This window comes from Thermophilibacter gallinarum (genome assembly GCF_014982725.1).
Classification (GTDB): domain Bacteria; phylum Actinomycetota; class Coriobacteriia; order Coriobacteriales; family Atopobiaceae; genus Thermophilibacter; species Thermophilibacter gallinarum.
The window spans coordinates 568,247-620,105 of the sequence record NZ_JADCJZ010000002.1 but is presented as its reverse complement, the minus strand read 5'-3'; the positions used below and the strand labels follow the sequence as shown (position 1 = coordinate 620,105).

The 51,859-nt window shown below is 66.3% G+C and carries 41 protein-coding genes and 1 tRNA gene (1 of these 42 only partly in view); 36 read left to right on the top strand and 6 right to left on the bottom strand.

The window, feature by feature from the left end; translation table 11 throughout:
• The 4 genes from INF26_RS06705 to INF26_RS06690 all read left to right on the top strand — a co-directional run.
• Positions 1–1,486 (top strand): MBG domain-containing protein (locus INF26_RS06705; RefSeq protein WP_193530081.1); only part of this gene is annotated, 1,486 nt, incomplete at its 5' end.
• Positions 1,487–1,503: 17 nt separating this feature from the next.
• Entirely contained in the window at positions 1,504–2,025 is a 522-nt protein-coding gene (locus tag INF26_RS06700; protein ID WP_193530080.1) for a hypothetical protein, read from the top strand.
• Between the two features lie 361 nt (positions 2,026–2,386).
• Positions 2,387–3,334, top strand: a complete 948-nt coding sequence (locus tag INF26_RS06695; protein WP_193530079.1) for a hypothetical protein — start codon at positions 2,387–2,389, stop codon at positions 3,332–3,334.
• Positions 3,335–3,373: 39 nt separating this feature from the next.
• A complete protein-coding gene (locus INF26_RS06690) occupies positions 3,374–3,622 on the top strand; it encodes a hypothetical protein (RefSeq protein WP_193530078.1) in 249 nt (82 codons plus the stop codon).
• Between the two features lie 270 nt (positions 3,623–3,892).
• Here INF26_RS06690 and INF26_RS06685 read toward each other — a convergent pair whose 3' ends face one another.
• Together INF26_RS06685 and INF26_RS08660 are read right to left on the bottom strand one after the other, a co-directional pair.
• The gene (locus INF26_RS06685) at positions 3,893–4,894 is read right to left on the bottom strand and encodes a RelA/SpoT domain-containing protein (RefSeq protein WP_193530077.1); all 1,002 of its coding nucleotides are present in this window, start codon (positions 4,892–4,894) and stop codon (positions 3,893–3,895) included.
• Positions 4,895–4,899: 5 nt separating this feature from the next.
• The gene (locus tag INF26_RS08660) at positions 4,900–5,301 is read right to left on the bottom strand and encodes a Panacea domain-containing protein (protein WP_226371952.1); all 402 of its coding nucleotides are present in this window, start codon (positions 5,299–5,301) and stop codon (positions 4,900–4,902) included.
• A 301-nt stretch (positions 5,302–5,602) separates the two neighbouring features.
• Between INF26_RS08660 and INF26_RS06675 the strand changes: the two genes are divergently transcribed.
• The 22 genes from INF26_RS06675 (at position 5,603) to rbr (ending at position 34,411) form a co-directional block, all read left to right on the top strand.
• The gene (locus INF26_RS06675) at positions 5,603–6,331 is read left to right on the top strand and encodes a hypothetical protein (protein ID WP_193530075.1); all 729 of its coding nucleotides are present in this window, start codon (positions 5,603–5,605) and stop codon (positions 6,329–6,331) included.
• 413 nt (positions 6,332–6,744) lie between these two features.
• Positions 6,745–9,549 carry an MBG domain-containing protein gene (locus INF26_RS06670; protein WP_332307325.1) on the top strand — a complete coding sequence of 935 codons (2,805 nt, stop codon included), beginning with the start codon at positions 6,745–6,747 and terminating at the stop codon, positions 9,547–9,549.
• 20 nt (positions 9,550–9,569) lie between these two features.
• Entirely contained in the window at positions 9,570–10,055 is a 486-nt protein-coding gene (locus tag INF26_RS06665) for a hypothetical protein (RefSeq protein WP_193530072.1), read from the top strand.
• A gap of 408 nt (positions 10,056–10,463) precedes the next feature.
• Entirely contained in the window at positions 10,464–11,573 is a 1,110-nt protein-coding gene (locus INF26_RS06660; RefSeq protein WP_193530070.1) for a hypothetical protein, read from the top strand.
• A 215-nt stretch (positions 11,574–11,788) separates the two neighbouring features.
• The gene (locus INF26_RS08630) at positions 11,789–14,326 is read left to right on the top strand and encodes an ATP-binding response regulator (RefSeq protein WP_193530068.1); all 2,538 of its coding nucleotides are present in this window, start codon (positions 11,789–11,791) and stop codon (positions 14,324–14,326) included.
• Entirely contained in the window at positions 14,323–16,530 is a 2,208-nt protein-coding gene (locus INF26_RS06650; RefSeq protein ID WP_193530066.1) for a hybrid sensor histidine kinase/response regulator, read from the top strand. The genes INF26_RS08630 and INF26_RS06650 overlap by 4 nt, the downstream gene beginning before the upstream one ends.
• Positions 16,527–17,201: a GGDEF domain-containing protein gene (locus tag INF26_RS06645; protein ID WP_193530065.1), complete on the top strand. Its 675-nt coding sequence runs from the start codon at positions 16,527–16,529 to the stop codon at positions 17,199–17,201. Before INF26_RS06650 ends, INF26_RS06645 begins: the two co-directional genes overlap by 4 nt.
• Entirely contained in the window at positions 17,194–18,282 is a 1,089-nt protein-coding gene (locus tag INF26_RS06640) for an HD-GYP domain-containing protein (RefSeq protein WP_193530063.1), read from the top strand. The genes INF26_RS06645 and INF26_RS06640 overlap by 8 nt, the downstream gene beginning before the upstream one ends.
• Positions 18,279–18,629, top strand: a complete 351-nt coding sequence (locus INF26_RS06635) for an Hpt domain-containing protein (protein ID WP_193530061.1) — start codon at positions 18,279–18,281, stop codon at positions 18,627–18,629. The genes INF26_RS06640 and INF26_RS06635 overlap by 4 nt, the downstream gene beginning before the upstream one ends.
• A gap of 140 nt (positions 18,630–18,769) precedes the next feature.
• Positions 18,770–22,537: a DUF7601 domain-containing protein gene (locus INF26_RS06630; RefSeq protein ID WP_193530059.1), complete on the top strand. Its 3,768-nt coding sequence runs from the start codon at positions 18,770–18,772 to the stop codon at positions 22,535–22,537.
• A 171-nt stretch (positions 22,538–22,708) separates the two neighbouring features.
• Positions 22,709–24,784, top strand: a complete 2,076-nt coding sequence (locus tag INF26_RS06625; RefSeq protein ID WP_193530058.1) for an elongation factor G — start codon at positions 22,709–22,711, stop codon at positions 24,782–24,784.
• Between the two features lie 139 nt (positions 24,785–24,923).
• Positions 24,924–26,108, top strand: a complete 1,185-nt coding sequence (locus INF26_RS06620; protein WP_193530057.1) for an FprA family A-type flavoprotein — start codon at positions 24,924–24,926, stop codon at positions 26,106–26,108.
• 181 nt (positions 26,109–26,289) lie between these two features.
• Positions 26,290–27,288: a hypothetical protein gene (locus INF26_RS06615; RefSeq protein WP_193530056.1), complete on the top strand. Its 999-nt coding sequence runs from the start codon at positions 26,290–26,292 to the stop codon at positions 27,286–27,288.
• 394 nt (positions 27,289–27,682) lie between these two features.
• Positions 27,683–29,029, top strand: a complete 1,347-nt coding sequence (locus INF26_RS06610; RefSeq protein ID WP_193530055.1) for a hemolysin family protein — start codon at positions 27,683–27,685, stop codon at positions 29,027–29,029.
• A 92-nt stretch (positions 29,030–29,121) separates the two neighbouring features.
• Positions 29,122–29,853 carry a cyanophycin synthetase family protein gene (locus INF26_RS06605; RefSeq protein WP_193530054.1) on the top strand — a complete coding sequence of 244 codons (732 nt, stop codon included), beginning with the start codon at positions 29,122–29,124 and terminating at the stop codon, positions 29,851–29,853.
• A 46-nt stretch (positions 29,854–29,899) separates the two neighbouring features.
• The gene (locus tag INF26_RS06600; protein ID WP_193530052.1) at positions 29,900–30,349 is read left to right on the top strand and encodes a YtxH domain-containing protein; all 450 of its coding nucleotides are present in this window, start codon (positions 29,900–29,902) and stop codon (positions 30,347–30,349) included.
• Between the two features lie 4 nt (positions 30,350–30,353).
• On the top strand, positions 30,354–31,367 hold the full coding sequence (locus tag INF26_RS06595; protein ID WP_193530050.1) for a hypothetical protein: 1,014 nt from the start codon (positions 30,354–30,356) through the stop codon (positions 31,365–31,367).
• 97 nt (positions 31,368–31,464) lie between these two features.
• Positions 31,465–31,541, top strand: a tRNA-Asp gene (locus INF26_RS06590).
• Positions 31,542–31,697: 156 nt separating this feature from the next.
• Entirely contained in the window at positions 31,698–32,390 is a 693-nt protein-coding gene (locus INF26_RS06585; RefSeq protein ID WP_193530049.1) for an HAD family hydrolase, read from the top strand.
• Positions 32,391–32,411: 21 nt separating this feature from the next.
• Positions 32,412–32,930 carry an RrF2 family transcriptional regulator gene (locus INF26_RS06580; RefSeq protein ID WP_193530048.1) on the top strand — a complete coding sequence of 173 codons (519 nt, stop codon included), beginning with the start codon at positions 32,412–32,414 and terminating at the stop codon, positions 32,928–32,930.
• Complete coding sequence (locus tag INF26_RS06575; RefSeq protein WP_193530047.1) at positions 32,927–33,793, top strand: HhH-GPD family protein; 867 nt, start codon at positions 32,927–32,929, stop codon at positions 33,791–33,793. The genes INF26_RS06580 and INF26_RS06575 overlap by 4 nt, the downstream gene beginning before the upstream one ends.
• Before the next feature lie 72 nt (positions 33,794–33,865).
• Positions 33,866–34,411, top strand: a complete 546-nt coding sequence (gene rbr / locus INF26_RS06570; RefSeq protein WP_193530046.1) for a rubrerythrin — start codon at positions 33,866–33,868, stop codon at positions 34,409–34,411.
• Positions 34,412–34,532: 121 nt separating this feature from the next.
• On the opposite strand, the gene INF26_RS06565 is transcribed toward rbr, so the two are convergent.
• The 3 genes from INF26_RS06565 to INF26_RS06555 form a co-directional block, all read right to left on the bottom strand.
• Complete coding sequence (locus tag INF26_RS06565) at positions 34,533–36,092, bottom strand: L-lactate permease (RefSeq protein ID WP_193530045.1); 1,560 nt, start codon at positions 36,090–36,092, stop codon at positions 34,533–34,535.
• A gap of 93 nt (positions 36,093–36,185) precedes the next feature.
• Complete coding sequence (locus INF26_RS06560) at positions 36,186–37,448, bottom strand: class I SAM-dependent rRNA methyltransferase (RefSeq protein WP_193530044.1); 1,263 nt, start codon at positions 37,446–37,448, stop codon at positions 36,186–36,188.
• Between the two features lie 16 nt (positions 37,449–37,464).
• Positions 37,465–38,727, bottom strand: coding sequence for a DEAD/DEAH box helicase (locus INF26_RS06555; protein ID WP_193530043.1), 1,263 nt, complete (start codon positions 38,725–38,727; stop codon positions 37,465–37,467).
• Between the two features lie 304 nt (positions 38,728–39,031).
• Between INF26_RS06555 and INF26_RS06550 the strand changes: the two genes are divergently transcribed.
• A complete protein-coding gene (locus INF26_RS06550; protein ID WP_193530042.1) occupies positions 39,032–40,006 on the top strand; it encodes a homoserine O-succinyltransferase in 975 nt (324 codons plus the stop codon).
• 182 nt (positions 40,007–40,188) lie between these two features.
• On the opposite strand, the gene INF26_RS06545 is transcribed toward INF26_RS06550, so the two are convergent.
• On the bottom strand, positions 40,189–42,768 hold the full coding sequence (locus tag INF26_RS06545) for an FAD-dependent oxidoreductase (RefSeq protein WP_193530040.1): 2,580 nt from the start codon (positions 42,766–42,768) through the stop codon (positions 40,189–40,191).
• Positions 42,769–42,910: 142 nt separating this feature from the next.
• Here INF26_RS06545 and INF26_RS06540 point away from each other — a divergent pair, with 142 nt between their 5' ends.
• The 9 genes from INF26_RS06540 to clpB all read left to right on the top strand — a co-directional run.
• Positions 42,911–43,711, top strand: coding sequence for an HAD family hydrolase (locus INF26_RS06540; protein ID WP_193530038.1), 801 nt, complete (start codon positions 42,911–42,913; stop codon positions 43,709–43,711).
• 330 nt (positions 43,712–44,041) lie between these two features.
• Positions 44,042–44,404, top strand: coding sequence for a NifB/NifX family molybdenum-iron cluster-binding protein (locus INF26_RS06535; protein ID WP_193530037.1), 363 nt, complete (start codon positions 44,042–44,044; stop codon positions 44,402–44,404).
• A 52-nt stretch (positions 44,405–44,456) separates the two neighbouring features.
• On the top strand, positions 44,457–45,146 hold the full coding sequence (locus INF26_RS06530; protein ID WP_193530035.1) for a sirohydrochlorin cobaltochelatase: 690 nt from the start codon (positions 44,457–44,459) through the stop codon (positions 45,144–45,146).
• Positions 45,143–45,691 (top strand): phosphodiesterase, encoded by a 549-nt coding sequence (gene yfcE / locus INF26_RS06525; RefSeq protein WP_193530033.1) that lies wholly within the window; start codon positions 45,143–45,145, stop codon positions 45,689–45,691. The genes INF26_RS06530 and yfcE overlap by 4 nt, the downstream gene beginning before the upstream one ends.
• A gap of 159 nt (positions 45,692–45,850) precedes the next feature.
• Positions 45,851–47,758, top strand: coding sequence for a molecular chaperone DnaK (gene dnaK / locus INF26_RS06520; RefSeq protein ID WP_193530031.1), 1,908 nt, complete (start codon positions 45,851–45,853; stop codon positions 47,756–47,758).
• A gap of 84 nt (positions 47,759–47,842) precedes the next feature.
• On the top strand, positions 47,843–48,619 hold the full coding sequence (gene grpE, locus INF26_RS06515) for a nucleotide exchange factor GrpE (protein ID WP_332307323.1): 777 nt from the start codon (positions 47,843–47,845) through the stop codon (positions 48,617–48,619).
• A 121-nt stretch (positions 48,620–48,740) separates the two neighbouring features.
• Complete coding sequence (locus INF26_RS06510; RefSeq protein WP_193530028.1) at positions 48,741–49,709, top strand: DnaJ C-terminal domain-containing protein; 969 nt, start codon at positions 48,741–48,743, stop codon at positions 49,707–49,709.
• Positions 49,693–50,151 carry a heat shock protein transcriptional repressor HspR gene (locus INF26_RS06505; protein ID WP_193530027.1) on the top strand — a complete coding sequence of 153 codons (459 nt, stop codon included), beginning with the start codon at positions 49,693–49,695 and terminating at the stop codon, positions 50,149–50,151. The genes INF26_RS06510 and INF26_RS06505 overlap by 17 nt, the downstream gene beginning before the upstream one ends.
• Positions 50,152–50,286: 135 nt before the next feature.
• Positions 50,287–51,859 carry the 5' portion of an ATP-dependent chaperone ClpB gene (gene clpB / locus INF26_RS06500; protein ID WP_193530025.1) on the top strand. The gene runs 1,103 nt beyond the window's last position, so only the first 1,573 of its 2,676 coding nucleotides appear in the window; it begins with the start codon at positions 50,287–50,289; its stop codon lies beyond the right edge, outside the window.

Below are 51,859 nucleotides of genomic sequence, written 5' to 3'. Positions count from 1 at the left end.
CGACTACGGCGCCAAGACCCCCGCGTTCTCCGGCACCCCCGAGCGCGACGGCTACGAGTTCGGCGGCTGGACCCCGTCCGTGGACGAGACCGTGACCAAGGACGTCACCTACGTCGCCCAGTGGACCGCCAACACCGACACCAAGTACACGGTCGAGTACTACTACCAGGTTGACGGCCAGTACCCCGTCTCCGCCGACGACTCCGTGACCCGCGGCGGCACCACCGACACGGCCTGCGCCGTGACCGACGGGGACAAGCAGCCCTCCAAGGCCGGCTACGTGTTCGACGAGGACGCCGCCAACGTGCTCACCGGCACCATCGCCGGCGACGAGTCGACCGTGCTCAAGGTCTACTTCAAGCAGCAGTTCACCGTCACCTACACCGACGGCGTTGACGGCCAGGAGATCTTCGCCGACCAGAAGACCGGATCGCTCGACTACGGCGCCAAGACCCCCGCGTTCTCCGGCACCCCCGAGCGCGACGGCTACGAGTTCGGCGGCTGGACCCCGTCCGTGGACGAGACCGTGACCAAGGACGTCACCTACGTCGCCCAGTGGACCCCTGATTTCCATGCGGATGACCTGAACTTCACGGTCGCCGGCAACACCTGGACTTACAACGGCACTACCGACGTTATCGACGTCACGGGTATTCTCGTTGGCGATCAGGTTGTCTACACCTGGACTGAGGCTCGCGTTACTAGGGTCCTTACGTGCCCGGTCATTGCTGACGCTGACGGTAACCCGGTCATTGATAACGAGCCCGAGTTCAAGAACGTGTCTGACTCCGCCACCGTGCTGGTTAACCTCAAGCGTTCTGGCGTGTCCAGCGAGCAGCTCAAGGCCACGATGGCCGTCAACCCGGCGTCCATCACCGTGACCGCCAACAACCAGACCAAGGTCCAGGGTACGGCTGACCCGGCGCTCACCACGCGCTACACCAAGGCCGTCGGCAATGAGGTTCCTGGCTGGGCCGGCTCCGTTACCCGTGATCCTGGCGAGGCCCCGGGCACCTACGACATCACGCAGGGCTCCCTCAAGCTCGCCGACGGCAGCAACGGCTTCCTTGCCGGCAACTACGAGCTCACCTTCGTTCCCGGCACGCTGACCATCACCCCGGCCCCGGTGACCCCGGGTGGCGGTGACGACGGTCCCACCCCGGGCGGTGGCGGCGACACGCCGACCCCGGCTCCGGTGCCCGATCCCGTCCCCGCTGACGACGCCACCGATGATGACGCCGAGACCGAGGAGGCCATCGACGACGACACCACGCCGCTGGTCAGCCCGACCGAGACCATCGACGACGGTGACACCCCGCTTGCCGCCGGCAAGCACGAGGACTGCTGGGTCCACTGGATCATCCTCATCGGCATGATCCTCAGCTCCGTGTACTTCGTCGGCGTCTCCGCGCGTCGCCGCAAGTTCACGTCCAGCCTGCTCGGCTACGAGAACAAGGTCCTCGACAACGACCGTGACAACGCCTAAGGAAGGAGGGGTTAACGATGAAGAAGTCCAACGTCATTCTCACCGCTCTTATCGCCGTTGCTTCCGCGTTCCTGCTGTGGCTCTGGTTTAACCTCGGCTTCAACAACGTGGACGCGCCGCTCGACCTCGTCCTGAGCGTTGTCTGGTGGGCGATCGTGATCGTGGGCGTCGGGTTTGCCGTCAAGACGGAGAAGACGCGTCAGGAGAGCGTCCGCACCGTCTACGTCGGTGACGGCCGCTACTACAACAGCGAGACCGGCGTCCGCATGATGCCCGCCGGCTCCTCCGCGTCCGACTCCATCGCCACCGTCCTGGCTAACCTCGAGTACGGCTTCGACCGCGAGGACGCCCCCGACCCCAACGACGAGGAGAACCCGGCCAACTGGACGCATGTCGTCCGCACGTCCAAGTACGAGCCCGCCCGTGACGACGACGGCGAGCACAAGGACGAGACCTGGGAGGGAGAGGTCGTGGTCGTCGAGACCGGCAAGACCATCCCGTTCGACTCGCGCTCCGCGCTCGCCACGATCATCGGCTAGCACGCAGGTCGCGACACAGTACGACGGACAGGACCCCCGAGCCTCACGGTTCGGGGGTCCTTCTCGTGCGCGATGCACGAACTTGGCTCTCGTGAATTCACGAGAGGGGGTTCTTCTCGCCAAAGCGGGCAAAAGGTGGCTCTCGTGAATTCACGAGCGTTAGGTATGCGCGCGGGCAACGGCGGGATGCGGTTGCCGTTCAGCTTGCGCGCTGGCGGAATTGGGCCTGGTTCGATCGTCGCGCTACGGTAGTCTTTTCAGGTACACCACTTCATAGCTTGATCGTTGGTCAGCCCCTTCGGCGGAGACGGCGCTTCTTGGTCGCATCTGCATGTCGGCTGCGTGAGCCTGGGGGTGCGTCATGCCGGGACCTGAAGATGCGAAGACCCGTCGAGATCATCCAGCTGTCGAGGGCAAGAAGGCTTCTGCTCCGACTGAGCGGCACGGCGAGAGTAGTGGAAAAGAGGGCAACAGTGCGAGCGGTCGACCGACTGGCATGGGCTGGGCGCAATGGCTCGCCGCGGCCACAGCCATCATCGGCATAGTCGGTGGTCTCATTAACCTGTCCGACTGGTATGCCGACGCGACGTCTCCGCATGGGATAAGCATAGACCTCCTCAGCGAAGAGCCCCTCTATGATGTGGAGTTGAATGGTGACGGGCCGATTGAGGTATTCAATGACGAGGTCGAGCCTGACAAGGTTGCGTATTTCAACGAGAGCTGTGCGACCCAGCTGATTGTTCGGAACTATGACGAGCAGACCGCGACGTTTACCAAGTTCAGGTTCGTTGCCGAGGAGATTGAGCCTATCTGCCGGGCGGAGTTGGATGTATATCCCGATACGGCTCGGGATGATGCCGCGGATGGCGGGACTGGGGGCGGCGTGTCCATTTTGATTGGGAATGCCGGTTGGCTTGATGCGACCTCGCTCACATGCACGGTGAGTTGCGACGACCCGGATTTCGCGAAGTGCTTTGGTAAGAGCGAGTATTCGTTTGGGTTTGACGACGTTCGCAACGGAGAGACCGCTTCCGTTCGGGTTCTGAGCGATGCAGACGTTGTCGAGGCGCCCTCGGAGAAGAGGGAGTTCAAGCTGAAGCTCGACATCGCTTCCGCGGACGGCGAGGAGAGTGGCAGTGCGCAGAAAGAGTACTGGGTGGTTGTAAACCCGGACGGCACGGTCGAGTGGGGCGCTTATGGCGTGGGCGACGGCAGGAGGGCGGTCTTCGGAATCCGCGTGGACACGAGTGAGCCGACCTTTGAATTTGAGGCTGCGATCAACGAGAGCGTACGTGGGAAGGACAACTAGAGCTTTCCCGTGTGCTTCTTCCCGGACAAGAGCTGCCGGATGAAGTGCTATATCGAGCTGAGCTTGTCGGACGGGCAGGTGGCGAGCACCCCGGTGCAGGAGCTTGAGTTTGACATCGATGCGAGGGTGCGGGACGGGGAGCGCTTTGACGCGACGAGTAAGACGGGAACGGAGCTTGCCAAGGCCGTTGAGCAGGCGCATCGCGACCACTACGGGACGGTGGCGGTAGCCTTCCCGTTCCCGGGCTATCTGGGGAGCGAGGCTGACATGTCCGATGCCGCTGCCTGATCTGCGATGGAGGAGGCCTATTGAGAGGCAAGGTTGGGTGTAGGCCAAGCGAATGTAGTCGAGGCCGTTAGTCGTAAGCTAGTCCAATTTACGACTTAATCGAGCCCTGATTAGACTTGTATTGGACTTAATAATCATAAGAGGCATGGGCCTAAGTCCAATCTGATTGGGCGCGGACTGATGTCAACTACCCATGTGCGCAGCTCAATAGCGCGCGAAATCGCAGGCGTTAAGGCTCCGGAGCCAGGACTCGGGATGCTCCTGAAAGGCCTATTGAATGAGGTTATCCAGCAGTCCAATAAAGCTGTCTATGTTCGAGAAGTAGTTCGGATACGCAGCGTGCAGATCTTCGACAGATGCAGCCTTCACGAGAAGGATATCGTTGGAAGGAAGCTTCTCGTTCTCCTCTATGCCGTACATTGTCATGATTGAACCCACGCTTGAGTCACGGAGCGGAACAATCCAGATTCCCTGCATGTCGTAATCGACTTTGATGAGGTAGTAGGGGGCTTTTGGGACCTTTTGGCCGTCCATGACGAAGCTCATGGACTGGGAGAAGGCCGAAAGCCTATCCGTGATATGAAGTATGTCGTCTAGAGCAGATAGCTCGTGTGCAATTGCATCGATGCTTGTTGGAATATCTGGCACAGGGGTTGTGGACTCTTGAATTGCGAATGCTCCGGACGCTAGAGAAAAGAACCTCATTACATCCTTCTCACCCGAGTCGAACTTGAGGTGAGATCTAGAAATAAGGTCGTAGCTCTCGACTGCGGTTGCCCAAGAATGCTGCAGCTGCGTTCTGACCTGCGTTTCTACTCTTAGGCGTGGATAGCCAAACTTCTCGCTATGATGCTCTGTGATTACATGGAGGGATCGATACCCATTGAGCTTTGGATCTACTATGCGGTCCAGCAGCTTAGCAATATTGGCTTGCCGGGATAAGTAGTCGCGCACCTGATAGACACCCTCGACCGTTGGAACGATAATCCGACAACCAGCAATGTCATACATGGTGTCGAGCTCGTGGTGTTGTCCCGCTCTTTGCAGCTTTCCTTTAATGGTGTCAATGCGCTTTAGGCGACTTACGACGATTGCGCCCTCAACGGGCGACGATTCCAAGATGTGCATCATCTCATCAAGGGGGCTCTCATGAGCTGACCTCCAGTACGCGAGAGCTTCATGCGCGCACTGGAGGTCAGCCGGATTGGAGTCATCGTTTCTGAGGATGCTGCCAGCCCAACGAATCCTGCTTTTTGAAAACTGCGGCTCCATGGCGTCTAGCAAAAGACGGGGTTAGAACGGGCTCTGTCAGAGGAATAGAAAGCGTGAATCGAATCGAGTGAGATTTGGTTGTGTGAGCGGGCACCGTAGGGAAGATTGCCCCGCGCTGCCATCCAGGGATCCTCTGAGTGAGTGAGGCAGCTAAGCTCTGACCCCGTTTTGTCGCCCAGGCGGGAGATGACGTGATCAATGCAGGCAATATCAGTCATGGTTAGGGTCGAGGGGCCGTGAAGTGAAAGGTCCTCGGGTCCGATGACGTAACGACCCTTGTGCTCAAAAAAGAGGGAGGGGACAACGGGGCCGTTTGCCCAAGCTTCGATTCGGTCTTCGAACAGGGGCCTGCCCGTGGACACGAGGTTGTATGCCTGACTATAGAAGACGAGCTTCTGCAGCTTCATGGTTGACGTATAGCCAATTCGGTTAAGCACGTATAGGGCAACATCATTAACGTTTGCCATCAATGGACCCCCTCTCTGCACATGAATCATATCATCAGCGCTGGACAACAATGCTCAACCCGGGCTCTTCATCATCGGCGCTTCAATTTGGCTATGGCTGGGCAGCGTTTCGCTTTCGAATGCGTGTGCTGCGCGAACTCGATGTTTCAGAATTCGTGGGTAAGTTAAGTTTGATGAAGGTCTGGAATCGTTTATAGGTATAGGGACAGGGTTTGATATCGCTGATGACGTCTGGGGGACGATGAACCTGATTCAAAGGGAGCTGGAGCACTCGAAGGCGTACGCCTTGGAGATTATCCGAGACTCTGAGCAGCGCGTGGGACGTCAGCTTGTGAAGCTCTCGCTCGATAATGTGGCTCGCGTTGAGAAGATGATCGAGTACAACTCGGAATATATGCGTGAGGATGGTGAGCTCAAAGAGCTCGAGAAGCTCGGTAAGGCGTTGCGCGGTGAGATCACTTTCAGCAGGGACGAGTATCGCGACATCATCTATTCAGTAGTACGTCGGGTGAATCGGAAGTACTCAACTCGTATGAGTGAAGAGGAGCGGGATGAGCTCACAGACCGACTTTGCGAAATGGGCAGTGAGTGGCTGTACGGATGCTTGATGAATCCCAAGAAGGATAACTATGAGCTTGTGACCAAGCTGTCTGATATTACGAAGTCTACTGGTTCGGGGAACGGTCGGAGAAATAAGTCATTTGCTTCGAAGTTTTGCCACTATGCGTGCTACAGCCTCTTCGAAGGAAAGCCAGAGCAAGATAACTATTCTCCTTACGACAGCGTGGTGAAAAAAGCCTTGCCGCTCTATGTGGAGTATTACGGCCTTAACAGGCAGACGCAACACGCCCTCGAGGACTACGCTACCTATCAGCAGTGCATCGACGATGTCATCCGCGCGGCTGGCGGAGAAATCAGCAGGAACGGATTAGACCATTTGCTCTGGTATTACTTCAAAGGACGAATCTAGCTGTTCGCCAGAGGTGACTCACCGTGCACGAACTTGGCGCTCGTGAATTCACGAGAGGGGGTTCTTCTCGCCAAAGCGGTCGAAAGGTGCCGCTCGTGAATTCACGAGCGCTGGGTATGCGCGCGGGCAACGGCCGGATATGCGCTCTGAGTGGCTGTGGGCAGAAGCATTACAAAATACGCGACTCGGTCGACCGCGTAACGCTTCCTGGAAAAGCCCAGCTAGTTGCTACTGGAACTACAGGTTGAAATCTTGACGCGGGTCGTGCGAGACGTTGGATCGCAAAAAAACCAGCTACCAGCGGAAATTCAGTTGGCGGTGTGGTATCCTAACGCACACTGGACATTCATCTATAAATGTGATGGATCCCAGAAACGAAGTTCAAACATAGCGGGGATTTGGTTTTGAGGCTGGTGATGAACGTGAGTTCAAAGCGAGAGGGCAGAAGGGCCGCTCAGGGCATCTTCGCCAACGGGCTTAAGGCCGTGCTTGCCGCGGTCCTGACCGTCGTGCTGGTGCTGCAGGGCTCCAACCTCCAGGCGTACGCCGACGACCTGCTCGGTGCCCAGGCGCCCGAGGATGAGGTCATCGTCTCCGACGTCGTCGCCGACGACGAGACGGAGGGCGAGAAGGACGACGCCGTCGTGACCGACGAGGTCGAGACCGAGTCGGACGACGAGGACGTCGTCACCGAGACCGAGGACGAGACGCCCGTCGAGGAGGCCGAGCCGGCCGAGGAGACCGAGACCCCGCAGGCAACCACGACCACCGTCGAGCCCCAGCTGCTCAGCACCACCTCCACCCAGTCGACGAACGCGTCGACTCGCGCCGGCGGGTCGTACACGACTACCGTTGGCGGGTCTGTTGAAATTACTGGTGAGTGGAGTATCCGGCCGCATTCGTGGAGCGTATCCGATGACTCTATTGCCAAGATTGAGGGGAATGGCAATAGGGCAACCGTAACTGGTCTTGCCGAGGGAACCGTAAAGGTGACTCACGAGTGGGGAGTTATCTTTGGCGGCAGCGAGGAGTTCTGGGTTACCGTCAAGGGCGTGAACGTCTACTTCTACACGCTCATCCCTAACATTAAGCATGACCCCAATGCCGACCCCAACACTCAGTGGAACGGCATGGGCGTCGGTACCATCACCGGCATTGACAGCCCCGCGAATCACGAGGTCGAAACAACGCTCTACGAGGGCGATGAGCTTAACAGCCTTAAGATCACCTACCCTGCCGATCTTGCCCAGACGACGATTACAGTTGATGGCAAGAAGTACACCTATGCGGAGCCCGGTTCTGAAGAGGCGAAGCAGGACGGCCACTATACGATTGAGTGGACTGAGCTCAAGGTCGCTAACGGCGCCAATGCGGGCGCAAATCTCAAGAATCCGGTAGTCGCAACGGGCACGAACACTTATCACCTTGATGGTACCGTGACTCTTATCGACGAGGCCAAGATTCAGGTCGGCTTCCGAGTCAAGCAGCCCGGAGCGGAGGACTTCGATCAGCCCATTCCGGAGTACTACACCCTCTATACGAAGGGTGTTTCGCTGAGCGATATTGCCTATCCCCACTACGAAGGCGATAAAGAGATAGGCCCGGGCGGGTATACCTACGTCTTTGACGGTTGGTATGCTGATGCGGCCTGCACCGAGAAGGTTGACTTTGGGAGCGGCGACACGCTGAGCGTGGATACCACGTTCTATGGTCGCTATGTTCCCGATAGGGATGTTCTGACGTACAAGCCCAATGGCGGGACGGGCGAAGAGTACTTCTCCTATGGCTGGGTTAGCACTGGCAATACGGCAAAGGTTCAGGACAACCACTTCAAGGCGCCCGCCGGGAAGGTGTTCGATAGCTGGAATACCGATCCTAATGGGAACGGCACGAAGTATTGTCCGGGCGGCACCTACACGCTCAACCCCGATGTCGACGACGTTCTCTATGCCCAGTGGAGGGATGACTTCACCGTCATTGGCGGCACGTGGTACTACGACGGTGATACGCACGGCGTCACGGTTTCCGGCGTGAAAAAGGGTGACACGCTAACCTTTAAGCTTATAAACGACGAAGGGAAGACGGTTGACGAGTCTAAGGAGATCGTCGACTCGGATACCGGAACCTATACGTCTGAGTGCGGTGCTAAGGACGTTGCCGACTCCGGCAGGATGAGCGTGACCCTGACTCGAGGCTCAACCACCATCGAGTTCAGGCCTGTTGACCTGACGATCAACAGGCGTCAGATTACATTCACGTCCGCCACGCTCAGCAAGACGTATGACGGGACCAACGAGTTCAAGAAAAACGGCGTGACGGTCAGCTCCGATCTTGATCCCGACAATGGCGGCGGCTGGGCCGAAGGCGAAGGGGCGACGTACGATCTCACTGCAGAGTGTCCGAAAAATGTTGGTACCACCGTCACCAATACGTTTGATGTACACCCGACCGCCGGCACAAACCTCGATGATAACTACAACGTCACTCTGAACTACGGCACGCTTACGGTGACGAAGGCTACCATCACCGTTACCGCTGGGGATCAGACCAAGGTCGAGGGCGAGCGTGATCCCCAGCTGACCACCACCTACTCTGGCGCGAAGAACGGTGAGATTCCTGGCTGGACCGGATCCGCTGACCGCGAGGAAGGCGAGAAACCGGGTGACTACAAGATTATGCGGGGCACGCTCGCGCTGGCCGATAACCCCGACGGCAAGTTTAAGGCTGACAACTACGACCTCGAGTTCATCCCCGGCACGCTGACCATCACTGCTGCTGATGACGGCGACGACGATACCCCCGTTACCCCCGTCGATCCTGTCGACCCCGGTGACGATGATGACAACCCGGGCGGTGGCGGCGACGACACCAACCCCGGCGGCGGTGGCACCACGACCGGCGGCGGGACCAACCCCGCCCCTGTTGCCGTGACCGGTGGCGACGACGCTGACGACACCGACGACGCCGAGGACGAGGAGACCGTCGAGGAGGACGAGACCCCGCTCACCGACGGTACCGAGTCCGACTCCGAGCAGATCGGCGACGACACCACGCCGCTCGCCTCCGGCGAGACCAACGAGCAGACCTGCTGGACCCACTGGGTCATGCTCGCCGGCCTGGGCGTGACCGTCGTGTACTTTGCCCTTTCGGCTGCCCGCACGCGTCGCGCGACCAATGAGCTCGCTTCCTTCGAGGACGACGTCCTCGGCGGGCGATAGGACCGGGAGGAGGATCTGAGATGAAGAAGTCCAACGCCATCATGGCCGCCATCCTGGCCGTCGTCTCCGCCGGATCGCTAGGTGCCTGGTACGGCCTCGGCCTCAACAAGGTCGACGAGCCGCTCGACCTTGTGGTGAGCGTCATCTGGTGGGTCGCGATCGTGGCCGGCATCGCCATCGTCACGCGCATGGAGTCCACCCGCCGCGAGCGCGTCCGTACCGTCTACGTGGCCGACGGCCGCATCTACAACAGCGAGACCGGCACGCGCTCCGTCGCCGCCGGCACGAGCGTCGTCGACTCCATCGCCGCGGTTCTCGGCTCGCTCAAGTACGACTTCACGAACATCGCCGAGAGCCCGGACGCCAGCAGGCGCGGCGGCTTCCGCTACGTCGTGCGCACCTCCGACTACGACGAGGGCACCTGGACGGGCGAGGTCGTGAACGTCGCCACCGGCAACGCCGTGCCCTTCTCGTCCAAGGCCGAGCTCGCCCGCATCGTCGAGTAGCTTCGGCTCCAAACGAACTTGTGAGGCCCTCGGACCGCGTGTCCGGGGGCCTCTTCGTATGCGCGCGTGCGCCGACATGCCTCTCGTGAATTCACGAGAGGGGTTCTTCTCGCCGTTGGCGTCAAAACATGCCACTCGTGAATTCACGAGCGCCAAGTTGCGACATGTCCGTCGCTGTGGGCACTCCCCGCCCGCGCCTATGTTCTGATATAACCCGAAGCAACGACTTGCCTCTTGTGAATTCGCGGACGTCGTTTTCCGACCGGCGTCGGTAGCTGCGAGAAAGGGCGTTCGCGCCGGGCAGTTGCAAGTCTCCGGGCAGCCAGCGGGCAGTTAACTGGCAGCTAGTGGTTAAATCATTTTGTTGAGATGCCTAGACAACGCCGCAAATTCATGTAGCCTATCTGCATGGAAGTGCTACTGACACATACCACAGCCCTCGAGGTGCTCCGCCGGCCGGACCTGCAGCGGCGCGTCATGACCGCCCCGCGCGACGCAGCCGCCGTCCCAGACCGCGCGCCCACGCGCGCGGAGATGGAGGAGATGCTGGCTCGCAGCCCGTTGCTTGCCAGCCTGGGCCAGCCCTTGGAGCTTCTCGTCTCCTCCGCCTCGGCGAGAATCGGCAACGACCTCGTGCGCACGCACGTCATGTCGGCGCCGCTGCCCGCGGGCTCGACGATCGAGGTCGCGCCGGGCATCCGCGTGGTCTCCCCCGAGCTGCTGCCCGTCCTCATGGCGCCGCGTCTCACGGAGCTTGAGCTCATCTTCTTGCTGTCGGAGCTGCTCGGCACGTACGCCATCGACCTCGCCCGCCAGAAGGGGATGTGGCAGCGGCGCGAGCCGCTGACGACGCCGGATCGAATCCGTTCGCTTCTCGACGCGCTCGGCTCCGTGCGAGGGGTGGGCCTGGTGCGGCGTGCGCTGCAGAGGGCGTGCGTGGGGTCGGCGTCCCCGCGCGAGACCAAGCTCTCGATGCGCTTTGGGCTGCCGGCGGCGCTGGGCGGCTGGTTCCTCAGGGTCCTCTCGATGAACGACCCCGTTGAGGTGCGGCGCATTCGTGATGCGATGAGCATGGGCGTGCGCAAGCCCGACATCCTGCTGCGTGCGCGCGGGCGTCGCGCCAAGGGGGTGGCCGTGGAGTACAACGGGATCGACCACGACAGCCCGGAGCAGCAGGCGCTCGACATCGAGCGTCACAACGAGCTCGTGGCCATGGGCTATGACGAGTTCATCGTGTCCGCGGAGCAGTACCGGGACCTCGACTACATGGATGGGCTCGTGGCGAGGATCCGCGAGAAGCTCGGGCTCCGGACGGCGGCGCTCGACCCGGAGGAGGACGCGCGCCGCCGAGCGTTGCGGCAGCGGCTCTACGAGGAGCTGGAGCTCATTGACGGCGTTCACTGGAACGGCCTTGCGCGCGAGCGGGCGAGAAGGGCCTCGGCGGAGGTTGGCCTGGGTGCCGCGGACGGCACCGACGACAGCTGGGACGTCGTTCCGGTGGAGGCGTACGGGGTGTAGTTGCGCCGACTTGCCTCTCGTGAATTCACGAGAGGGGGTTCTTCTCGCCGTTGGCGTCAAAACATGCCTCTCGTGAATTCACGAGCGCCAAGTTGCGACATGCACCAAGTCGCGACACGCGCCCCATGCGGCGCGACGCCCCCACCCTGCTATCATGGCCCCAAGCCAAGACGTCAGGGGGCCCCGTGGGACACAGGTCGACAAGGGCGGGCAACGTGCTCGCGGTTCTCGCGCGCATGCGCCTGAGCATCGCGGTCTTCGTGGTGTTCGTGGTGCTGGCCGTCGCGGGCGGCATGGTCCTGCGCGACACGCTGCTGCGCAACGCCAACGCGTCCAACACGGCGCTCTCCCGCTACTACGCCTCCGAGACCGACAGCAACCTCGTGACCTACGAGGCGCTCCTGGACTTTGGCACCACCTCCATCGAGCAGCGCATCCACAACGACAACCCGTGGGGCTCGCTCGAGGCCTGGGCCGAGACCTACTGCCAGCGCATCCGCAGCGTCCTGGGAGACGACAGCATCAACGTCTACGGCGTCATCGACGGCGAGGTCCTCAACGTCAGCGGCATCGAGCTCGGCGACGAATTTCAGCCGCAGGAGCGCACCTGGTACCAGACCGCCATGGAGAACCGCGGCACGCCGGTCTTCACCGACGTCTACCGGGATGTGCTCACCGGCCGCAACGTGGTCACGGTCGCGCAGGCGTGCGACAACATCGACGCGGTGCTGGCCTTCGACGTCTACCCCGAGAGCTTCGAGTTCCGCTTTGCCGCCACGGACCTGCCGGCCGGCGTGTCCTACTTCCTGTGCGACGGCGCGGGCGTGGACCTCTACCACCAGACCGATCAGCCCGAGGAGGACGTGCCCGCGTACCTCTCCGGCCTCGTCGAGCGCATCGAGGCCGGCGAGCTGGAGGGCCACGACGCCTTTGTCATCGACTCCCACGGCGAGCGCCGCGCCGTGGACTACTCGCGGCTCGCCAACGGCTGGTACTCGATCGTGACCACACCCTACTCGCTCATCCTGGGCGACCTCACCAATGTCTACGTGGTGTTCGTCGGCATGGGGGCGGCGTTTCTCGCCGCGCTCGTGGCCATGGCCGTACGCGACTGGCGCCGCAGCAAGGCCATGGAGCGCACCAACGAGACCGTGCGCGTGCTGGGCAACTCCTACTACGCGATCTACCTCGTGAACTACAAGACGGGCACCTACGAGATGATCAAGGGCTCCGACTACGTGCGCGAGCGCATCCCGGAGAGCGGCCCCTACGAGGAGCTGCTGCGCACCGCGAGCGAGGTCATCGAGGAGGCCACGTTCCAGGAGTTCGAGGAGAGCTTCTCGGCCGACAACATCCGCGAGCTTGTGGCCGGCCGCGTGCGCGACTACGGCGGCGACTTCCTGCGCAAGTTCGGCGAGAAGTACCGCTGGGTCAACGTGCGCGTGCTCTACGACGAGTCGCTCTCGCCGGAGGAGGTCGTGCTGTGCTTCCGCGAGGTCGACGCCGAGAAGCAGCGCCAGCTCCGCGAGCGCCACTACCTGGAGCAGGCGCTCGACACCGCCCAGGACAGCCTGGAGGCCAAGCAGGCCTTCTTCAACAACATGAGTCACGACATGCGCACGCCGCTCAACGCGATCATCGGCCTCACCGAGCTCGCGCGCCGAGACGTCGGCGACGCCGAGAAGACCGCCGACTACCTGCGGCGCATTGAGCAGTCCGGCCGCCAGCTCCTGACGCTGGTGAGCGACATCCTGGACATCTCGCGCATGGAGAGCGGCAAGGTCTCGTTCACGAGCGAGCGCATGGACCTGGCGCGTACGCTCGAAGACGCGATGGCCACCTTCGAGATCCAGGCCCGCGAGCAGGGCAAGACGTTCACGAGCGACGTCCGCGTGCCGGACCCCTACGTCTACGGCGACCCGATGCGCCTGTCGCAGGTCGTGAACAACCTGCTCTCCAACGCGCTCAAGTACACCAACCCCGGCGACTCCGTCAGCGTGACCGTGCGCCAGGAGGACCGCGGCGACGTGGGCAGCTACAAGATCGTGGTGGCCGACACCGGCATCGGCATGTCGGAGGACTACCTGCCGCACCTCTTCGAGCTCTACGCGCGCGAGCAGCGCTTTGGCACCTCGCAGACCGTGGGCACGGGGCTGGGCATGCCCATCACCAAGAGCCTGGTCACGCAGATGGGCGGCTCCATCGAGGTGGAGAGCCAGCTCGACGTGGGCACCACGTTCACGGTGACGCTGCCCTTCTCGCCCGCGCCGGCAGAGGACCCGGCCGCGTGTGCCGCCACGCCGGCGGTGGCGGCGGAGATGCCGGAGGGCGGCGAGGCCGAGGTGCTGCGCGGGGCGCGCGTCCTTCTCGCCGAGGACAACGAGATCAACATGGAGATCTCCACGGAGCTCCTGTCCGGGGCGGGCGTCGAGGTGATCCAGGCCTGGAACGGCCGCGAGGCGCTCGACGCCTTTGCCGCGTCCGAGCCGGGCTCGGTCGACGCGATCCTGCTGGACATGAAGATGCCCGAGATGGACGGCTGCGAGGCGGCCCGCGCGATCCGCGCGCTGGACCGTGCCGACGCGCGCGAGGTGCCCATCGTGGCTGTGACGGCCAACGCCTTCGCCGAGGACGTGGCCGCCACCACGGCGGCCGGCATGGACGCGCACGTCTCCAAGCCCATCGACTTCACGGTGCTCTGCCACACGCTCGCCACGCTCATGCTCCGGCGTCGGGGAGGTGAGACGCGATGAGCGAGAAGAACGCCGAGAAGAATGTCGCGCCCGCCGCCGCGCCAGAGGCCCTCGACGCAACCCGCATGCGCGCGCTCAGGTACGGCATCCTGGTGCTTCTCGCCCTGTGCGCGGCGATCTTCGCCGCGATCACGATGTACGCGATCCAGGACAGCGACGACACCATCGAGGACGTGAGCGGCGCCTTTATGGGCCAGATGAGCGCGCAGATCCGCCTGAACTTTGACTCCGAGCTGCGGCTGTACCGCTCGGAGATGGAGAGCGTGGCGCTGTCGGCGCTCTCGTACGAGCTGCTGCCCGGCGAGAGCCCGCTCGACGCCTTCGTGGGCGAGGCGGAGCGGCGCGGCTTCACCTACGCCGCGGTCTTCGACACGGAGGGCAACTCCCAGTTGCTCCTGGGCGAGGAGCTTGAGATCGACGACTTCGACGGCTTCGTCGGGGCCGTCATGGCCGGCGAGGACCACGTCACGGCGGGCGTCACGGCGTCGGGCGAGACGGTCGTCCTGCTCGGCGAGCCCGCGGAGCGCCCGATGGACTCCGGCGACGGCACGAGCGACCTTCTCGTCATGGGCGTCCCGCTGGACGAGATGGTCCAGGCGCTCTCGCTGGACGTCTCCACGACCGAGGTCTACTCGCACATCATCCGCGCGGACGGCTCCTTCATCCTCAACAGCGGCGGCAACGTCGCGGACAACTACCTCCAGCTGCTGCGCGACAGCGAGGGCGTGGAGGGCGTGCGCTACGACGTCACGGCCGACGAGCTCTCCGGCGTCATGGCGCGCGGTGAGAGCGACTTCTACGTGGTCTACGTCAACGGCAGCCGCTACGCGAGCTTCCTGGCGCCGCTGCCCGAGACCTCGTGGTTCATCGTGTCCGTCCTGCCCTACAGCGTGCTCCACGACCCCATCGACACCCTCGTGTGGAGCCTCGTGGTCGCGGCCTTCGTGGGCTGCCTCGTCCTCATGGCGGCGCTCGCGCTGCTGTTCGTGCGCTACCTGCGCGTCCTGCGCCAGCAGATGGACGAGCTCGCCCGCGCCCGCGCCGCCTCGGAGGAGGCGAGCCGCGCCAAGAGCGAGTTCCTCTCCAACATGAGCCACGACATCCGCACGCCCATGAACGCGATCGTGGGCATGACGCAGATCGCGCGCGAGCGCCAGGGCGACCCGGCGGCCGTCTCGGAGTGCCTGGACAAGATCGCGGTCTCGAGCAACCACCTGCTGGGCCTCATCAACGACGTGCTGGACATGTCGCGCATCGAGAGCGGGCGCATGGAGCTCGCCGAGGAGCCGGTCTCCCTGGAGGACGTGCTCGAGGGCACGGCCGCGATCGTGGGCCCGCAGGCCGAGGCGCGCGGCGTCAGCTTCGAGGTCGAGAAGGACCTCGAGTGCCGCACCGTCCGCACCGACGGGACGCGCCTGTCGCAGGTCCTTCTCAACCTGCTGTCCAACGCCGTCAAGTTCACGCCGGCCGGGGGGCGCGTCACGCTCTCCGTGGCGCAGGGCGCCTCGCCGCGCGGGGAGGGCCGCGTGCGCACGACGCTCACGGTGTCCGACACGGGCATCGGCATGTCCGAGGAGTTCCTGAGCCGGATCTTCGAGTCGTTCGAGCGCGAGGACAGCGAGCGCGTGCGCAAGACCGAGGGAACCGGACTGGGCATGGCCATCGTCAAGCGCATCGTGGACGGCATGGGCGGCACCGTGGAGGTGGAGAGCGTCCAGGGCGAGGGCTCCACGTTCCGCGTGGTGCTCGACCTGGAGCGCTGCGAGGACGAGGGCGGCCGCGAGGGCTCCGTCGACGTGGCGGACCTCGCCGGCGCGCGCGTGCTCGTGGCCGAGGACAACGAGCTCAACTGGGAGGTCGTGAGCGAGCTCCTGGGTGCGTGCGGGCTGGAGCTGGAGTGGGCCGAGAACGGCCGGGAGTGCGTGGAGCGCTTCTCGGCGAGCCCGGTCGGCCACTACGACGTCATCCTCATGGACGTGCGCATGCCCGAGATGAACGGATACGAGGCCACGCGGGCGATTCGCGCGCTCGACCGGGCGGATGCCGCGACGGTGCCCATCATCGCCATGACGGCGGACGCCTTCGCGGAGGACCGCGAGCGCGCCCGCGCGTGCGGCATGAGCGCGCACGTGGCCAAGCCGATCGACCTGCGGGAGACGCTGCGCGTCATGGCGCGCTGCCTGGGCGAGGGGAGGACGCGATGACGAACGCGTGGCAGGTCGCGGCCGTCGTGGGCTGGTCCGCGGCGGGCGCCGCCGCCGTGGCGCTGGTCGCGCTGCGGAGGCGCTGGGCGGCCGAGCTGGAGCGCTTCCGGGCGGTCTCGGAGCGCGACGCGCTGTGCGGCGTCTACAACAAGGGGGCGCTCGTCTCGCTGGTGAGCGACCTCTTTGGCCGGCGGGGCACGCGCCTGCGCGGGACGCTGCTGCTCGTGGACATCGACCGCTTCAAGGACGTGAACGACGAGTTCGGCCACGCCGAGGGAGACGAGATCCTGCGCGCCGTGGGCGAGGCCCTGAGCAGGGGCTTCCGTGCCGGCGACATCGTGGGGCGCTTCGGCGGCGACGAGTTCATGGTGTTCGCCGAGGGGCTCGTGGACCCGGCCACGATAGGCGAGAAGGTCGCCGCGCTGCGCGAGGCCACGCGCGAGGCGGGGCTGGCCCACGTCGGCCGCCCGGTCACCTGCAGCGTGGGCGCCCTCGTGATCGACGGCCGCGCGGCGACCTACGACGCGGCGCTGCGCCAGGCCGACGCGGCGCTCTACGAGGCCAAGCGCTCCGGGCGCGACCGTCACGTGACGGTCGCGTACGAGGAGCCGATCTGCCCGGCCGCCGGCGAGCGGCGCACGGGCGCAAGGGAGGCGAGCTTTGATGTCTGATGCCGAGAGGCGCGGACGCATGCTCATCGTCGACGACGAGGAGATCAACCGGCTGATCCTGGCCAACCTCTTCGAGGACGAGTTTGAGATCGAGGAGGCGGCCGACGGCCAGGAGGCCCTCGACGCGCTGCTCGCGGCGCCGGGCGGCTACGCCGCGGTTCTTCTCGACGTCATGATGCCGCACGTGGATGGCCTCGAGGTGCTGCGCCGCCTGGAGCCCACGGGCTTCCTGCGGCGCACCCCGGTGTTCCTCATCACCGCCGAGCGCGGCGACGACGTGATGCGGGAGGCCTACGAGCTGGGCGTCATGGACTTCATCGGCAAGCCGATCGTGCCGTACGTGGTCACACGACGGGTGCTTGCGGTGGTGGAGCTCTTCGAGGCGAGGAAGCGTCTCTCGCTTACGGTGGAGGACCAGCGCGTGCAGCTGCTCGAGCGCGCCGAGCGGATCATCGAGCTCAACCGGGGCATGATCGAGTCGCTCTCCACCGCGATCGAGTTCCGCGACGGCGAGAGCGGCCTGCACGTCCGCCGCATCCACGACATCACGCGGACGATCCTTCTGGAGACGCCCTTCGGCGAGGGGCTCTCGGAGGAGGACGTGGACGACATCGCGCTGGCCTCGATCATGCACGACGTGGGCAAGATCGCCATCCCGGACGCGATCCTGTGCAAGCCCGGCCGGCTCACGGCCGAGGAGTTCGAGGTCATGAAGACGCACACGACGCAGGGCGCCGACCTGCTGGCGCGCATCCCGCAGATGCGCTCGCTGGGCGCGTACCGCTACGCCGTGGACATCGCGCGCCACCACCACGAGCGCTGGGACGGCCGCGGCTACCCCGACGGCCTGGTCGGCGACGAGAACAGCGCCTGGGCGCAGGTGGTGGGCCTGGCCGACGTCTACGACGCGCTGACGAACAAGCGCGTGTACAAGGCGGCCTTCACGCGCGAGGAGTCACTGCGGATGATCTGCGAGGGGGAGTGCGGGACGTTCAACCCGCGCCTGCTCGAGTGCTTCCTGGAGATTGAGCCCGCGATCGCGCGCCTCTACGAGGGCGCCGGCGAGGAGGAGCAGAGATGAGGCTTGAGGTTCTGAACGCGGCCGGCCTGGACACGGCGGACGCGCTGGCGCGGCTGATGGGCAGCGAGGCGCTGCTCGGGCGGCTGCTGGGCAAGTTCGCGGCGGACGAGAACTGCGCGCGCCTGGCGGCGGCGGCCGAGAAGGACGACGCGGACGCGGCGCTCGAGGCGGCGCACGCGCTCAAGGGCGTGAGCGGCAACCTCTCCATGACGAGGCTCTACGAGTTGACGGCGCGCCAGTGCGAGCTCATCCGCGGCGGCGACTGGCCCGCGGCGCGCGCGCTGGTGGACGACGTGGTGGCCGAGCACGACGCCCTCGTCGCCGCGATCGCCGAGGCGCTGGCGTAGCCGCGCCGCACCGCCACCTCGGGCCGAACCTGAAAAGACTCCACAGGTTGCCAAACTTTTCTGTTAAGGTTTGCATGTTGCCCCAGACTTATCCAACTTGAAACGCAGCAGGGGGCTCGGAGTCGAAGGTGAGGCTGTTGATGCGCAATCTCCTGACGAGGCGCTCTTCTGGTGGAAGAGCGCGTGCCCGACTGAATGGCTCGCGAGCGGCGATCGTGCTCGCCGGCGTGCTCGTGGCGTTTGTCGCCGTCCTGGGCGTGACGTCCGTCGCGTGGGCGGCTCTGTCCGAGCACACGGTCACCGGCGTGAGCCCCCGTGGCACCACGATCAACCTGTTCGACTACTGGATCACCGGGCAGATCGAACCGGATAACGTGGACTACACCGACGATCAGGCCGACCAGGGCATCAACGCCGGCCACACGCTCAAGTTTGGCAAGAGCATGGGCGAGAGCGAAGACCCGTTTGCCGCCAACACTGGCAATGTGAATCAGTGGACCAAGTCGGCTCACCCCCGCACGGGCATCGTCGCCAGCGGCCTGGACGAAGACGGCTATCCCGTTATGAGCCAGACGTTCGGCAGCGCGCCGCTTGACTATCTCTTCAATAGCGCGAGCGTTGACGGCAAGGCCGCATACACGGACGTCAAGGGCCTGCTGCAGGTCGACGACGAGGGCTATTACTACTACAACAGCCAGGAGAACTTCGCCCAGTTCAACGTCAATGGCGAGAGCGGCAGCTTCGTGCTGTACGACACGTGGGGCGTCGCGCATACGGGCAGCTCTCCTGACGGCCAGTTCTTCCCGTTCAACACCGGCGCCGAGGTGTTTGACGATAACTCCGACGGAGGCATCACCCAGAAGGACGGCATCACGTCGACGAGCGAGATCATCAACCACTACTTCGGCGTGCATATGTCCACTCGCTTCGTCCAGCAGTACGGCGGGCACAACGCGCCGGACGGCACGGCGGGGCAGCGGGAGGTCACCTACAACTTCTCCGGCGACGATGACGTCTGGATCTTCATCGACGGCGTGCTCGTGGGCGACCTCGGCGGCATCCACGACGCCACGTCGATCGAGATCAACTTCGCCACGGGCAACGTGGTCGTGTACGAGGACACGAACGGGAACTATCAGTGGGATAACGGTGATACCGTCTACTCTCAGAACACGCTGAAGAGCCTCTTTGCTCTCAACGGCGATACCTTCGACGACAACACCTACCACACCCTTGACTTCTTCTATCTCGAGCGCGGCAACACCGACTCCAACATGTATCTCAAGTACAACCTCGTGAACATCCCGGAGTCCGGCGTCGTCAAGGTCGACCAGTACGGCGACGAGCTCCCGGGCGTCGAGTTCACGCTGACTGAGGCTGACTCCAGCTACCAGCCCGCTGCGAGTGCGGCTTCCGTCTCTGGCGTCACCAACGCGAATGGCGAGATGATTTTCACCTACAGGAACGACGCTGGCCAGGAGATCCCCATCACGCTCGAGCAGATGGGTGAGCGCAGTGGGTACTGGATTCTCGAGGAAACCGAGGGCAATACGACCATCGGGTATCGCAACCCGGGTGTGGTGAAGCTGCGCTTCTCCAAGATCAACGGCGACGGCACCGGAGACGGCGTTCTGCTCTCGAGCAACCAGTGGGACACGGGCGCCTACTCGCAGGCACACGTGACTGCCACGGCGACCACGACGATCTCGTCTGTTGGCGGCGGCGCAACCTACGATCCTGCCGACGGCCTGATGTTTGCCGTGGTGACCAAGATAAACGACGGCGCGCACTATGCCGTGACGGGCGACGCCTTCAACGGCTGGAACGTCGCCACGACCGCGATCGATGACGTCGACACCAACAAGGATGCCATCGTGAGCGCAGCGAAGGCCTCGGGCTACGCCTTCGTGCTCGGCTCGGGTGGCGCGTACCAGACCACCATCGAGGACCTGCCCGGCGACGTCACCACCTACGAGTACATGATCGAGAATGGTCAGGGTACGGGCGAGCCCCAGTACGCCGTCAAGTACTACTGGTCCGACGCGACCTCGTTCGACGACCTGACCGTCGCGAGCACGATTGTCGAGGTCGACCCAGACGCCGGCCAGGGCTTCGACCGCATGTTCTCGGTGACGCTCTCCATCCCCAACATCAAGAACGAGCTGACGCTGGTCAAGACCGACGAGGCGACGGGCAACCCCATTCAGGGCGTCACGTTCAACATGTATGATGACGAGAACGGCAACGGTGTCTACGATGCCGACGAGCGCAGGTGCTTCTCGGGCACTACTGACGCTAACGGGACGCTCAACATCACGTCGAATACCTACAACGGCAAGTCTTTGCTCGACAAGGGCGAGTACGTGCTGGTCGAAGAGGCGCTCAGTGGATACGTGAACGAGGGCACGTCCATTCGCGTGATCGTCGACGACGACGGCGTGCACGTGGACGCGGGTAAGGCTGGCGACAACGTGACCGTGGAGACGGGCATCGGCGACCTTGTCTACAGCTTGCGCAGCTTCGCGGCCGACGACCAGATTGACGCCACGCTGCACGAGGTGAAGGCGCAGCCGCAGACCGCGACGACCTATGAGGGGGCGTCGACGGCCTGGAACGGCAGTGGCGGCGAGCTGCACTTCCAATATCAGGACAAGAACGACGAAAATGCGCTGACCTATCAGCCCTCCGACAACAGCGACGCCACCTATACCGCCGACGCTGGCTGGTCGCGCCTCGACGTGACGCAGTGCTGGGACCACGGAAGCAAGGATTACAAGAAGGAGCTGGGCGACCAGAGTCTGAACGGCATCTTCTCCGGTGACGTGACCATCCACGTGACCAACAGGAAGCTGAGCTCGCTCACCGTGGAGAAGAAGGTCACCGGAACGGGTGCGCCTGCTGACGCCGTCTTTGAGTTCACGCTCGAGCTTACCGACGCTAACGGCCCGATTTCGGGCACCTTCGAGGCCGAGACAACGCACGCCGATGGCAGCATCCCGACGACCCAGCAGTTCACCTTCTCCGCCGACACGACCGAGAACTCGTTCACGATCAAGAACGGTGACCGCATCACCATCAAGGGCCTGCCCGCCGACACCACCTACACGGTGACCGAGGCCGCGACGGACTACTACGACCAGAGCGTCTCCCCGGACGCCGGTTCCAGCAAGACTGGGGACGGCCTGGCCTCGACGGGCACCATCGCCAGCGATCCCGCCACCGTCGAGTTCACCAACACCTTCTGGGGCGGATCGGTCGACTATGACCAGGCGGTCGGCGTCGACATCTCCAAGATCTTCACGGGTCGCGACATGAAGCCGGGTGAGACGTTCACCATCAACGTCCAGCCCAAGGACACGGCCTCCGCGGCCCTTCTCGGCCTCAAGGACGAGAATGACGTGCTGCCGATCGAGTTCTCCGGCCTCAGCGACGGCGTCAGGGCCACGAACGACCTGACGGCCGGCAAGAACATCGTGTTCACGGAGGGCAACGTCGGCACGTACACCTACACGGTCTCCGAGGTGCGTCCCGCGGACGACCCGATTGACGGGGTCGCCTACGACGACACCGTCTACACGCTGACCATCGAGGCGACGGTCGACGGCGACGGCGTGGTCACCGTGACGACGAGCGCGACGGACGGCGACGGCTTCGACAAGGAGTCCACGGTGTCCGGTTCCCGCCACAAGAACTCCGCCATCGAGCTCTCGTTCGCTAACACGTACACCGCCGCGCCCGACGACGGCGAACAGGGCGGTGACCAGGGCGGCACCACGCCGGATGATCCGAAGGACACCATCCCCCGGACGGGTGACGACTCGTTTGCCCACGCACCGACGCTCGCCCTTCTCGGCGCTGCCGTCGTTGCGGGCGGGGTCGTCCTCCGCAGGCGCCTGACGCGCGAGTAGTCGCAGGCGCGAACCTACCGACCTGACAGGGGCGGCTCCAGCAGCGGGGCCGCCCCTTCGCCATCCGCCGCCACCGTTCTTCTCGCCCGCTGCCCGATATGTGCGCAACGCGACGCGCCCTCGTGGGTAAGGTGAGTGCATCGTGCACACACCCCGTCCAAGGGAGGCATCATGGCTGCAAAGGGAACGGAGAAGGTCAAGAACGTGGTCCTTGTGGGCCAAGGCGGCGTGGGCAAGACCATGCTGGCCGAGGCCATGCTTCACCTGACGGGGCGTACCACCCGTCTCGGCGGCCACGCCGGCACCAAGCCCACGCTGGACTATGACGGCGAGGAGGGGGAGCGCGGGTTCTCCATCTCCACCGCCATCGCACCGATCATCTGGGAGGGTACGCGCCTGAACGTGCTCGACGCCCCGTGCTACCCCGACTTCGTCGGTGACGCCTACGCCGCCATGAGCGCGTGCGAGACGGCCGTCTTCGTCGTGGACGCCGCCTCGGGCCCGGGCACCATCACCACCCGCCTGTGGTATGCGGCCGAGGAGCTCAGCCTCGCCCGCGCGCTGTTCATCAACCGTCTTGACCGCCCCGACGCGGACTTCGACGTGGCCATGGCCGCGCTGCAGGAGCGTTTCGGCACCAACCTCGGCGCCGTCACCATCCCGATGGGCTCCGGCGAGGCCTTCTCCGGCATCATCGACGTCGTCCACATGAAGGCGCGCCACCTCGAGAACGGCAAGCCGATCGTCGAGGACGTCCCCGCCGAGTACGCCGACGCCGCCGAGGCCGCCCGCGCGCAGCTCACCGAGCTCGTGGTCGAGGCGGACGACGAGGTCATGATGAAGTACCTCGAGGGCGAGGAGGTCACCCAGGACGAGCTCGAGGGGCTTCTCGCCAAGGCCATCCGCGAGCGCGTCTTTGTCCCGGTCTTCTCCGGTAGCTGCGTGCGCGAGGAGGGCGTCATCTCCTTCATGGACGCCGCCGTGGCCTGGTTCCCCACGATGGCCGACTTCGGCCGCATCCCGCTGGTCAACGGCGAGCAGCTTGACATCTCAGAGGATGACGAGCGCCCCGTGGTCTTTGCGTTCAAGTCCCTCAACGACCCGCAGAACGGCCGCCTGTCCTTCCTCAAGGTCCTGGCCGGCACCATCACGCCGGGCATCGAGCTCACCAACGCGCGCACGCGCAAGACCGAGCGCCTGGGCCACCTCTACCAGATGTGCGGCCGCGAGACCACCGACGTGCAGTCCGCCGCCGCGGGCGACATCGTCGTGGTGCCCAAGCTCGAGGCCATGACCGGTGACACGCTGTCCGTGACCGGCAAGGTCGAGGCCGCCGAGTTCCGCTTCCCCAACTCGCTCTACCGCATCGCCATCGAGCCCGACGCGCGCGGCACCGAGGGCAAGCTCTACGCCTTCCTCGAGAAGAGCGCGGACGCCGACCCCACCCTCAAGGTGGAGCGCGACGAGGACACCGGCCAGACCGTCATCTCCGCTATCGGCGAGGCGCAGGTCAGCGTCCTTCTCGACCGTCTTGAGGACCGCGCGGGCATCACCGCCCACACCGTGGCGCTCAAGATCCCGTATCGCGAGACCATCCGCCGCGTGGCATCCGCCCAGGGCCGCCACAAGAAGCAGACCGGCGGCGCCGGCCAGTACGGCGACTGCTGGCTGCGCATCGAGCCCAACCCGGGCGCCGGCTACGAGTTCGCGGACGAGGTCGTGGGCGGCCACATCCCGCGCGGCTTCATCCCGGCCATCGACAAGGGCGTCCAGGAGACCATGCGCGAGGGCGTGCTCGCGGGCTACCCGATGATCGACGTCAAGGTCGCCGTCTACGAGGGCTCCTACCACCCGGTCGACTCCAACGAGATGGCGTTCAAGACCGCCGCGCGCATCGGCTTCCAGAAGGCCGTCGCGCAGGCCGAGCCCGTGCTGCTCGAGCCCATGGCGCACCTGCGCATCACCGTGCCGGAGAGCTACGCCGGCTCCGTGATGGGCGACGTCTCCGCCTCCCGCGGTCGCGTCGAGGGCATGGAGGCCGGCACCGGCGCCGCCGCCGGCGAGACCACGGTCGTGGCCACCATCCCGTACGCCGAGGTCACCGACTACGCCACCCGCCTGCGCTCGCTCTCGCGCGGCACCGGCGAGTTCGAGCTCGAGGTCAGCGGCTACGAGCAGGTCCCGCACGACATCCAGCAGAAGCTGGCCGAGGAGTACGCCGCCCGCCGCGCCGCCGGCGAGAAGTGATTCAAAAGGGGACAGACCCCTTTTGAATCATCGTGACCCCCACGCGGGCGGTCGGTTTCGCGCCGGCCGCCCGTTTTTCTCGCCATGGGCGGGGTAAAATGCTGCTATGCGGCTATCACTTCCAACCGAGGAGGAAACCATGCTCTCCGCTGTTCAGATCAAGCCGGACGTCTACTGGGTCGGCGCGCTCGACTGGAACGCGCGCGAGTTCCACGGCTACACCACCGAGGCCGGCATCACCTACAACGCCTACCTCATCCTGGACGAGAAGGTCACGCTGATCGACACGGCCAAGGTCACCTTCACCGACGAGCTGCTCGAGCGCATCTCCTCGGTGATCGACCCGTCCAAGATCGACGTGCTCATCGCCAACCACGTGGAGATGGACCACTCCGGCAACACCCCCACGATCAAGCGCCTCGCGCCCGACTGCCAGATCTACTGCTCCGCGCCGCAGGGCGTGAAGAACATGACCGCGCACTTTGGCGACCTGGGCTACAACGGCGTCAAGACCGGCGACACCCTGTGCATCGGCAGGCGTACGCTGGCCTTTGTCCAGACGCCGATGGTCCACTGGCCTGACAACATGGTCACCTACGACGCCTACGACAAGATTCTCTTCTCCAACGACGCGTTCGGCCAGCACTTTGCCAGCTCGGCGCGCTTCGATGACGAGAACGACATGTGCGAGGTCATGCACCAGGCGCACAAGTACTACGCCAACATCGTGCAGCCTTACCGTGCGCAGGCGGCCGCTGCCGTCAAGGCGGTGCGCGGGCTCGGGCCGGACGCGCTCGAGCTGATCTGCCCGGCGCACGGCATCATCTGGCGCAGCCACGTCGAGGACATCCTCGCCGCGTACGAGGGCTTCGTGTCCGGCGAGGTCCAGGAGCGCGCGCTGGTGGTCTACGACTCCATGTGGCACTCCACCGAGAAGATCGCCCGCTCGCTGGTCGACGGCTTCCTGGCCGCCGGCGTGCCCGCGCAGCTCATGGACCTCAAGGAGAACCACATCTCCAACGTGATGGACGTGTTCATGGACTGCAAGTACGTGTGCGTGGGCTCGCCGACGCTCAACAGCCAGATGCTGCCGACCGTCGCCGGCTTCCTCACGTACATGAAGGGTCTCTCGCCCAAGAACGACAACCGTGTCGGCCTGGCGTTCGGCAGCTACGGCTGGGCGCCGATGGGGCCCAAGAACGTCGCGGCCGAGCTCGAGGCCGCGGGGTTCCGGATGCCCGTCGACACGCTCGCCGTCAACTGGATTCCGGGGGACGAGCAGCTGGGTGCCGCGCGCGACGCGGTCGCGGGGCTGATGGCGTAGCGCCGCCACGGAACAGAACGTACGCGATTGTGAGAAGGCCGCCCGCATGGGCGGCCTTCTTTCGCGTAGCTGTCACGTAGCTGACACAGAAAGCAAAACATATCGAACCAAATACTCTAAAACTCCACTTGTGAATCGCTCGATACCGTATATCTTCGTGTACATGGCGAAAGGAGGTTTCGTGAGGGAGCTAAGGGTTGGGTTCGAGTCGGCGCTGGACTTCTGGCGGGCGGCGCGCATCGCCGCGCCCGGGCGGATCGTCGAGGTCCCCGAGGGAAAGATCTACGGGGCGCGGGAGCTGTCGCTCTCCGAGCAGGTGAGTCTCGCCTGCAACCTCTGCAACACCGAGCCCCCGCTCGACGTGGTGGTGCCGAGGGCTGATGCACGTATCAACAGCGAGCGAGTGAACAGCCACGTGTGGTCGGGGCCACTATCAGAAAAGCATCTCGTTCCGCTGGGGGACGGAGTGCTGGTCTGTCGGCCGGCCCCGATGTTCCTGCAGCTTGCAACAGTTATGGACGAGATCGACCTGGCAAGGGTGGGCTATGAGCTGTGCGGCACCTATGCCCTGGACGCGGACTCCGAGCGTGGTTTTGTGGATGGGATTCCGCCTTTGGTTGACATAGCGGAGCTGTCCGCGTACGCAAGATCAGCGATGGCCCTTGGAATCCGAGGCGCCGCGAGAGCGATGCGCGCCCTCGACATCATGGCGGGAGGATCAGACTCTCCTCGCGAGACCGATGTGGCCGTGTTCTTGGCAAGTACCCGGTTGTGTGGTGGCGCCGGTGTCCCAGGGTTCCGCATGAACGTTTCTATCTCCCTGCCCGAGGAGCTTGCCGAGGTGCTGGGCCAGAGGACGGCACGTCCCGACTTCTCGTGGCCGGATGGGACGGTCGGGGAGTATGACAGCGACGAGTACCATCGCGACCCCGTCGCACGAGCCCGTGACGAGAGAAAGCGTCGCGCCTACCAGGCCGTGGGTCTTGACTGCGTCACCATGACGCGTGGGACCTTTCGGAGCAACGCGGAGCTTGACCTGTTTGTGACTGATCTGGAAGCAAGCCTTGGTTTGCATCGAAACCCACCAAACGAGAGGATGCTCGCGGCTCGGCGGCGCTTACGCGAGCGACTGTTTGGCCCCGAGGAGATTTCGTCCGCGATTCGCGTGCTTCGTGACTAGCGGCTTGGGAACGGGCATTCCAAAACGCCCTCTCGTGCAACATTGTGTTGAGCTGAAATCTAAAACAGCCCTTCGTGCAACATGAAAATCGCCTTGGGGAAGAATACCCATACAATCTGAAATCAGTTATCTGGGCAAATGTGATTATTGCTCATCGGATTGGAGTAAGGAAGCTGATCCTGTGTTGCACGAAGGGCTGTTTTGGTTCAGGAGGGCGCTCGATGTTGCACGAGCGACGGTTTTGCGGAAACGCGGAGTGCCCCAGGGGTCAACAAGGGGCGTATGGTGCGTGCGAATCAGCGACCTGCTAAAATTATCCCGTTGTGTCGACGGCGCCAGCGTCCCTGCCGCGGCACGTATCTGACATCCGACCAAGGAGGTTGCGCACAAGCGCATGGACGTAGCGATATCTATTGTGGTCACTTTCCTGCTCACGCTGGCCAACGGCTATTTCTCGATGTCCGAGCTTGCCGTAGTGAGCGCCAAGAGGGCAGTGCTCGAGCCGGAGGCTGAGGAGGGAGACCGCAAGGCGCGCGCCGCCCTCGACCTCGGCTCCAACTCTGAGCAGTTCCTCGCCACCATTCAGGTCGCCATCACGCTCGTGGGCTTCGCGTCCTCCGCGTTCGCGAGCACGAGCCTCTCCGACCCGCTCGGCAACTGGTTCATGAGCCTCGGCATGCCCGCGGGCATCGCCGTCCCCCTGGCCCCGGTGCTCATCACCCTCGCGGTCTCCTACCTCTCCATCGTCGTGGGCGAGCTCGTTCCCAAGCGCATCGCCCTCTCCGACGCCGAGCGCACCGCCAAGTCGGTCGCCGGCCCCATCCGCGGCTTCATGACCATCGCCCGCCCGCTGGTCTGGCTCACGGCCAAGTCCGCCAACGGCCTCTCCGCGCTGCTGGGCATCAAGTCCGCCGACGAGCGCGACAGCGTCTCCGAGGAGGAGATCAAGTACATGGTCGCCGACGCCGACGAGCTCTCCGACCAGGAGAAGTCCATGATTCACGAGGTCATCGAGCTCGGCGACACCATCGCCCGCGAGGTCATGATCCCACGCGTGGACATGACCGCCGTCGAGGACACGGCCACGCTCTCCGAGGTGCTCGCCATCATGCGCCGCACCGGCTACTCCCGCATCCCGGTCTACCACGAGTCCGTCGACCGCATCGTGGGCGTCGCGCACATCAAGGACATCATCAGCCCCATCCTCGACGAGGGCCGCGCCGCCGACCCCGTGGCGCGCCACGCCCGTACCGCCAGCTTCGTCCCGGACACCAAGGACATCATCCCGCTGCTCTCCGAGATGCAGTCCAGCCACGACCAGATGGTGATCGTCGTGGACGAGTACGGCGGAACCGCCGGCGTCATCACGATCGAGGACATCGTCGAGGAGGTCGTCGGCGAGATCGAGGACGAGTTCGACCCCGACAACAAGTACCTCACGCAGCTCTCCGAGTGCGAGTGGCTCGTCGACGGCCGCTTCTCCATCGACGACGCCATCGAGCTCGGCTGGCCCGTCGAGGACTCCGAGGAGTTCGAGACCATCGCCGGCTTCGTCCTGGACCAGGCCGACAAGCTCCCGCATCCCGGCGATGTCTTCGTCAAAGATGGGTATCAGTTCCGTGTGCAGTCCATGCGCGGCCGTCGTCTCTCGATGCTGCGCGTCGTCGCCCCCGAGCCCCCGGCCGAGGACGCCGAGGACGACGCTGACGGAGAGAAGCCCGCCGCCCCGGAGAAGGAGTAGGCCCGGCAGGCGGCTTCGCCCGCCCGTTTCATTACAATGGTACGAGGACCACGCCCGCGCGCCGCGCGGACCGAGACGAGAGGGAGCCGCACATGGCTCAGCTGTTCGACTTCAAGAAGGTCACCATCGGGCCGCGCGCGCTGACGGCGGTCGTCGAGCTCGCGCCCAGCGCCCCGCTCATGACGAGCGAGAACCCCGAGGCGACGGAGCTCGTCCTCGACCTCATGCCCGCCCTCGCCGACCACGTCTGCCTCGGTGACGCCGCCCCCACCTTCGGCGAGGTCGCGGCCGACACCGAGCTCGCCCACCTGCTCGAGCACGTCACCGTTGAGCTCCTTGCCCAGACGGACATCGCCGGCGACGTCTCCAGCGGCCGCACCGTCCAGACCGACGAGCGCACCTACGAGGTCACGCTCAGCTGCGTGGACGACGTGCTCGTCGCCGGCGCGCTCTCCAGCGCCGCCTGGGTCCTCCAGTGGGCCTACTCCGGCGGCGGCGATCCTCGCCCGGACGTGGACGCCATCGTCGGCGGCCTGGTCGCCCTGGTCGAGAGCGCCTCCGACCAGGAGGGCGAGAAGAACGACGAGGCCGCGGCCGAGGAGCCCGAGCCCGCCCCCGTGGAGGAGGCGCCGGCCGACGCCGAGCCCGAGCCGGCTTCCGAGTCCGAGGAGCCCGAGGCCCCGACCGACTCCGAGCCCGCCGCCGAGGAGCCCGTCCCCGACGACGCCGAGCTCCCCGAGGATCAGCCCTCCGAGGAGGAGCCCCCCTCCGCCCCCAGCCCCTGGGACCTGAACGCGGTCCCGCGCCCCCACCCCATCCGCTAGCGCATCCGCGCTCCGCGCCCGCAAGCCACACTGACAGGAGGATCCAATGAGTAAGAAGACCGTCGGCTTTATCCTTGGCAGCATCGTCGGCGCCGCCGCCGGCGTCGTCGCAGGCGTCATGCTCGCTCCGCGCTCCGGCGCCGAGAGCCGCGCCATGGCCGCGGACGCCATGAACGACGCTTGGGACTCCGCCGTTGACACCTACGAGCGCGGCGCCAGCGTCGTGAGCGACAAGTTCAGCGCCGTCCGCCCCGTCGTGGACGCCAAGACCGACGAGCTCCGCGCCAAGGTCGACCTCGCCCGCGAGCGCATGGACCAGCTCCGCGACTCCCTCTCCGACGTCGTGGCCAACGCCTCCGACCAGGTCAAGGATGCCGCCGCCACCGTCGCCGACCGCGTCTCCGCCATGGCCGACGCCGCCGCCCCCGCCGAGCAGGCCGCCGAGGCCGTCCACGTCGAGGTCGTCGACGCCGACGACGAGACCGCCGAGGCCTAGGCGCGTGCTCAGGGTCAGCTCCCTCACCGGCCGCAGGGTCCTCCTCCACAAGAAGACGACCACGGCCAAGGATGGCACCGTCACAGACAAGTACACCAAGTTCGGCCGCGTGCGCGCCGCCCTGTTCACGCCGGATGGCAAGCACGTGGCCGGCTTCGTGATCAAGCGGCCGGACGTGGCCGGCATGATCAAGCGAGCCGACGCGTTTCTCGCCTGGGACTCCCTCCGCGTCCTTGACGAGAAGACCGTCCTGGTGACGCGCGCCGATGACGGCCTGGACGACGCCGCGCTGCGTCGCCTCGACCTGGACTGGGACCGCTGCATCATGTGGTCCGGCATGGATGCCAAGACCACGGCCGGCAAGGCGCTCGGCTACGTCTCCGACGCGGAGTACGACGAGAGGACCGGCGCCGTCACCCGCTTCTTCACGGCCGACGGCGGCATGGCCCGCGCGCTCATCGGCTCGTTCGTGATCACGCCCGACATGGTCCGCGGCTACCGCGACGGCTTCATGATCGTGGAGCCCGGCGAGAAGAGTGTCGAGCTGGACGGCGGCCTGGCCGGCGCGGCCGGCGAGGGCTACGCGCGCGCCAAGGCCGGGGCGTCCAAGGTGGGCAAGAAGGTCGGCGCCGCGGCCGGGGAGGCCGTGGACAAGGGCTCGTTCGCCCTGGGCCGCGCGCTCGGCAAGGCAAAGCGCGCCATCGCCGACGCCACCGAGCCGGAGGACCAGCCGCCCGCCGTGCCCCAGGTCCCCGCCGCCGACGTGCGTGTCGAGAAGCCCGTCCAGCGGATCGCCGAGAAGGGCGTCGACCCGAAGGACGCCCCTCGTCAGGCGGCCCCCAAGACCTACGCGCCCGCCACGAAGAAGGCCGCCGCACCCAAGTCCGCGCCCAAGCCCGCCGCAAAGAAGCCCGCATCGACCGGCGACAAGGTCGCCCGTGCTGCCGGCAAGCAGCTCGGCTCCCTCGGCAAGATGTTCGGCTCCTTCAAGGACGAGTTCGACAAGGCCAGCAAGTAGCGCCCGGGCCGTCGCAAGGCCCCGGCCAAATTTTTTTGAGATTGCCCCTTGCCATGGCCGAAACCGTATGAGAGAATAACTTCCGCGCAAAGCGAACGGGGTGTTAGCTCAGCTGGTTAGAGCGCCGGCCTGTCACGTCGGAGGTCGAGGGTTCGAGTCCCTTACATCCCGCCATTTGCACCGTCAAGGGGCCCGCAAGGGCCCCTTTTTTTAGCCGCCGCGCGCCGACCGAAGAGGGCCCCGGACCCGCCTGTCACCGTCTCGCGCGCCCCGCAATTGTCCGCTCGCGCTATCATATCGGTGACGCATCGCTCGAGGAACGGAGCGCCCATGCAGTCCAGTGTCGGCGCGCAGCAACAGAAGGTCGCGGTCTTCGACTTCGATGGCACCTCCATCGACGGTCAGTCGGGGTCCCTGTTCACGCGCTACCTCTTCTCCCACGGCATGATGTCCCCGGCCCGCCTGGCGCGGCTCGCCTGGTGGGGCATCCGCTACAAGCTCCACCTGCCGTTCCGCCAGGACGAGGCCCGCGAGGTCGTCTTCGGCGCGCTGCGCGGCCGCACCTCGGAGGACGTCGACGCCCTCATGACGCACTTCCACGACGAGGTCCTCGCCCCGCTCTACCGGCCGCAGGCGCTCGCCGAGGTGGCCCGCTGCCACGAGCGGGGGCTCCTCGTCCTTCTCGTCTCCGCGACCTTCGAGCCCATCGCCGAGGTCGCGGCGCGCAGGATGGGGGCGGACGGCTTCGTCGCCACGCGCATGGAGCGCGACGAGCGGGGCCTCTACACCGGGCGCGTCGACGGCCCGGTGGTGGCGGGCGACGAGAAGTGCCGCGCGGTCGAGCGGTGGTGCGACTCCCATCTCGGGGAGGGGCGCTGGGTGCTCGAGTGCGCGTACGCCGACCACCACACCGATGCGCCGCTGCTCGAGGCCGCGCGGGAGGCGCGCGCCGTGTGCCCGGGCAAGACGCTGGCCATAAGCGCGCGGCGCCGCGGCTGGCCCGTGCTCGACTGGGACGACTAGCCGACGGGAGGCGGAGGGACCATGGACATCTCCAAGAAGACCGACTACGCGCTGCGCATGATCGCCGCGCTGGTGGAGAACCCCGACGGCGTCGTGTCGGTGCGCACGGCGGCGAGCGAGAGCGGCGTCCCGTACTCGTTCGCGCGGTCGATCCAGCACGACCTCGCGGTCGCGGGCCTGGTCACCAACACGCGCGGCGCCAACGGCGGCATGCGCCTCGCCGTCGACCCCCGCGAGACCACGCTGCTGCAGGTCGTCGAGGCCGTGCAGGGCGAGATCTGCTTCTCCGGCTGCCACAACGCGGACGGCTGCGGCAACCCGTGCCCCAACCTGCCGCACTGCCACTACTCGCCGGTGTGGTGCAACGCCGAGCACATGCTCCGTGCGTTCTTCTCCAAGGTGACGCTCTACGACCTGATCGTCGAGGGCCGCTCGCCGGTGCTGCGCGGCGACTTCGAGCTGCTGCCCGAGGACGAGGCGCGTGCGGCGGCCGTCGAGGCCGAGGCCGAGACCGCCCCGGACGACGGCGCCGACGCATGACGGACGACGCCGACCTTCTCGCCTTCCGCGCCCTCGTGCTGGAGCGCGGGCGCGAGCTCTACCGCGACCTCCCGTGGCGCCGCACGCGCGACCCCTATGCCGTCTGGATCTCGGAGGTCATGCTCCAGCAGACGCAGACCTCGCGCGTGGACGGCCGCTGGCAGCGCTGGCTGGAGCGCTTCCCCACGCCCGACGCGCTCGCGGCGGCGGCGCCCGCTGACGTCCTGGACGAGTGGCAGGGGCTCGGCTACAACCGGCGCGCCCTCGCGCTGCACCGCGCCGCGCAGGCTGTGTCCGCGCTCGGCGGCGCGCTCCCGACCGAGGCCGCGGCCCTCGAGGCGCTCCCCGGCGTGGGGCCCGCCACGGCGGCCGGCATCCGCGCCTTTGCCTTTGACCTGCCTGCCGTCTACCTGGAGACCAACGTGCGCTCGGTCCTGCTCCACGAGCTCTTTCCCGACGCGGAGTCCGTTCCGGACCGCGAGCTCGTGCCCATCCTGCGGGCCACCTGCCCCGACGACGCGAGCGACCCCGCCGACGACCCGCGCGCCTGGTACTACGCGCTCCTCGACTACGGCGCCTACCTCAAGCGGAGCGTCCCCAACCCGTCCCGGCGCTCGCGGGGGCACGCGCGCCAGTCGCGCTTCGAAGGCTCGCACCGCCAGAAGCGCGCGGAGCTGCTGCGCGTCCTTCTCGCCCATGCGCCCGAGGGCGGCGCCGCGCTCGAGGTCCTTCTCGACGAGCTGAACGCGGTCGAGGTCGCGGCCAAGAGAGCGCCGCTCACCGAGAAGAACGTCCGCTCGCTGCTGAAAGAGCTGGAAAGCGAGGGGTTCTGCCGTCTTCTCGATGGCCGCTGGACTGTCTAAATGATATATTGTCTCAATACCGGGCACGAGGCCCGGCACAGGCGTCCCCGCGGGGACAGGAGAGGAGCACCAATGGCCGTTGACTTTGAGAGCTCTCAGACCAAGAAGAACCTGGAGGCCGCCTTCGCCGGCGAGTCCCAGGCCACCAACAAGTACGCCTACTACGCGAGCAAGGCCAAGAAGGAGGGCTACGAGCAGATCTCCGCGATCTTCACCGAGACCTCCGGCAACGAGAAGGAGCACGCCAAGCTCTGGTTCAAGTACCTCCACGGCGGCGAGGTGCCCGACACCCTGACCAACATCAAGGACGCCGCCGCCGGCGAGAACTACGAGTGGACCGACATGTACAAGGGCTTCGCCGAGACCGCCGAGGCCGAGGGCTTCACCGAGATCGCCGCCAAGTTCCGCATGGTCGGCGAGGTCGAGAAGCACCACGAGGAGCGCTACCTCAAGCTGGCCGAGCGCGTCGAGAAGGGCGAGGTCTTCGCCCGCCCGGGCGTGAAGGTCTGGAAGTGCCGCAACTGCGGTCACCTGCACGTGGGCGCCGAGGCCCCCGAGGTCTGCCCGGTCTGCAACCACCCCAAGGCCTACTTCGAGGAGCAGGCAATCAACTACTAGTCGCCTGACCTGATACGCGCTGGGAGAGGCCCCCGACTTCCACGCAGGACTGCGCTTCGCGGAAGATCCTGCTTAGGAAGTCGGGGGCCTCCCGCGTACAGGTCGCTCCTGCCTGAGGGGGCTACCCCAGGACGAGGGCGCCGCCGTAGACGAGGATCGCCATGGCGAGGGCGAAGGCGAAGGCGTACGGGGCGATCTTGCCGAGGATCTCGCCGTCCTTGCCGGTGAGGCCGCACGCGGCGCAGCCGATGGCGATGTTCTGCGGGCTGAGCATCTTGCCCGCGGAGACGCCGAGCGAGTTGGACGCCACGAGCCAGGTCTCGTTGGCGCCGATGGACTGCGCGGCGTGGAGCTGGACGTTGCCGAAGAGCACCTCGCTGGAGGTGCCCGATCCGGTGACGAACGTGCCCAGCGCGCCCAGCAGCGGCGCGACCAGCGGGTAGAACCCGCCGAGCGACGCGACGAAGAAGTCGGAGATGCTCGCGATCATGCCGGAGTAGCCCATGATCTTGGCACAGGCCAGCACGCCGAGCATCGTGACGACGGTCTTGCTCATCTGCTTGCACGTGGCGCCCAGCACTCCGAGCATCTCGCGCGGCGGGCAGTGCTGGATGAGGCCGCCCACGATGCCGCAGATGAAGATCAGCACGCCAGGCGTGTTCACCCACGAGAAGGTCAGCGTGGCGGTTGGATCGCCGGCGTAGATGTTGACCGTGCTCTTGATCGCGGAGAGCGGGCCATTGACGAAGGGCACGAGCTTGCTGGTGAGCAGCAGCACCGCGAAGATCAGGGCGAACGGCGCCCAGGCGCGCAGCTTGTCGGCAACGGACTCCTCGGGCGCGTCGTCCTCGGAGGACGCGGCAAGACGGAACTTCTCGGGCACCTCGACGCCGCTTTTGTGCATGTGCAGCGCGTAGGCGAAGGTGAGGACGAGCGAGACCACGGAGGCCACCACGTCGGGCAGCTCGCCGCCGATGAAGTGGCCGGCGATCAGCAGGCATGCGGCGAACGACACGCCGGAGACGAGCGCGATGGGCAGCATGCCCCTGAGCGCCTTGCGGCCGTGGCCCACGAGCATGACCATGAGGATCGGGCAGGCCACGACGAACGGGAAGACCTGGATGGCCTGGACCGTGGAGAGCTCGACCACGTCGATGCCCGTGATGGAGGCGAGCGTGGTGGTGGGGATGCCGATGGAGCCGAACATCGTGGGCACGCCGTTGGCGATGAGACAGGCCAGGATGGAGGTCACCGGGCTGATGCCGAGCGCCATGAGCATGCTCGCCGGGATGGCCACGGCGGTGCCGAAGCCGGCCATGCCCTCGAGGAAGCCGCCGAAGCACCAGCCGATGAGCAGCGTGAGGACGCGGCGGTCGGCGGAGACCGAGCAGAGCATGCGCTTGATCGTCTCCATGGCGCCGGTGTGCACGGTGAGGTTGTAGGTGAAGACCGCGGCGATGATCACGATCACGATGGGCCAGAGCGCCATGGCAAAGCCCTCGAGCGCGGCGGTGGCCATGTTGACGGGCGTCATCGCCCAGCCGAGCGCGGCACAGACGGCGGCCACGACGAGCGCGCCGAGGCTCGCGAGGTAGGCCTCCATGTGCAGCCCGCACAGGGCGATGACGAGCCAGATGATGGGGGCGAGGGCGAGGACGAACATGCCAAAGAGCTCAAGCATTGCAGTGACTCCCGAGGTCGTGCGGTCAATCAAGCACTAAATCTATCACTCGGGAGGGCGCCATCGGGCGAGAAACCCCACGCGCCGGCGCGGCTAGACCACCTGGAAGACGAAGAAATCCAGGTAGTGGCTCTCGGGGAAGCCCCAGAGGATGGGGTGGTCGGGGGCCTGCTGGCGCTCCTCGACCTGCTTGAGCTGCACGTTGGCCTGATGCGCGGCCTCGGCGATCGCCTTGGCGAGAAGATCGCGCGTCATGAAGTGGGAGCAGCTGCAGGTGGCCAGGTAGCCGCCGCGGGGCAGCAGGCGCAGCGCCTGGTAGTTGATCTCTCGGTAGCCGCGCGCGGCGTGGGAGACGGTGCCGCGGCTCTTGGTGAAGGCGGGCGGGTCCAGCACGATGAGGTCGAACGGGCCGCCCTCCTCGCGCAGACGGGCGCGGTCGCGAGCGAGCTCGGGGAGGTAGTCGAGGACGTTCGCACAGGTGAAGTCCATGCGGTCGTCCAGGCCGTTGAGACGGGCGTTCTCGCGCGCGAGCTCAATCGCGGTGTCGCTCACGTCGACGCAGCGCACGAACGCGGCGCCGCCCGCGGCCGCGTTCAGGCCGAAGGGGCCCACGTGGCAGAAGCAGTCGAGCACGCGCCGGCCGGCCGCTATCTCGCGCACGGCGCGGCGGTTGTATTTCTGGTCGAGGAAGAAGCCGGTCTTCTGGCTGTTCTCGAGGTCGAGGTCAAAGTGCAGGCCGTTCTCGCGCACCACGAGGCGTGCGGTCTCCGGCGCGGGCAGGCCGTCCCACCAGCCCTTGTACTGCGACAGGCCCTCCTTGGCGCGGGACGCGCCGTCGTTGCGCTCAAAGATCGCGTCGATCTTCTCGCCGTCCGCGGCGAGGGTGTCCACGAGCGCGCGGTACACGACGGGGCGCAGGCGCTCCATGCCCACGGTGCCCACCTGCGTGACCAGGACGTTCTCGTAGCGGTCCGCCACGAGGCCGGGTAGGCCGTCGGCCTCGGAGAAGACCACGCGGCAGCAGGTGGTGTCCGGCTCGGCGCCGGGGAGGCCGCGGCCGGCCATCGCGGTGCGGCGGTGCTGCCACGCCCATGCGACGCGGCGCGCCCAGAAGGCCTCGTCGAAGAGGTCGTTGGCGTTGCGGCTCACCACGCGGACGCGGATCTTGGACTCCTGCGAGAGCAGACCCGCGCCCTGCCATGTGCCGTTCTCCTCGAAGACGTCCACAATCGCGCCGTTCTCGGCGGGATCGGCGGAGATGACCTCGCCCTCGAAGACCCACGGGTGCCCGCCGGCGAGCGAGCGCGCGGCCTTCCGCGTGACGACGACGCGGGGATACGGACGTGCCTGCTTCACGTTCTTCTCGCCAGCCTTAGTAGTGGCGGCCGTAGCGACCGCCGGCGATGCCGCGGCCGCGCCCGCGCGAGCCGGCGAACATAGTGCGCGTGGAGCGCTTGGTGGGGCGTCCCTCCTGCGGCACGATGCGGCCGGCGTCGTAGGTGAAGCCGTCGAGGTCCCACACGGGCACGAGCTTCTTGGTGAAGTACTCGATCTCGCGCAGGGGGCTGATCTCGTCCGGCGCCACGAAGGTGTAGGCGTGGCCGGTGGCGCCCGCGCGGCCCGTGCGGCCGATGCGGTGCACGTAGTCCTCGGGGTCCATGGGGACGTCGAAGTTGACCACGGCGTCGATGCCGGAGACGTCGATGCCTCGGCTCATGACGTCGGTGGCCACGAGGACCTGACACTTTCCCTCGCGGAACTTCTCGAGCGCGCGCTCGCGCGCCTTCTGCGGGCGGTCGGCGTGCATCACGTCAACCTTCACGCCCGCGTTCTTGAGCGTCTTGGATACGTCGTCCACGCGGTGCTTGGTGCGGCAGAACACGAGCACGCGCTCGGGCTTCTCGCCTGCGGCGCCGCCGGTGTCCAGCAGCGCGCGCAGAAGCTCGGTCTTCTGTCCCTGGGTGACGGGGCAGAGGTGCTCCTCCACGGTGTCCGCGGTCTCGCCCACGCGGGCGATCTCCACGGTGGCGGGGTCGGTGAGCAGCGCGTCGATCGTGGACTTGATCGACGGCGGGATGGTGGCCGAGAAGAGCAGCGTCTGATGCTTGGCCGGCAGCGCGTGCATGATGCGGCGGACGCTCGGCCAGAAGCCCATGTCCAGCATGCGGTCCGCCTCGTCGAGCACGAGCACCTTGACCTGCGAGAGGCTCACGTGCTTGTGCTCCATGAGGTCGATCAGGCGGCCCGGGGTGGCCACGAGCAGGTCGCAGCCGCGCTCGAGCTCGCTGATCTGACGGTCGAACTTGGTGCCGCCCATGACGATGACCGCGCGCTGGCCGGTCTTCTCGCAGACCACGCTCACGACCTTCTCGATCTGCGCCGCGAGCTCGCGCGTGGGCGTGACCACGAGCGCGTGCGGGCCCTTGCCCTTCGCACCTGCCACGAGCTGCAGCGCGGGCAGCGCGAAGGCGGCGGTCTTGCCCGTGCCGGTCTGCGCGGAGGCCACGATGTCGCGGCCCGTGAGCACCACGGGGATGGCCTGCTCCTGGACGGGGGTCGGGGTGGTGAAGCCGAGGGCGTCCACCCCGGCGAGGATCTGCTCGTTAAGCCCGAGCTCGGCAAATGTAGTAGTCATGGGGCTAAGTATAGAGCATGGGCGGCATAGCGGGCGCTCCGACATCCTGCTCTGACCCCGAGAGGCAGAATATCGATGGCGCTGTGTCACTTTCGGCCTCGTCTGAGTGCCTCAAATCGAGGCGGGCCGCTAAGGCCCCCGTGTCGGTCTTGCGCCAACTGGGAAAACTCTGTCGCCATGCAAAGACGGGCGGGGCCAGGCACTCAGACGAGGCCGAAAGTGACACAGCAGGCCCTTTTTTCTGCCTGGGCGCCCTCTCCGCCGTATACTTGACGGGTAATGCCGCAGAAACGGAGACCAGAGCATGCCCATTAACATCCCCGACGGCCTGCCCGCAAAGACCATCCTCCAGCAGGAGCGCATCTTCGCGCTCGAGGAGGAGGTGGCCAGCCACCAGGAGATTCGCCCCCTGCGCGTGGCGATCCTCAACCTCATGCCCACCAAGATCGAGACCGAGACCCAGATCCTGCGCCTCATCTCCAAGTCTCCACTGCAGGTGAGCTGCGACTTCATGCGCGTCTCCACCCACGAGTCCACGCACGTCTCGCAGGACCACCTGGTCAAGTTCTATGACACGTTCGACTCCTTCCGCGACAAGAACTACGACGGCCTGATCATCACCGGCGCGCCCGTCGAGCACCTCGAGTACGAGGACGTGGACTACTGGGACGAGTTCTGCGAGATCGTGGACTGGAGCCAGGAGCACGTGTTCTCGACGATGTTTTTGTGCTGGGGCGCGCTCGGCGCGCTGTGGCACCTCTACGGCATCCCCAAGCGCCAGCTCGGTGCCAAGCTCTTCGGCGTGTTCAAGCAGCGCCTCTGCGACGAGTACAGCTTCCTCACCAACGGCTTCGACGAGGTGCACTACATGCCGCACAGCCGCCACGCCGCGATCGACACCGGCGAGCTGGCCAAGCACCCCGAGCTCTGCACGCTCTCCGAGGGCTTCACGAGCGGCCCGTCGCTTCTCGCCACGCGCGACTTCCACGAGGTCTATGTGACCGGCCACTTTGAGTACGGCCGCGACACCCTGGCCGACGAGTTCTGGCGCGACTTCCACAAGGGCCTGCCCATCCGCGTGCCCGAGAACTACTTCCCTGACGACGACCCCGAGCAGCAGCCGCTCTTCACCTGGCGCGCGCACGCCAACCTGCTGTACCGCAACTGGCTCAACTGGGTCTACCAGATGACGCCGTACGACCTGGACGAGATTCCGGCCGCGATTGCGGACCTGCGCGCACGGGCCACGCGCGCCACCGGCCACGTCGACAAGTTCTAGACGAGAAGGACGCTCGCGCTACCAAGAATTCCCTCCCGCGCATCCTCGACGGCATGCGCGGGAGGGATTTTTTGTCCAAACGGACACGAAATCGCCGCGACGCATTCAAAACTTCGAACTAGCGCATGCGTGGCTCCGGATTTGTGGTCGCCCGCAGCCACGCGTCCTTCTCGCCAGCTGTCCTAGCAGGTTGCCCCGCCCACGACGGTCTTGCCGAGGATGGCCTCCTTGTCGATTGGCGCGGTCAGCAGCTTCTCCTGCACGTAGTCAAAGCCGAGGCGCGCCACGGCGTCGGCAAATCGCTCGCCGCTCTCGCCCTCGTCGCGGAAGAAGAGAATCGCGCGCTCCACGAGGTCCATGACCTCGTCCTCGCTGGTGAAGATCTTGTCCAGCGCCTGACCGTGCGCGACCTTCTTGCCCCAGCGCCCACCGATGTAGACCTTGTAGCCCGCAAGGCCCTCGGTCACGGCGCCGAACGGGCACGCGCCCACGCAGCGGCCGCAGTGGTTGCACGCGGAGCCGTCGATCGTGATCTTGCCGTCCGGCCCAATCTGAGCGTCGCCCATCGGGCACGCCTTCACGACCTGGCAGACCTTGCACGCGCGACACTTCTCGAGGTCGATCTGCGGCACGCGCTGGCCAACGATGCCCAGGTCGTTGAGGTCGGGCTTGACGCACATGTTGGGACAGCCGCCCACGGCGATCTTGAACTTGTGCGGCAGGTCCACGCCGTGGTAGCCCACGTAGAAGCGCTCGTGCAGCTTCTCGGAAAGGTCGAAGGTGTCGATGAGGCCGTACTGGCAGGTGGTGCCCTTGCAGCTCACGACCGGGCGCACCTTGGAGCCGGTGCCGCCGGCGTCCAGGCCGTGGTCCTGCAAAAAGCCGATGCACGCGTCGATGTTGTCGTACGGCACCCCCTGGATCTCCAGCGTGAGGCGCGTGGTCATCGTGACCTCGCCGGAGCCAAAGCGCTCGGCGGCCTCGGCCACGGCGCGCTGCTCGTCCACCGTGATCTTGCCGTTGCGTGTGATCACGCGGACGTTGAAGACGCCGTCGTAGCGCTTGTCCTGCAGGCAGCCCAGGCCCTTGAGGCGCTTGACCTCGGCGGCGGGGAGCTTCTTGCCGACCGGACGCGGCACGCGGACCTCGTTGAACGTCACGCCGCCCTCGAGCACGCGCGTCTGCGTGTAGCCTGCGGCCTTGAGACGGTTCTGCGCGAAGTAGCCGCGCTTGCCCTTGGCGCACACCAGCAGGAGCTTCTCGTCCTTCTCGTGACCGGGCAGTCCGTCCGGGCCAATCTTGGTGAGGTCAACCCATTCCGCGCCGGGGATCGTGGGCGCGGGCAGCACGTCGATGACGTGGTAGTCCGCGGCGGCGCCGGCGGCGTACTCGGCTGGCGTGAAGCTCTCGAGCTCGCCCGCGAGCTTGTTCTCCAGGATGTAGGCCGTCGTGACCAGCGGGTGGATGGCGGTCGAGAAGGGCGGTGCGTAGGAGAGGTCCATCAGGTCGAGGTCCTCCACGCGCGCCTTCTGGTAGAGCGCCGTCACCACGACGTCAGTGACCTTGTCGACAGCGCCGGCGCCGAGCACCTGCACGCCAAGCAGACGGTGCGAGTCGCGGTCCGCGACGAGCTTCACCATGAAGCTCGAGGAGCCGGGGTAGTAGTGAGCCTTGTCGTCCACCACGGAGACCACGCTCGCCGGGTCAAAGCCCGCCTCGCGCGCCGCCGTCTCGGTGAGGCCGGTGCGCCCGCCGTTCAGCGTGGGCAGCAGGCGCACGACGCCGGTGCCGAGTGCTCCGGGGTAGGGGGTCGGCGTGCCCGTGAGCGTGCGGGCGATTGCGCGGCCGCAGATATTGGCCGTCGAGCCCATGGCGCTCCACATCGGCTTGCCGGTGATGGCGTTCGTGACCTCGGCGCAGTCGCCGGCGGCGTAGACGTCCGGCAGGTTGGTTGCGCCGAGCTCGTCCACGACCACGCAGCCCTTGTCGAGCGTCACGCCGGAGCCCTCGAGCCACGCCGTGTTGGGCCGGATGCCGATGGAGAGGATCACGAGGTCCGCCGGCAGCGTCCCCGCGCCGGTCTCGACGCCCTCGACCTTCTCGCCGCCCTTTATGCCCGCGAGCGGGCACGACGTCATGACGCGCACGCCGGCGGCCTTGAGCTGGCGCTGCGCGAAGCCGGCCATCTCGGGGTCAAAGACGTTGGGCAGGATCTGCGGCATCGCGTCGATCAGGGTGACGGAGAGGCCGCGCGCGAGCAGGTTCTCGGCGACCTCCAGGCCGATGAAGCCGGCGCCAACCACCACCGCGCGGCGCGCCCCGGCGTCGGCGTAGTCGCGAATGGCCTCGGCGTCGTCGGGCGTGCGTACGGTGAAGACGCCGGGCAGGTCGGTGCCGGGAATGCTCGCGGGCACGAGTGGCGACGCACCGGTGGCGATGACCAGCTTGTCGTACGTCTCGCCGTGCTCGGAGCCGTCCTTCTCGCGCACCGTGACCTCGTGCGCCGCGGCGTCAAGCGCCACGGCCTCCACGCCCGTGCGCACCTCCACGCCCGTGAGCCCCTCGTAGGCGGCCGGCGTGTTGACGATGAGCTCGCCGCGCGTCTGGATGTCGCCGCCGATGTAGTAGGGCAGACCGCACCCGGCGTAGCTGATGTCCTCGCTCTTGGTCACGACCACGACCTCGGCAGACCGGTCGCAGCGCTTGAGCTTGGCCGCGACCTTGGTTCCTGCGGCCACGCCGCCGACGATCAGATATCTCATGGCATTCCTCTCGCTGTGGCGCCGTTCCCTGGCGCGCCTCGTTCCATGGTAGGCCCGGACTGCCCAGTTTTTCTCGGCATTTGGCGAGAGGCGCGAGAAGCTCGGCATATCATGGGGAAAATCGAGGAAAGCGAGGAAAACCATGCAAAATACCGCCGTCTTCTGCGACATGGACGGAACGCTGCTCAACTCCGAGCACCGCATCTCGATGCGAACGAGGCGCGCGATCGCCGGCCTCGCGGGGCGGGGCATCCCCTTCGCCGTGGTGACGTCGCGCGGCATCGCGGGCACCTACCCGGTGCTCGAGCTGGGCGGCGTCTCGTGCACGGCGGTCACCTACGGCGGCGGCGTCATACTCGACGAAGGACGCAACGTCATCTTCCATGACGGGTTCTCGCGCGCGAAGGCCCAGGAGGTGGCCGACTTCCTCGGCGCGGAGTGCCCGAACGTCGCGTGGATCGCGTACTCCTTCGAGGACTGGGTGAGCCCTCACCGGTCGGACCCTCGCGTCCGCCGCGAGGAGCGCGTCGTCATGGCGGAGGCCCGCGACGGGGGCGTGGACTCCATCGAGCGCGACGAGGTGCAGAAGCTCCTCTGCATCTGTGACCCCGAGGACACGCTCGAGGTGGAGCGTCGCCTGAGCGAGCGCTTTCCCGAGCTCACGGTGGTCAAGTCCTCCGACATCCTGATCGAGGTCATGCCCGCCGGTCTCTCCAAGGCGGGCGCCGTTCGCTTCCTCTGCGACCACTGGGGCGTGGACCCCGCGGATGCCCTCGCGTTTGGCGACAACTACAATGACGTGCCCATGCTCGAGGTCGCGGGGCGCAGCTACCTCATGGGCAACGCGCCCGACGAGCTGCTTGCCCGCATGCCGCTTCACGCGCCGGGCAACGATGAGGACGGCGTCGCGCGCGTCCTCGAGGAACTCGGTTTCGTCCGGTAGGGGCTGTCTTGCCCGCAAAACTCTCGTTCGTGATGAAAAACCCTCGAGTCGTCTGCAAAACATCCGTTCGTGATGAAGGATTTTGCCTCGCTTGAGGCGCGATGCCTGACCCTTTATTTCACCAACTGGCCGTTCTTTGGGAGGCGCCGGTACAAGGGGCGCGCGCGAAGCCTTTACTTTCATCACGAACGAGAGTTTTGCATGCGAATTCCCATCTTTTCATCACGAGCGCGAGTTTTGCAGAGCGTATGCCGCCCGTCGGCTGCTTGTGCGAGAATGACGGCGTCAAGAGACGCGGGCGCCCCGCGCGCCCTACGAGAGGAGACTCCCATGAAGGTTGCCATCCCGACCCTCGGCAAGGGCGGTCTGGACTGCGAGCGTTCCGGCCACTTCGGCCACTGCGACTGCTTCACCGTGGTCGACGTGGAGAACGGCGAGGTCGGTGCCGTGAGCGTCATCGACAACCCGCCCCACGAGGAGGGCGGCTGCATGCGCCCCGTGGCCCTGCTCGCCGACAACGGCATCGACGCGATCGTGGCCGCCGGCATGGGCATGCGCCCGATGATGGGCTTCGCGCAGGCCGGCATCACCGTCTACTTCGAGAACCAGACCCCCGGCGTCGGCGACGTCGCGCAGATGGCCGCCGCCGGCACGCTCCCCGTCATGGGCGAGGAGCACGCCTGCCATCACTAGCGTGCCCGATTCAAAAGGGGACAGACCCCTTTTGAATCATTTTGGAGGACGGATGCTGGACGCCCTGGTCATAGCCGGCTGCCTGTCCGGCGAGAAGGGCGACGCGGGTGTCGCGACGCTCGTGGGCGAGCTCGCGGCGGCAATCGGCGCGTCCGTGACGCTGCGGGCGCGCACGGGTGGTCGGCCGGTGGGCGCATCGCTTGCGGACGCGCTGGAAGGCCTGCGCCACGGCGGCGCGCGCCGCGTCCTCGTGGCGACCACGCATGTGGTCGACGGCTGCCTGCAGCACGAGGCCGCCGCCGTGGTTCGCTCCGCTGCCCCGGGCTTCGAGGAGCTGCGCCTGGCGCCGCCCCTGCTCGCGAGTGAGAAGGACTTCGCCGCCGTGGCCGCGGCGCTCGACGCGGCGCTGCCCGCGCAACCTGGTCGCACCATCGCGCTCGCAGGGCATCGCGGGAGCGAGTGCGCGGTCGCGTTTGACCGGCTCGAGGCCGCGTTGCTCGCCCGCGGCCGCGCCGACGCCCTCGTGGGCTCTCCGGAGCGCCTCGTCGCCCGCCTGCACGAGCGCCCGGCGCGCGCGGTCCTGCTCGCTCCGCTCCTGATGTCGCTCGGCCACCACGCGCGCCACGACGTGCTCGAGAGCCTCGCCCGAGCCCTCTCTGCCCAGACCTGGCCGCACTCCCTCGCCGAGTTGCCCGCCGTTCGCGCGCTCGTGGTCGCGCACGCGAGAAAGGAACTCACATGAAGCTCGTCATCGCATCCGACATCCACGGCGCCGCCGACGCCTGCGAGCGCCTCATGGACCTCGTCGCCACGGAGCGCCCCGACCGCATCGTCCTGCTCGGCGACCTGCTCTACCACGGTCCGCGCAACGACCTGCCCGCGGACTACGCCCCCAAGCGCGTCATCGAGATGCTTAACTCCGTGGCCGACCGCGCGATCGCCGTCCGCGGCAACTGCGAGGCCGAGGTCGACCAGATGGTCCTCGGCTTCCCCTGCATGGCGGACCACAACATCCTGCTGGACCCTGACGTCCCGGGCGGCCCCCTCACGATCTTCCTCACCCACGGCCACGTCTACGGCCCCGGCTACCACAACAGCGTCGACGCCTGGCCCGCGCTGCCGCCCAACTCGGCGCTGGTCTACGGCCACACCCACATCAAGGTGAGCGAGAAGAACGACGCGCACGACGCGTGGGTCTTCAACCCCGGCTCGGTCGGCATCCCCAAGGACGGCTCCGCGAGCTGCGGCGTCTATGAGAACGGGCGCTTCGAGCACCGCCTGCTGTAGGCTGCGCCTTCCCTAAATCCTGCGCTTCAAAAAATCTCATGTGTAGAGACTTAGATTATGTATAGAATCGTCACGCACAGGGGATAAACTCAACCGTACACACGGATACAAGCGAGCGGGTCCGCACGGCGGGCCCCGCGCAGGAAAAGGAGAGCGACCATGAGCAAGATTCTCGGTATCGACCTGGGTACCACCAACTCCGCGATGGCGGTCCTCGAGGGCGGCGAGCCCACGATCATCGTCAACGCCGAGGGCGACCGCACCACCCCGTCCGTCGTTGGCTTCCGCGCCGACGGCGACCGCATCGTCGGCAAGGCGGCCAAGAACCAGGCCGTCACCAACCCCACCAACACCGTCTTCTCGATCAAGCGCTTCATGGGCCGTCGCTACGACGAGGTCGGCTCCGAGCTCAAGACCGTCCCGTACAAGGTCAAGGCCGGCACCGGCAACCGCGCGGTCGTGGAGATCGAGGGCGAGGACTTCACCCCCGAGCAGATTAGCGCCATGATCCTCTCCAAGATGAAGGCCGACGCCGAGAAGTACCTCGGCGAGCCCGTCACCGACGCCGTCATCACCGTCCCGGCCTACTTCAACGACGCCCAGCGCCAGGCCACCAAGGACGCCGGCAAGATCGCCGGCCTCAACGTCCAGCGCATCGTCAACGAGCCCACCGCCGCGGCCCTCGCGTACGGCCTCGACAAGAAGGGCATTGACCAGAAGGTCCTGGTCTTCGACCTCGGCGGCGGCACCTTCGACGTCTCGCTGCTCGACCTCGCCGACGGCGTCGTCGAGGTTCTCGCCACCAACGGCGACAACCATCTCGGCGGCGACGACTGGGACCAGCGCGTCATCGACTGGATGGCCGACAAGTTCCAGTCCGACAACGGCATCGACCTGCGCAAGGACCCCATGGCCCTGCAGCGCCTGAAGGAGGCCGCGGAGAACGCCAAGAAGGAGCTCTCCTCCGCCCAGCAGGCCCAGATCAACCTGCCCTTCATCACCGCCGACGCCACCGGCCCCAAGCACCTCGACTACACGCTGACCCGCGCCGAGTTCGAGCGCATCACGCGTGACCTGCTCGACCGCTGCAAGGGCCCCGTCACCAAGGCCCTGCATGACGCCAACCTCCAGATCTCCCAGGTCAACGAGGTCATCCTCGTCGGCGGCTCCAGCCGTATGCCCGCCGTCCAGGAGCTCGTCAAGCAGATGACCGGCAAGCAGCCCAACATGTCCGTGAACCCGGACGAGGTCGTGGCCGACGGCGCTGCCGTCCAGGGCGGCGTCCTCACCGGCGACGTCTCGGGCATCCTGCTGCTCGACGTCACCCCGCTGTCGCTCGGCGTCGAGACCATGGGCGGCGTCATGACCAAGATGATCGACCGCAACACCACGATCCCCACGTCCAAGACCGAGATCTACTCCACGGCTGCCGACAACCAGACGTCCGTCGAGATCAACGTCCTGCAGGGCGAGCGCGAGATGGCTGCGGACAACAAGTCCCTCGGCAAGTTCAACCTCACCGGCATCCCGGCCGCCCGCCGCGGCATCCCGCAGATCGAGGTCACCTTCGACATCGACGCCAACGGCATCGTGAAGGTCACCGCCAAGGACAAGGCCACCGGCAAGAGCCAGCAGATCACCATCTCCGGCTCCACCGCCCTGTCCGACGACGAGGTCGACCGCATGGTCAAGGACGCCGAGGCCCACGCCGAGGAGGACAAGAAGCACAAGGACGAGATCGAGGTCCGCAACCAGGTCGACTCGCTGTGCTACGGCGCCGAGCAGACCCTGAAGGACCTCGGCGACAAGGTCCCCGCCGACCAGAAGTCCGAGGTTGAGGCTGCCATCGCCGACGCCAAGAAGGCGCTCGAGGGCACCGACATCGAGGCCATCCGCGCCGCGGGCGACAAGCTCACCGAGGCCTCCCAGAAGCTCGCGCAGATCGTCTACTCCACCACCCAGGACCAGACCGCGGGCGGCTCCGACGCCGGCGCGGGCGCGCAGGGTGGCGCGGACGACGTCGTCGACGCCGACTACGAGGTCGTGGACGACGACAAGAACAACTAGTCGCACGGCCGCGTCTAGCAGATGACTTTCGGGGGCGGCCACGGCTTCGCGGCCGCCCCCTCCGGATATGTCGAGGAGGGTGACGTGAAGGTGCCCATCGAGGTAGAGGACGAGAAGAACGACGTCGTCGAGCCCGACGAGGTGGAGGCGGCGGAGGTCGCCGAGAAGGACGACGAGCCCGCGGCCGAGCCTGAGGCCGAGGACGAGGGCGTCGCCGACGAGGCCGACGACGAGGACGCGGAGGAGCGCGCCCGAGTGGAGGCCGCCATCCGCGCCGGCGAGGAGGCCGCCGAGCGCGAGCTCGCCGCCGACGCCGGCAAGCTGCGCGAGGAGCGCGACGACCTCGCCAAGAAGCTGGCCGACGTCGAGGACCAAATCGAGGCGGCCAAGACGGAGGCCGCGGAGGCCAAGGACCGCATGCTGCGACTCCAGGCGGACTGGGAGAACTACCGCCGCCGCACCGCCGCCGAGCGACTCGCCGAGAAGGACCTCGCTGCCGAGAAGCTGGTCACAAACCTGCTCCCGGTGATCGACGACCTCGAGCGCGCCATCGAGCACGCCGGCGCGACCGAGGACGACGCCCAGCTCAAGCAGTTCGTCGACGGCGTCTCCGCGGTCCACGCGAAGATGCTCGGCGTGCTCGCCAAGGAGGGCGTCGACCCCATCGACCCGGCGGGTGAGGCCTTCGACCCGCTGGCCCACCAGGCCGTGGGCCGCGTGGAGGACGCTGAGGCGTTTGACGAGACGGTGGCCCAGGTCTACCAGAAGGGCTATCGCATGGGCGACAAGGTCATCCGCACCGCCATGGTGACGGTGACCTACGGTGGCCCCAAGCGTCCGTCGGAGCCCGAGCAGGAGTAACAGTACGTGGCGTGCAAAGGGGACGGGCTCTTTTGCACGCTGACAGACCAACCCGCGCGCGTGCAAAAGTGCCCGTCCCCTTTGCACGACGACGCACGCTTTGAAGGGGGGCGCGTGCGACATGGCAACCAACAAGAGCTACTACGACGTTCTCGGTGTGAAGCGCGACGCCTCTGACGACGAGATCAAGCGGGCGTTCCGCAAGCTCGCTGCCAAGTACCACCCGGACGCCGGCGGCGACGAGGCAAAGTTCAAGGAGGTCAGCGAGGCGTACACCACGCTCTCCGACCCCAAGAAGCGCCGCGAGTACGACCAGATGCTCATATTCGGCGGCATTCCCGGCGCCGACTTCGGCGGCTCGGGCGGCCGCGGCCGCTACACCTACACGACCAACGTGGGCGGCGACTGGTCCGACATCTTCAACAACATGCGCGGCGGCGACGGCGGCTTCGGCGGGTTCGACTTCTCGTCGATCTTCGGCGGCGCGGCCGGCGCCCGCGGGGCAAACCGCCCGACCAAGGGCTCCGACCTCACCATGTCCGTGGACGTCAGCGCCGAGGAGGCCTTCCGCGGGGCCACCCGCAAGGCCACGTACCGCGTGCCCTCCACCGGCGAGGAGCAGACCCTCACGATCAAGATCCCGGCCGGCGCCGTGGACGGTGGCAAGCTCCGCTACCGCGGGCGCGGCGAGTACGGCACCAACGGCGGCGACCGCGGCGACCTCGTGATCACCACGCACGTGGCCGAGCACCCGCTCTTCAAGCGCGACGGCGCCGACGTCCGCATGGAGCTGCCGCTCAGCATCTACGAGGCCACGCTCGGCACCACGGTCGACGTGCCCACGCCCGACGGCACTGAGGTCCGCCTCAAGGTGCCCGCCGGCACGCAGGACGGCAAGACCTTCCGCTTCCGCGACCTGGGCGCGCCCAACGTCAAGCGCAAGGGGTCGCGCGGCGCGCTGTTCGTGACCGTGCGCGTGAAGGTGCCCACGATGCTTTCGAAGAAGGAGCGCGAGACCCTGGCCGCCCTGCGCGACGCGGACACGCGCGACTACCGCGAGGAGGTCATGCGCTATGGCGCCAAGCGATAAGAACGTCGGCGGTCGCGACCGCAACAAGCCGCTCTACATGATCAGCGTCGCCGCCGAGCTCACCGGCATGCACCCGCAGACCCTGCGCGTCTACGAGCAGAAGGGCCTCGTCACGCCCGGGCGCTCGCGCGGCAACACGCGCCTCTACAGCCAGGCCGACATCGAGCGGCTCAACCTCATCTCCAAGCTCACCGACGAGGGCATCAACCTCGCCGGCGTCGTGCGCATCCTCGACATGCGCGAGCGCATGCTCGAGCGCGAGGCTGAGCTCGACGACCTGCGTCGCCGCGTGCGCGAGCTCGAGGACGAGGTCCACGAGTACAAGATGCAGGAGAAGATCACCGCGCTCGCCCGCTACGACGCCTCGAGCTCCCCGGAGCAGGTCATGCGCCGACTGCTGCTGAACGGCGCCCCGGACGCGGCCGAGAAGGGCGACGAGTAGCGACCCCACGGTCCTTCTCGCCGGCTTCCCGCACTCTGAAAAATCTACTATGTAGACACTTAGATTTACGTATACGCCCCAGCTCACGCGGGAACAATAGTCCTTGACTAACCGCAACCCAGAAAGGGGCAAACCATGAGACTCGACAAGTGGGCCGTCACGGCCCAGGAGGCGCTGCAGGCGGCCGTGGGCATCGCGACCGACGCCAGCGCCGGCCAGGTGCAGCCCGTGCACCTGCTCAAGGCACTTCTCGGCTCGGGGGAGCGCAACCTCAGCGCGATCATCGAGCGCGTCGGCGCGGACCCCGCCTCCATCGAGGCGCAGGTGGACCAGGCCGTCGCCAGCCAGCCGCGCGTGAGCGGCGACACGCCCCAGATGGGCGTCGGCCAAGACCTCGTGCGCGTGGGCGACGCCGCGGAGAAGCTCGCGTCCAAGATGGGCGACTCCTACGTGACCTCCGAGCACCTGCTCTGCGCGCTCGCGGACAGCAAGGACGAGGCGGGTTCGCTCCTCAAGGCCGCCGGCGTCACCGGCAAGCGCGTCTCCCAGGCCTACGAGGAGCTGCGTGCCGGCGAGCACGTCACCAGCCAGGACGCCAAGCCCCAGCTCAAGGCGCTCGAGCAGTACGGTCGCAACGTCACCGACCTCGCGCGTCAGGGCAAGCTCGACCCGGTGATCGGCCGCGTCGAGGAGATTCGCCGCACCATCCAGGTCCTCTCCCGCCGCACCAAGAACAACCCCGTGCTCATCGGCGAGCCCGGCGTCGGCAAGACCGCCATCGTCGAGGGCCTGGCCCAGCGCATCGTCAACGGCGACGTCCCGTCCACCATCCGTGACAAGGACATCGTCGAGCTCGACATGTCCGCGCTCGTGGCCGGTGCCAAGTACCGCGGCGAGTTCGAGGACCGCCTCAAGTCCGTGCTCAAGGAGGTCCAGAACTCGGACGGCCGCATCATCCTGTTCATCGACGAGCTGCACACCATCGTGGGCGCGGGCGCGACCGAGGGCTCCATGGACGCCGGCAACATCCTGAAGCCGGCCCTCGCCCGCGGCGACCTGCACGCCATTGGCGCCACCACGCTGGACGAGTACCGCAAGTACATCGAGAAGGACGCGGCGCTCGCCCGCCGCTTCCAGACCGTCATGGTCTCCGAGCCCACCGTCGAGGACACGATCTCCATCCTGCGCGGCCTCAAGGAGCGCTACGAGCAGCACCACCGCGTCCGCATCACGGACTCCGCGCTGGTCAGCGCCGCCGACCTCTCCAACCGCTACATCTCCGACCGCTTCCTGCCGGACAAGGCCATCGACCTCGTGGACGAGGCCGCGAGCCGTCTGCGCATGGAGCTGGACAGCATGCCGGCGGACATCGACGCCACCGAGCGCCAGCTCACACAGATGCAGATCGAGGAGCAGGCTCTCATGAAGGAGGAGGACGCCGCCAGCAAGGAGCGCCTCGAGACCCTGCGCGGCGAGATCGCCACCACGCGCGAGAAGCTCGACGGCATGAAGGCCGACTGGGAGAACGAGAAGGGCGCGATCGACCGCGTGCAGGACCTCAAGTCGCGCATCGAGGACGCGCGCGTCGAGATGGAGCGCGTGACCCGCGAGGGCGACCTCGCGCGAGCCTCCGAGCTGCGCTACTCCACGATTCCCGCCCTCCAGCGCGAGTACGAGCAGGCGGAGGCCGCGCTCACCGCCAAGCAGG

What these genes read in the sequence shown, in the direction of transcription:
- dnaK (WP_193530031.1), top strand. Translation starts at nt 45,851, where the DNA reads ATGAGCAAGATTCTCGGTATCGACCTGGGTACCACCAACTCCGCGATG.
- yfcE (WP_193530033.1), top strand. Translation starts at nt 45,143, where the DNA reads ATGAAGCTCGTCATCGCATCCGACATCCACGGCGCCGCCGACGCCTGC.
- INF26_RS06625 (WP_193530058.1), top strand. Translation starts at nt 22,709, where the DNA reads ATGGCTGCAAAGGGAACGGAGAAGGTCAAGAACGTGGTCCTTGTGGGC.
- INF26_RS06640 (WP_193530063.1), top strand. Translation starts at nt 17,194, where the DNA reads ATGTCTGATGCCGAGAGGCGCGGACGCATGCTCATCGTCGACGACGAG.
- INF26_RS06585 (WP_193530049.1), top strand. Translation starts at nt 31,698, where the DNA reads ATGCAGTCCAGTGTCGGCGCGCAGCAACAGAAGGTCGCGGTCTTCGAC.
- INF26_RS06550 (WP_193530042.1), top strand. Translation starts at nt 39,032, where the DNA reads ATGCCCATTAACATCCCCGACGGCCTGCCCGCAAAGACCATCCTCCAG.
- INF26_RS06600 (WP_193530052.1), top strand. Translation starts at nt 29,900, where the DNA reads ATGAGTAAGAAGACCGTCGGCTTTATCCTTGGCAGCATCGTCGGCGCC.
- INF26_RS06510 (WP_193530028.1), top strand. Translation starts at nt 48,741, where the DNA reads ATGGCAACCAACAAGAGCTACTACGACGTTCTCGGTGTGAAGCGCGAC.
- INF26_RS06650 (WP_193530066.1), top strand. Translation starts at nt 14,323, where the DNA reads ATGAGCGAGAAGAACGCCGAGAAGAATGTCGCGCCCGCCGCCGCGCCA.
- INF26_RS06540 (WP_193530038.1), top strand. Translation starts at nt 42,911, where the DNA reads ATGCAAAATACCGCCGTCTTCTGCGACATGGACGGAACGCTGCTCAAC.
- INF26_RS06635 (WP_193530061.1), top strand. Translation starts at nt 18,279, where the DNA reads ATGAGGCTTGAGGTTCTGAACGCGGCCGGCCTGGACACGGCGGACGCG.
- INF26_RS06675 (WP_193530075.1), top strand. Translation starts at nt 5,603, where the DNA reads ATGAACCTGATTCAAAGGGAGCTGGAGCACTCGAAGGCGTACGCCTTG.
- INF26_RS06630 (WP_193530059.1), top strand. Translation starts at nt 18,770, where the DNA reads ATGCGCAATCTCCTGACGAGGCGCTCTTCTGGTGGAAGAGCGCGTGCC.
- INF26_RS06690 (WP_193530078.1), top strand. Translation starts at nt 3,374, where the DNA reads ATGAAGTGCTATATCGAGCTGAGCTTGTCGGACGGGCAGGTGGCGAGC.
- INF26_RS06555 (WP_193530043.1), bottom strand. Translation starts at nt 38,727, where the DNA reads ATGACTACTACATTTGCCGAGCTCGGGCTTAACGAGCAGATCCTCGCC.
- INF26_RS06610 (WP_193530055.1), top strand. Translation starts at nt 27,683, where the DNA reads ATGGACGTAGCGATATCTATTGTGGTCACTTTCCTGCTCACGCTGGCC.
- INF26_RS06700 (WP_193530080.1), top strand. Translation starts at nt 1,504, where the DNA reads ATGAAGAAGTCCAACGTCATTCTCACCGCTCTTATCGCCGTTGCTTCC.
- INF26_RS06685 (WP_193530077.1), bottom strand. Translation starts at nt 4,894, where the DNA reads ATGGAGCCGCAGTTTTCAAAAAGCAGGATTCGTTGGGCTGGCAGCATC.
- INF26_RS06535 (WP_193530037.1), top strand. Translation starts at nt 44,042, where the DNA reads ATGAAGGTTGCCATCCCGACCCTCGGCAAGGGCGGTCTGGACTGCGAG.
- INF26_RS06695 (WP_193530079.1), top strand. Translation starts at nt 2,387, where the DNA reads ATGCCGGGACCTGAAGATGCGAAGACCCGTCGAGATCATCCAGCTGTC.
- INF26_RS06605 (WP_193530054.1), top strand. Translation starts at nt 29,122, where the DNA reads ATGGCTCAGCTGTTCGACTTCAAGAAGGTCACCATCGGGCCGCGCGCG.
- INF26_RS06645 (WP_193530065.1), top strand. Translation starts at nt 16,527, where the DNA reads ATGACGAACGCGTGGCAGGTCGCGGCCGTCGTGGGCTGGTCCGCGGCG.
- INF26_RS06665 (WP_193530072.1), top strand. Translation starts at nt 9,570, where the DNA reads ATGAAGAAGTCCAACGCCATCATGGCCGCCATCCTGGCCGTCGTCTCC.
- INF26_RS06580 (WP_193530048.1), top strand. Translation starts at nt 32,412, where the DNA reads ATGGACATCTCCAAGAAGACCGACTACGCGCTGCGCATGATCGCCGCG.
- INF26_RS06620 (WP_193530057.1), top strand. Translation starts at nt 24,924, where the DNA reads ATGCTCTCCGCTGTTCAGATCAAGCCGGACGTCTACTGGGTCGGCGCG.
- INF26_RS06575 (WP_193530047.1), top strand. Translation starts at nt 32,927, where the DNA reads ATGACGGACGACGCCGACCTTCTCGCCTTCCGCGCCCTCGTGCTGGAG.
- INF26_RS06545 (WP_193530040.1), bottom strand. Translation starts at nt 42,768, where the DNA reads ATGAGATATCTGATCGTCGGCGGCGTGGCCGCAGGAACCAAGGTCGCG.
- INF26_RS06660 (WP_193530070.1), top strand. Translation starts at nt 10,464, where the DNA reads ATGGAAGTGCTACTGACACATACCACAGCCCTCGAGGTGCTCCGCCGG.
- INF26_RS06505 (WP_193530027.1), top strand. Translation starts at nt 49,693, where the DNA reads ATGGCGCCAAGCGATAAGAACGTCGGCGGTCGCGACCGCAACAAGCCG.
- INF26_RS08660 (WP_226371952.1), bottom strand. Translation starts at nt 5,301, where the DNA reads ATGAAGCTGCAGAAGCTCGTCTTCTATAGTCAGGCATACAACCTCGTG.
- INF26_RS06530 (WP_193530035.1), top strand. Translation starts at nt 44,457, where the DNA reads ATGCTGGACGCCCTGGTCATAGCCGGCTGCCTGTCCGGCGAGAAGGGC.
- rbr (WP_193530046.1), top strand. Translation starts at nt 33,866, where the DNA reads ATGGCCGTTGACTTTGAGAGCTCTCAGACCAAGAAGAACCTGGAGGCC.
- INF26_RS06565 (WP_193530045.1), bottom strand. Translation starts at nt 36,092, where the DNA reads ATGCTTGAGCTCTTTGGCATGTTCGTCCTCGCCCTCGCCCCCATCATC.